General features: G+C 70.4%; 50 protein-coding genes (1 of these 50 running past the window's edge). 45 read left to right on the plus strand and 5 right to left on the minus strand.

The window, feature by feature from the left end:
- The first annotated feature begins 165 nt into the window (after window positions 1-165).
- The 4 genes from AB0447_RS27540 to casA all read left to right on the plus strand — a co-directional run bounded on the left by AB0447_RS27540 (window position 166) and on the right by casA (window position 4,297).
- A complete protein-coding gene (locus AB0447_RS27540; protein ID WP_366479505.1) occupies window positions 166-549 on the plus strand; it encodes a helicase associated domain-containing protein in 384 nt (127 codons plus the stop codon).
- A gap of 612 nt (window positions 550-1,161) precedes the next feature.
- Window positions 1,162-1,857 (plus strand): restriction endonuclease, encoded by a 696-nt coding sequence (locus AB0447_RS27545; RefSeq protein ID WP_366479506.1) that lies wholly within the window; start codon window positions 1,162-1,164, stop codon window positions 1,855-1,857.
- Between the two features lie 289 nt (window positions 1,858-2,146).
- Entirely contained in the window at window positions 2,147-2,476 is a 330-nt protein-coding gene (locus AB0447_RS27550; RefSeq protein WP_366479507.1) for a hypothetical protein, read from the plus strand.
- Window positions 2,477-2,575: 99 nt separating this feature from the next.
- Entirely contained in the window at window positions 2,576-4,297 is a 1,722-nt protein-coding gene (gene casA, locus AB0447_RS27555) for a type I-E CRISPR-associated protein Cse1/CasA (RefSeq protein ID WP_366479508.1), read from the plus strand.
- Window positions 4,298-4,427: 130 nt separating this feature from the next.
- Here the strand turns inward: casA and AB0447_RS27560 are convergent, their stop codons facing one another.
- Entirely contained in the window at window positions 4,428-5,660 is a 1,233-nt protein-coding gene (locus tag AB0447_RS27560; protein ID WP_366479509.1) for a ParB/RepB/Spo0J family partition protein, read from the minus strand.
- Entirely contained in the window at window positions 5,657-6,817 is a 1,161-nt protein-coding gene (locus tag AB0447_RS27565; protein ID WP_366479510.1) for a ParA family protein, read from the minus strand. The genes AB0447_RS27560 and AB0447_RS27565 overlap by 4 nt, the downstream gene beginning before the upstream one ends.
- A 201-nt stretch (window positions 6,818-7,018) precedes the next feature.
- Between AB0447_RS27565 and AB0447_RS27570 the strand changes: the two genes are divergently transcribed.
- From AB0447_RS27570 to AB0447_RS27610, 9 genes are all read left to right on the plus strand, one after another.
- On the plus strand, window positions 7,019-8,689 hold the full coding sequence (locus AB0447_RS27570; protein WP_366479511.1) for a DUF2637 domain-containing protein: 1,671 nt from the start codon (window positions 7,019-7,021) through the stop codon (window positions 8,687-8,689).
- A gap of 525 nt (window positions 8,690-9,214) precedes the next feature.
- Window positions 9,215-10,108: a hypothetical protein gene (locus AB0447_RS27575; RefSeq protein WP_366479512.1), complete on the plus strand. Its 894-nt coding sequence runs from the start codon at window positions 9,215-9,217 to the stop codon at window positions 10,106-10,108.
- 50 nt (window positions 10,109-10,158) lie between these two features.
- On the plus strand, window positions 10,159-10,428 hold the full coding sequence (locus tag AB0447_RS27580; RefSeq protein ID WP_366479513.1) for a hypothetical protein: 270 nt from the start codon (window positions 10,159-10,161) through the stop codon (window positions 10,426-10,428).
- Window positions 10,425-11,534, plus strand: a complete 1,110-nt coding sequence (locus AB0447_RS27585) for a conjugal transfer protein (RefSeq protein ID WP_366479514.1) — start codon at window positions 10,425-10,427, stop codon at window positions 11,532-11,534. Before AB0447_RS27580 ends, AB0447_RS27585 begins: the two co-directional genes overlap by 4 nt.
- Before the next feature lie 14 nt (window positions 11,535-11,548).
- Entirely contained in the window at window positions 11,549-11,833 is a 285-nt protein-coding gene (locus tag AB0447_RS27590; protein WP_366479515.1) for a hypothetical protein, read from the plus strand.
- Complete coding sequence (locus AB0447_RS27595) at window positions 11,830-12,456, plus strand: hypothetical protein (RefSeq protein WP_366479516.1); 627 nt, start codon at window positions 11,830-11,832, stop codon at window positions 12,454-12,456. Before AB0447_RS27590 ends, AB0447_RS27595 begins: the two co-directional genes overlap by 4 nt.
- Before the next feature lie 14 nt (window positions 12,457-12,470).
- Window positions 12,471-15,014 carry an ATP-binding protein gene (locus AB0447_RS27600; protein ID WP_366479517.1) on the plus strand — a complete coding sequence of 848 codons (2,544 nt, stop codon included), beginning with the start codon at window positions 12,471-12,473 and terminating at the stop codon, window positions 15,012-15,014.
- Complete coding sequence (locus AB0447_RS27605; RefSeq protein WP_366479518.1) at window positions 15,011-17,437, plus strand: hypothetical protein; 2,427 nt, start codon at window positions 15,011-15,013, stop codon at window positions 17,435-17,437. Before AB0447_RS27600 ends, AB0447_RS27605 begins: the two co-directional genes overlap by 4 nt.
- A complete protein-coding gene (locus AB0447_RS27610; RefSeq protein WP_366479519.1) occupies window positions 17,434-18,576 on the plus strand; it encodes an NlpC/P60 family protein in 1,143 nt (380 codons plus the stop codon). The genes AB0447_RS27605 and AB0447_RS27610 overlap by 4 nt, the downstream gene beginning before the upstream one ends.
- A gap of 40 nt (window positions 18,577-18,616) precedes the next feature.
- Here AB0447_RS27610 and AB0447_RS27615 read toward each other — a convergent pair whose 3' ends face one another.
- On the minus strand, window positions 18,617-18,985 hold the full coding sequence (locus tag AB0447_RS27615; RefSeq protein WP_366479520.1) for a hypothetical protein: 369 nt from the start codon (window positions 18,983-18,985) through the stop codon (window positions 18,617-18,619).
- Between the two features lie 228 nt (window positions 18,986-19,213).
- Between AB0447_RS27615 and AB0447_RS27620 the strand changes: the two genes are divergently transcribed.
- The 21 genes from AB0447_RS27620 to AB0447_RS27720 all read left to right on the plus strand — a co-directional run bounded on the left by AB0447_RS27620 (window position 19,214) and on the right by AB0447_RS27720 (window position 44,784).
- A complete protein-coding gene (locus tag AB0447_RS27620) occupies window positions 19,214-19,675 on the plus strand; it encodes a hypothetical protein (RefSeq protein WP_366479522.1) in 462 nt (153 codons plus the stop codon).
- On the plus strand, window positions 19,672-21,846 hold the full coding sequence (locus AB0447_RS27625; protein ID WP_366479523.1) for an ATP/GTP-binding protein: 2,175 nt from the start codon (window positions 19,672-19,674) through the stop codon (window positions 21,844-21,846). Before AB0447_RS27620 ends, AB0447_RS27625 begins: the two co-directional genes overlap by 4 nt.
- Window positions 21,847-21,859: 13 nt before the next feature.
- A complete protein-coding gene (locus tag AB0447_RS27630; protein WP_366479524.1) occupies window positions 21,860-22,801 on the plus strand; it encodes a replication-relaxation family protein in 942 nt (313 codons plus the stop codon).
- Between the two features lie 1,218 nt (window positions 22,802-24,019).
- Window positions 24,020-24,631: a hypothetical protein gene (locus AB0447_RS27635; protein ID WP_366479525.1), complete on the plus strand. Its 612-nt coding sequence runs from the start codon at window positions 24,020-24,022 to the stop codon at window positions 24,629-24,631.
- Window positions 24,632-24,677: 46 nt separating this feature from the next.
- The gene (locus AB0447_RS27640) at window positions 24,678-25,097 is read left to right on the plus strand and encodes a hypothetical protein (protein ID WP_366479526.1); all 420 of its coding nucleotides are present in this window, start codon (window positions 24,678-24,680) and stop codon (window positions 25,095-25,097) included.
- A gap of 590 nt (window positions 25,098-25,687) precedes the next feature.
- Entirely contained in the window at window positions 25,688-26,296 is a 609-nt protein-coding gene (locus AB0447_RS27645) for a hypothetical protein (RefSeq protein WP_366479527.1), read from the plus strand.
- Window positions 26,290-27,192 carry an ATP/GTP-binding protein gene (locus tag AB0447_RS27650; RefSeq protein WP_366479528.1) on the plus strand — a complete coding sequence of 301 codons (903 nt, stop codon included), beginning with the start codon at window positions 26,290-26,292 and terminating at the stop codon, window positions 27,190-27,192. The genes AB0447_RS27645 and AB0447_RS27650 overlap by 7 nt, the downstream gene beginning before the upstream one ends.
- Window positions 27,193-27,226: 34 nt before the next feature.
- Window positions 27,227-27,907: an SAF domain-containing protein gene (locus AB0447_RS27655; protein WP_366479529.1), complete on the plus strand. Its 681-nt coding sequence runs from the start codon at window positions 27,227-27,229 to the stop codon at window positions 27,905-27,907.
- A 3-nt stretch (window positions 27,908-27,910) separates the two neighbouring features.
- On the plus strand, window positions 27,911-28,780 hold the full coding sequence (locus AB0447_RS27660; RefSeq protein ID WP_366479530.1) for a hypothetical protein: 870 nt from the start codon (window positions 27,911-27,913) through the stop codon (window positions 28,778-28,780).
- Entirely contained in the window at window positions 28,773-30,350 is a 1,578-nt protein-coding gene (locus tag AB0447_RS27665; protein WP_366479531.1) for a CpaF/VirB11 family protein, read from the plus strand. Before AB0447_RS27660 ends, AB0447_RS27665 begins: the two co-directional genes overlap by 8 nt.
- A complete protein-coding gene (locus tag AB0447_RS27670; protein WP_366479532.1) occupies window positions 30,347-31,267 on the plus strand; it encodes a type II secretion system F family protein in 921 nt (306 codons plus the stop codon). The genes AB0447_RS27665 and AB0447_RS27670 overlap by 4 nt, the downstream gene beginning before the upstream one ends.
- A 5-nt stretch (window positions 31,268-31,272) precedes the next feature.
- The gene (locus AB0447_RS27675) at window positions 31,273-32,160 is read left to right on the plus strand and encodes a type II secretion system F family protein (protein ID WP_366479576.1); all 888 of its coding nucleotides are present in this window, start codon (window positions 31,273-31,275) and stop codon (window positions 32,158-32,160) included.
- 27 nt (window positions 32,161-32,187) lie between these two features.
- Complete coding sequence (locus AB0447_RS27680; RefSeq protein ID WP_307710847.1) at window positions 32,188-32,376, plus strand: LPXTG cell wall anchor domain-containing protein; 189 nt, start codon at window positions 32,188-32,190, stop codon at window positions 32,374-32,376.
- Between the two features lie 39 nt (window positions 32,377-32,415).
- A complete protein-coding gene (locus tag AB0447_RS27685) occupies window positions 32,416-32,838 on the plus strand; it encodes a TadE/TadG family type IV pilus assembly protein (RefSeq protein ID WP_366479533.1) in 423 nt (140 codons plus the stop codon).
- Window positions 32,835-33,281 carry a TadE/TadG family type IV pilus assembly protein gene (locus tag AB0447_RS27690; RefSeq protein ID WP_366479534.1) on the plus strand — a complete coding sequence of 149 codons (447 nt, stop codon included), beginning with the start codon at window positions 32,835-32,837 and terminating at the stop codon, window positions 33,279-33,281. The genes AB0447_RS27685 and AB0447_RS27690 overlap by 4 nt, the downstream gene beginning before the upstream one ends.
- 71 nt (window positions 33,282-33,352) lie before the next feature.
- Window positions 33,353-33,742 (plus strand): pilus assembly protein TadG-related protein, encoded by a 390-nt coding sequence (locus tag AB0447_RS27695; RefSeq protein WP_366479535.1) that lies wholly within the window; start codon window positions 33,353-33,355, stop codon window positions 33,740-33,742.
- Window positions 33,743-33,748: 6 nt separating this feature from the next.
- Window positions 33,749-37,351, plus strand: coding sequence for a LysM peptidoglycan-binding domain-containing protein (locus AB0447_RS27700; RefSeq protein ID WP_366479536.1), 3,603 nt, complete (start codon window positions 33,749-33,751; stop codon window positions 37,349-37,351).
- Window positions 37,352-37,963: 612 nt separating this feature from the next.
- Window positions 37,964-39,190 carry a type I-U CRISPR-associated RAMP protein Csb1/Cas7u gene (gene cas7u / locus AB0447_RS27705; RefSeq protein ID WP_366479537.1) on the plus strand — a complete coding sequence of 409 codons (1,227 nt, stop codon included), beginning with the start codon at window positions 37,964-37,966 and terminating at the stop codon, window positions 39,188-39,190.
- 4 nt (window positions 39,191-39,194) lie between these two features.
- A complete protein-coding gene (gene csb2 / locus AB0447_RS27710; protein WP_366479538.1) occupies window positions 39,195-40,679 on the plus strand; it encodes a type I-U CRISPR-associated protein Csb2 in 1,485 nt (494 codons plus the stop codon).
- Window positions 40,676-43,708, plus strand: a complete 3,033-nt coding sequence (gene cas3u, locus AB0447_RS27715) for a type I-U CRISPR-associated helicase/endonuclease Cas3 (protein ID WP_366479540.1) — start codon at window positions 40,676-40,678, stop codon at window positions 43,706-43,708. Before csb2 ends, cas3u begins: the two co-directional genes overlap by 4 nt.
- A gap of 2 nt (window positions 43,709-43,710) precedes the next feature.
- Window positions 43,711-44,784 carry a hypothetical protein gene (locus AB0447_RS27720; protein ID WP_366479541.1) on the plus strand — a complete coding sequence of 358 codons (1,074 nt, stop codon included), beginning with the start codon at window positions 43,711-43,713 and terminating at the stop codon, window positions 44,782-44,784.
- Between the two features lie 2,287 nt (window positions 44,785-47,071).
- Here AB0447_RS27720 and AB0447_RS27725 read toward each other — a convergent pair.
- Both AB0447_RS27725 and AB0447_RS27730 read right to left on the minus strand, forming a co-directional pair.
- Complete coding sequence (locus tag AB0447_RS27725; RefSeq protein WP_366479542.1) at window positions 47,072-47,305, minus strand: DUF397 domain-containing protein; 234 nt, start codon at window positions 47,303-47,305, stop codon at window positions 47,072-47,074.
- Window positions 47,302-48,150, minus strand: a complete 849-nt coding sequence (locus AB0447_RS27730; RefSeq protein ID WP_366479543.1) for a helix-turn-helix transcriptional regulator — start codon at window positions 48,148-48,150, stop codon at window positions 47,302-47,304. Before AB0447_RS27730 ends, AB0447_RS27725 begins: the two co-directional genes overlap by 4 nt.
- Window positions 48,151-48,629: 479 nt before the next feature.
- Here AB0447_RS27730 and AB0447_RS27735 point away from each other — a divergent pair, with 479 nt between their 5' ends.
- From AB0447_RS27735 to AB0447_RS27785, 11 genes are all read left to right on the plus strand, one after another.
- The gene (locus AB0447_RS27735; protein ID WP_366479544.1) at window positions 48,630-49,061 is read left to right on the plus strand and encodes an ATP-binding protein; all 432 of its coding nucleotides are present in this window, start codon (window positions 48,630-48,632) and stop codon (window positions 49,059-49,061) included.
- A gap of 101 nt (window positions 49,062-49,162) precedes the next feature.
- Window positions 49,163-49,396, plus strand: a complete 234-nt coding sequence (locus AB0447_RS27740; protein ID WP_366479545.1) for a hypothetical protein — start codon at window positions 49,163-49,165, stop codon at window positions 49,394-49,396.
- Between the two features lie 255 nt (window positions 49,397-49,651).
- Window positions 49,652-50,746 (plus strand): hypothetical protein, encoded by a 1,095-nt coding sequence (locus AB0447_RS27745; protein WP_366479546.1) that lies wholly within the window; start codon window positions 49,652-49,654, stop codon window positions 50,744-50,746.
- Window positions 50,743-52,794, plus strand: coding sequence for a hypothetical protein (locus tag AB0447_RS27750; protein WP_366479547.1), 2,052 nt, complete (start codon window positions 50,743-50,745; stop codon window positions 52,792-52,794). Before AB0447_RS27745 ends, AB0447_RS27750 begins: the two co-directional genes overlap by 4 nt.
- Window positions 52,779-53,795, plus strand: coding sequence for an enolase C-terminal domain-like protein (locus AB0447_RS27755; protein WP_366479548.1), 1,017 nt, complete (start codon window positions 52,779-52,781; stop codon window positions 53,793-53,795). The genes AB0447_RS27750 and AB0447_RS27755 overlap by 16 nt, the downstream gene beginning before the upstream one ends.
- Window positions 53,789-54,244: a hypothetical protein gene (locus AB0447_RS27760; RefSeq protein WP_366479549.1), complete on the plus strand. Its 456-nt coding sequence runs from the start codon at window positions 53,789-53,791 to the stop codon at window positions 54,242-54,244. The genes AB0447_RS27755 and AB0447_RS27760 overlap by 7 nt, the downstream gene beginning before the upstream one ends.
- Window positions 54,229-54,900 carry an HAD family hydrolase gene (locus AB0447_RS27765; RefSeq protein ID WP_366479550.1) on the plus strand — a complete coding sequence of 224 codons (672 nt, stop codon included), beginning with the start codon at window positions 54,229-54,231 and terminating at the stop codon, window positions 54,898-54,900. The genes AB0447_RS27760 and AB0447_RS27765 overlap by 16 nt, the downstream gene beginning before the upstream one ends.
- A complete protein-coding gene (locus tag AB0447_RS27770) occupies window positions 54,897-55,685 on the plus strand; it encodes a class I SAM-dependent methyltransferase (protein ID WP_366479551.1) in 789 nt (262 codons plus the stop codon). The genes AB0447_RS27765 and AB0447_RS27770 overlap by 4 nt, the downstream gene beginning before the upstream one ends.
- Window positions 55,682-56,470 (plus strand): creatininase family protein, encoded by a 789-nt coding sequence (locus AB0447_RS27775; protein ID WP_366479552.1) that lies wholly within the window; start codon window positions 55,682-55,684, stop codon window positions 56,468-56,470. The genes AB0447_RS27770 and AB0447_RS27775 overlap by 4 nt, the downstream gene beginning before the upstream one ends.
- The gene (locus tag AB0447_RS27780) at window positions 56,461-57,201 is read left to right on the plus strand and encodes a phytanoyl-CoA dioxygenase family protein (protein WP_366479553.1); all 741 of its coding nucleotides are present in this window, start codon (window positions 56,461-56,463) and stop codon (window positions 57,199-57,201) included. The genes AB0447_RS27775 and AB0447_RS27780 overlap by 10 nt, the downstream gene beginning before the upstream one ends.
- A gap of 17 nt (window positions 57,202-57,218) precedes the next feature.
- Window positions 57,219-57,671, plus strand: the 5' portion of a protein-coding gene (locus tag AB0447_RS27785) for a Sua5/YciO/YrdC/YwlC family protein (protein ID WP_366479554.1). Its footprint extends 195 nt past the window's final position; 453 of the gene's 648 nt are visible here — the first part of the coding sequence; it begins with the start codon at window positions 57,219-57,221; the stop codon falls past the right edge of the window.

Below are 57,671 nucleotides of genomic sequence, written 5' to 3' on the forward strand. Positions count from 1 at the left end.
GATCTGCGCCAGGGCGTCCGCCCCCGTGATGAAGAACAGGTCCGCACCCCCGCCCATGCTCTCCGCTCCCCATCGTCCTCACACCGTTCAAGCAGCAACGAACTGAGGCGAAGAGCGACACTGGTCGTTTTCAAGAATCCCCATCACCGTCTCGCCCACCGACACGTGGACGCCGGGGGCACGCTCCCGGACGGGCCCGGCGTCCTCGTCGAGGACGGCGAGGACCTCGGCCGCTGGGCCGCCGCGCAGCGCCAGGGATTCGGGGAGCTGACGGGGGAGCAGCAGGCGATGCTTGCCTCGCTCGGCGTCACGCCAGCTCCCGCGCCCGCCAAGCGGACCCGGGAGGAGATGTGGGCGCACAACCTGAGGGCGGCCGCCCAGTACCGCGCCCGGGTCGGGAACCTCGACGTACCGCGCAGCCACACCGAGGAGGTCGACGGCGAAGCCGTGCGGCTCGGAGCCTGGATCAGCCAGCAGCGGGCCAAGGCCGGGAAGCTGTCGGTCCAGCGGATCGAGGAGCTGTCAGCCCTGGACATGCGCTGGTCGTAGAGACGAGCAGCGCCCGGCCCGTCACGCGCGGGCGTAGAGAGTGGGCGATCTCCCCGATCGGGGAGATCGCCCAGTCTCGGTTCGGGCTCCCCAATTGGGGAGCCCGGCTATGCGCGCACCACCGAAGGGTTCAACCTGGCAATTCGCGCACAATCACTGAAAAGCGACGCCAAGAATGGGCCCTCCAGTCGACGAACTCGGCGCACCCGGTATGGATCGACCTGTGATCACCTGGCAGGCCCGCAGACGGCCACTGGTGGCCTTTTCGGCTGCCGAGTCGCCCTCCGGCTACTGGAAATGGGGGACCCGGGCGGGGACGCGGCCGCAGTGGCGCGGGCTGCGCGCGTCGAGGCGGGCACGTGCACCACGGACTCCTCCGGTGGGCAAGCCTCCTCTCTCGCCGCTTCGGGGACTGGGCAAGCCTTTGGGCAAGCCGCCCTGAGGAAGGTGGGTGGAGATTCCCACCATCCGGTGGGACGCGGCCGCCCACCCGCCAGCTGTCCGCGGGTCGGTGAGCGCCACGACCTGCTTCAGGAAGGCGCCTCCATGTCCGGACGTCGAAACCCGACCCGCACCCCTGCTCGACGACGGCCAGGACGAGGACGTCGACCCGTGCGCCGTCGCAGAGGAGGGCCCGGCGTCGATACCGCCGGCCTCCTGGTGGCCGCCGCGCTCGCGTCCGTCCTTGTTCCGCAGGCCCGGCAGTGGCTTCAGCTCCACGGCTCCGACATCGCCGCCGTTGCCGTCGTGGTCCTGGCCACCGGAGCGCTGATGCTGCTACTCGTGAAGGCCGCGCGGCGTGGCGTCTTCGCGTGGGCCGCCCGGCGCCGGCGACCGGACGGCTGGGACATCCGCTTCCTGGACGGCCTTCATCACAGTGAATTCGAGGAAGCCGTACGGGACTTGATGCGCCGCGACGGGGCCCACGACGCTGTCCGGGTGGGCGGCGCCGGCGATAACGGCGCCGACGTCAAGGGGACCGACCCGGCAGGCCGCCGCTGGGTCATCCAGTGCAAGCATCGCCGCGACGGCGCGGCCGGGGCCGCAGTCGGCACGCCGGACCTTCACGTCCTCAACGGAACGGGCCGCCCCGTCCACGGCGGCGACGTCGTCGTTCTCGTCACCAACGGCAGGATCACCGCGCCCGCAGTGAAGTTCGCGCGAAGCCAGCGGCTGCACCTGGTAGACCGGGCCACCCTCAACGCGTGGGCCAGCGGCACGTTGCCATTGTGGGAGATCCTGGCCGACCTGCCGGCGCCGCGGCGCACCTTCCCGTCATCGCGAAGTGGGCGTCGGCTTCAGCCCTGATCGACCGCTGTGTGCGTCCGGACCAAGCCAGCGGTGAAGTTGACCAGCAGTCAGCAGCTGCACCTGGCGGCTCGCGGCCTCCTGAACGAGGGGCCACCGGCTCGTCTGTTTTGCGGGAGCTCCTTCCCCGTCTGTCAGCAGCGCAGCGCCACCATCCGGCATCCCAGTGGACGAGGCGGCCCAGGGAAGGAGTTTTAAGAATTGCCTGATGCCTGTTGCCTGACTTCTTAAAACTCGCTACGGTGGAACACGAGGAAGCAACTCGTTGCCCTGCCACGGAGGTTGAGTCATGGACTTGCACACCCTGCCCAAGGTCACCGCGTCCGTCCTGCTGGAGCTCATCGACTCCCCCGCCACCGACGCGGTGGTCTACTTTGACCCCGAGGGCGGCACGCTGAAGATCGGCGCCACCGCCAACGTCGGCGGCGACTGGGTCGTCGAGTCCCGGTCGGATCTTCTGGAGGGGCTCCTCCTAAGCGACAACGACGCCCGAGTGACGGCCGCAGGCCTGGACGACGAGGACCGCCTCGCGCTGGCCCACCACCTCGAGACGTTCGCCGACTCTTGGGAGGAGACCATCGCGGGCATGGTGGACACCGACGAGGAGCTGGACGCGTAGACGACGGGACCGACACCACATGGCCCCCGCTTCCGCAGCACGCCGGAGGTAGGGGCCGTGACGTATCCCGATCCTGCCGCGACCGTTAAGGAACCCCAGATGACGCGCCCCTCCTTCTCTCTTCTCCACGAGCCGTGGATCTCCGTCTACGACGACGCCGGCCAGCACCGTGAGGTCGGCCTGTTCGAGGCCCTGACCCGAGCCGACCAGGTCTGGGTCGGCGGCGTCGCCCCTGGGGATGCGGCCGTGTTCCGGCTCCTGGCGGCCGCCTACACGGCAGCGGCCGGACCGCGGACCACCGCCGAGTGGGACGCGGCCTTCACCGCACCCGTACCCGTCGAGCAAATCTCCGTCTACCTCCAGCAGTACGAGCAGCGCTTCGACCTCTTCCACCCCGAGACGCCCTTCCTCCAGTGCGCCGGCCTCACCGTGCCCAACGGCCCGGTCGGCACCCTGAACCTGGCCCAACGCGCAGCGGGCGGAGCGGCCTTCTTCGACAGCCGCCTGAACCGCGGCACGGGCGAACACCCGCCGATGCACCCGAAAGAAGCCGCCCGCGCGCTCCTGGAGCTGATGGCCTTCGACACGGCCGGCGTCCGCGCCGCAGCCCCCGGAGATCCGGCCGCCCGGGGCAACCTTCTCTACGGCGGCAGGGTCGGCAGCATCGCGGCGCTCACCCACATGAGCATCACGGCCAGCGGGCTTCCCCTGCTCCAGCAGATCCTGCTGAACTGCCCGCCCGGCGCCCGTACGGACGGCGACACCCCGGTCTGGGAGCGGCCGCCCGGCTCGCCGTTCATGGAGATCCGCTCGGTGGCGGGTCCGATGGACTACTGGACCCTGCCCACCCGACGTGTGCGACTCTTCCCCGACGAAGACGGGCTGGTGTCCCAGGTCGCCATCTACGACGGGGACCGGTCGGAGAAGGTCGGGGGCGCCCTGGCGCCGGTGGATCCGATGACGGCCTGGACCACCAGCTCCAAGACCAGCAAATTGGTACCCCTGAACGTCCTTGACGCGCAGAACGCGGCCCGGCCCTGGGCGCCGGCGCTGCTCCTGGACGCTCGGCCCGAGACCTGCCCGGGACTCGCCCATACCATCGCAGCGGCCGAGCGAGGCCTGATCCCGAGTGACAGCCGCCTCCACGCCACGCTCGTGCAGACCGTCCACAAGGACCGCTACCGCAGCGTGATGGGGTTCATCGAGGTCCAGCAGGTCCAGTTGGGCAGCGCAGGCCAGCTCGCCGATCCCCAACAACGGGCGCTGCTTGCCGCGCGCGCCCACACGGCGGACCTGATGCTGCGAAAGTTGGTGTCGTACGCCAGCGGGATCATGGACCGGTCACCGGTGCAGATCGCCCCCCAGATCAGCCTGTCCCGCCTCACGGACGACTGGGAGGCCATGGTGACCGACACCGAGACCGACCCGGACGGCGCAGGTGAGGAGTGGGCCCGGGCCCTGACGGCCGAAGCCCTCAGCCAGGCAAATCGGCTACCGCACAAGCACGTACTGACCCAGGCCACGCTGGCAGACGTGATCAAGCGCGGCGGCCTCGTGGACCTCACCGACCCCGACCCGCAGGACACTGAGGCTCTGAACGAAAGCCCGCCGGCACCCGCCCGGCGTACAGGACGTAAGGCAGTCAAGTACGCGGCTTTCGGAGGGGAATTCACGCTCTCCCAGATCGCCAGCCTGCCCGAGTGCGTGGTCTCCTACCCGACCCTGTCCAATCGGGTCAAAGGCGGCTGGCCGGTGGAGGAGGCAGCCACTACGCCCGGCCGCGGCGGCGGCCGCCCCGCCAAGGCGGGCAGCGCGGAATGAAACGACTGAGCCGCCGAGAAGAAGTAGGCGGCCTTCACCGTTGCGGGCACGCTCTCGCGCCCCGCGCGGCCGATCCGAAAGCGGGAAGCCGGACCGCTTGGGCGGCCCGGCTTCCTGTCCTATCTGGGGTTCAGATCCTGGTACACAGCTCCTCCACCAGTGCCACAAGCTCCTCGGCGGAGAGTGCCTGGACGATGCTGTCGGCTTGCTCCCTCGGCGTGCCGCCAAGGTGCTGGCGCAGGCTCAGCGCGGATTCGTTGATCGGGTGAGGCAGTGACGTGCTTGCCTGACCGTCGGGGTTGTTAACCGCGGTCAACAACTCGCCGGGCTCTTGATGGGACTGGGACCCCTCTGCCTCGGCTGCGGAGTTGTTAACCGCGGTCAACACTTCTGCACTCCCGGAGAGGGGGGCGCTCCGGACATCGGCTTTGGGCGCCGGCACCTTAACCCGAGCCGGAGGGTTGTTAACCGCGGTCAACAACTCGCCGGGCTCTTGATGGGACTGGGACCCCTCTGCCTCGGCTGCGGAGTTGTTAACCGCGGTCAACAAGTCGGAGGCGGCAGCATCCAAGATCGCCTTCTTCTGGGCCTTGGCGCTGGCTTCCTCTGCCTTGTGTGCTGCGAGGAGCTGGAAGAGCTTCTCAGCGGAAGGGGGAGTGGGGAAGTCCTTGAGGCGCCGAGACATCCAGACCGCGTCCCTGCCCGAAGTCTCCCCGGCGCTGACCGAGGCACGGATCTCGGCCGGCAGCGCGAGCAGGCCAAGCTGGTTAGTGATCCATGCTCGCGACTTGCCGAGCTGTTCTGCGGCCCTGGCCTGGGCTCCGTACCCTGTGTCGTTCTCGGCGCACACTTCGACCAGCTGCTGGACGCCGGTCGCCCTCTCAACGGGGTCGAAGTCGGTTCGGTCGAGGTTCTCCTTGAGTAGCTTGTTGAGGAACTCCTCGCGGCTGTCGGCGAACTCGTCTCGGACGACGAAGTCGAGGGCGGGCAGCTCTACGTGCTTGGCGCTGCGGAATCGGCGTTCCCCGTTAACGAGGACGTATTCGGCGTCACCGATCTTTGCTTCGTGATCGGGCCAGAGCGTCAGGTATGCCGTGCGGGTCACGACGACGCAGGCTGCGAGCTGTGCCAGCCGAAGCTCCTCGCCGAAGCGGGTCAGCTCTTCCGGAGTGCCGAAGTTCCGGCGCGGGTTGAGGGGCGTGGAGGACACCTGTGCAAGAGGGATCTTGACGATGGTGTAGGACGGGATGCGTCCCTCCGCCACTGCCTTGGCTCGTCCGCGGTCGCTCAGGGCGGGTCCGACCTGGAGGGCGGACGCCCTCTGGAAGCTGGCTCCGCCTCCCAGCTTGTCTGCCTTGCTCATCCGACGAGCCTCCTGGTGAGCTCCCGCATGCTGCTGGCCTGTTCGGATTCGGGGGCGTACTGGAGCAGCGGCTGCTTGACGCGGACGGCTTCGCGCTGTTCCTTCAGGTCCGGGATGACTCCAAGCACTGGGGGAGTGCCGAGGTCTCGCCATCCCTGGAGCGAGGAAGTCGCGATGTAGCCGCGCCGACTGTCGTAGAGGTTGACGACGATGCCCAGGAGCGCGAGCGGAAGGTTCATGTCGCCGGCGAGAGCGGAGATCTGGGCCATGAGGAGCTCATAGGCATCCGCAGAGGAGTCTTCGGCCTGGACGACGATGACGATGCCTGAAGAGTCAGGATCCTCCCCCTCGCGGGTACGTCCGTAGTAGAGCGCGTTGTCCATCGTGTAGCCCAAGCTCGGCGGACAGTCCACGATGATGTAGTCGTAGTCCTCCTCCAGGGCCAGGAGTTCTCGCTCCAGCGCGGATTCACGGACGCGCAGGCCCGGTGCGGTGGCGAGTTTGGCATCCAGCAGGAACGCGTAGGTCGAGCCCGGCAGCAGGTGCAGCCGGTCACCGAAGAACTGCTCCGACTCCACCGGCACAACGAGGCTGCGAAGGTCGACCTTCTTCTCCTCCCCGAGCATGCGCTTGGCCAAGCTCGGATCGTCGATCCCGAGCGGCTTGTGGCCGAGCTGCTGGGTCAGGTGGCACTGCGGGTCGAAGTCGACGAGGAGAACCCGGGCGTCGCGCTCCGCGATGCCTTCGGCGAGTCCCGCTGAGATGGCCGTTTTCCCGACTCCGCCCTTCTGGTTGCAGACAACGAACCTGACCGGGCCGGTGGCCTCACGCTGCTTGTGGGAGGCGGGCCGGTCCCGCAGCCACTCGGTGAGCGCCTGCGCCAGCGCCTGGTTGAGAGCCGACTTACGGCTCTTGGCCACCTTCCTGAACTCCTCGTTCATGCCCTTCGGAAGGTGCGTCGTGAAGTTCGCGGCTCCACTCGTCTCGACCAGCGGGTGTTCGGCGCCGTCTGCCATCCATGCCTGGATGGCCTCCGTGACGGCGTCCTGCATGTCCAGGCCGAGTTGGGCAGCGCGGACCTTGATCTTCTGCCGCAGTGAAGGCGGCAGCTTGATGGCTACCTTCTCCCTGGAGGGCGGGTCATTCGTAGCGGTCATGCGGATACCTTACTGACCTAGACTGCTGGTTCAAGCTCGCCACTCGCTGACGAGTTTTTCCGATTCGCACTTGATGTCACTTCAGGTCCAGCCGCTTCAAAGGGCACCTACACGATGACGGGGCTCGAAAGAGGGCTGACAGCAGCCACGGCCTGGTGACAGGCTGATCAACTGGACCGGTCAGAGATGGGAAGAGAGCACGTGGCTCAACTGCAGCTGACGAGAACGCACCGGATTCTGATTGGTGTGGTGGTCGCCGGCGCCGTCGTCATCGCCGGCATCGGCTTCGCCGGTTCCTACGCCGCAGTCCGCGCGCTCGCCGTCAAGAAGGGCTTCGGCGACTTCTCCCTGGTGTTCCCGATCGGCATCGACGCCGGCATCTGCGTGCTCCTGGCGCTCGACCTCCTGCTGACCTGGATCCGGATCCCGTTCCCCCTCCTGCGTCAGACCGCGTGGCTGCTGACCGCGGCGACGATCGCGTTCAACGGTGCGGCTGCCTGGCCCGACCCGCTCGGCGTCGGCATGCACGCCGTCATCCCGGTCCTCTTCGTGGTCACAGTGGAGGCGGCCCGGCACGCGGTGGGCCGGATCGCGGACATCACGGCCGACCGGCACATGGAGGGCGTCCGCATCACCCGCTGGCTCCTGTCTCCGGTGCCCACGTTCAAGCTGTGGCGCCGGATGAAGCTCTGGGAGCTGCGGTCGTACGAGCAGGCCGTCGGGATGGAGCAGGACCGGCTGATCTACCAGGCCCGGCTCCAGGCCCGGTACGGGCGGGCGTGGCGCCGCAAGGCCCCTGTAGAGGCCCTGATGCCGCTGCGCCTGGCCCGCATCGGCGTGCCGCTCGCGCAGACCGCCTCCGCAGGACTGACCGCAGCCGGCCTGAGTCCGGTCCTGCTCTCCCGCCCCGAGCCCGCATCCGTACCTGAGCCCGCGGTTGAGCCGGCGGCAGAGCCGGAGCTGGCCGCCTCGCCCGATGTTCCCGCACTGCTCCCGGCCGCCGAGCCCCCGGCTGGGAACGCCGCTGCCCGAGAAACGGAATCATCGGCCGAGCCCGCGGCAGCACCTCCCGACGCCCGGGACGGGACGCCCCAGCCCGTCCTCGTCGACCTGGCCCAGGCTGCGCGTGACTTCATCGCGCAGTACGGCGCGGTCCCGTCCGCGGAGCAGTTCGCGGCGTACCTCGCGCGGGACTACGGCCTGACCGACCAGGACACTGGCGGCCTCCTGCCCGACGCCCTGCTGGAGCCGGTGCTCGCCGAGCTCCGGGCGTCGGAGCTCGGAGCGGCCGTGCACGCGGCCTCCGTCCCGGCGGTCGAGGAGCCGGTGACCGAGGCGCCGGCTGCCCCGGCGCCGGCGTACGAGGAGCAACCGGCCGGCGCGGGGGAGCCGCACCCCTTCTTCGGGGAAGAGGGCGCCCTCCGCAGCCTGTCGGAACTGTCTGTCGAGCCTGCACGACTGCCCGCCGGAGCGGTACCCACGCCGACAGCCTCCGTGACCGATGCCGGCCCGGCCGTACCCGCGGGCCGTTCCTTCGAGCAGCCCGTCCTCGCGGCGTCGGCAGGAGCGGAAGGACAGGACTGGGTGGCCGAGGTGACCGCGTCCGGTGAGGCGACCGCCCGGGTGCCGCGGCAGCAGACCGACGAGGAGCCGGCCGAGGCGGACCCGATTCAGCGCGAGATCGAGCTGGTGGCCTCCTGGCTGATGGAGGCCGAAGAGACCGGGAAGCGGCTGTCGGGAGCTGAGGTTGCCCGGCGCCTGGAGGTCTCACCCAAGACGGGTCAGCGTCGCGTGCTCGATGCCCAGAAGTACCTGGAGGAGCAGCGCCGGCAGCAGGGCCGGGCGCACCTCCGCTCCGTCGGCAGCAGCTGACCGACGTTCCGGTTAGGGCTCGGTGACCGGTCGCCAGCCACCGTCACCGACCGGCCCGGGCAGCCGTCCGGACGTGACCGATCGGCGCGTGACCGATCCCGTGACCGGGCCCGTGACCGATGACGGGACCCGCCCGTGACCGGGCCCGTGACCGATGACCGGACCCGCCCGTGACCGATGCCGGGCCCGGTGACCGGTGACCGATCCGGGCCCCATCGGTCACCGGTCATGACCGGTCCGCGGCGATCGGTCACCCATCCGCCACGCCCTCGCGCCCGCCTCCTGGGCAAGCCTCGCCTCACAATCCCGAGGCTTGCCCACCCCCCAGGGAGGCTTGCCCAGAGTTGCATGGACCGGTCACGAGGGGGCTTGTCCAACCCCCCACCAGGCTTGCCCAATCGGTCACGGGAGGCTTGCCCAGGTAGAGGGCAAGCCTCCGATCTGCGCTTTTAGGGCTGCGGGCAAGCCTTCGGGCAAGCCGGTCTGAGGAGTGTGTACGGCACGAGATCCGAAAGGAGACGTGCCGTGCACGACGCTTCGCACCCCGCCGCCGGCGGCGGGTACTTCGACCGGCTGGACGCCGACTGGGCCGCGCTGTGCGCGGACCCCGCCCTCCGCCAGGCGGTGACCGACTGGGTGACCGATGGCCACCTCGGCGACGACATCGCGGCCGTGACCGATTCCTGGGCCGGCTCCCTGACGCCCGACCAGCTCCTCGCCGCGCTCCGCCCGACGGCCGACGGTGTGACCGATGCGCTGACCGACGCCGTCCTGCGCACCCTCCTGAAGCGTGCCGCCGGGCGTGACCGATCGGCCGTCCTCGCCGGCCGCGTCATCGTCCAGGCGATGCTCCCCGCCGTCTTCCGCATCACCCGCGGACAGGTCCGTACGACCGGCGGCCGCACCCGTGACGCCGTCGGTCACGTGACCGTGACCGCCCTCTACGAAGTCGCCCGCTCCGGCCGCATCCACGGCCGCCCCGGCCGGCCCGCCGCCAACCTGGCGCTCGACACCCTGCGCCAGGTCCTGGCCGAGCTCGCCGCCGAGCAGAGCCCGGCGGGGGAGGACCTCGCGGCCGCGGAGCAGATCGCCGACCGGGCGCCGGGCCCGTACGAGATCGCCCGCGCCCGGACCGTTCGTGCGGCCGCCGCGGAAGCGGGCCTCCACGCGGGCCCGGCCGACGACGCCGCGACCGCCCCGGCCCGGCTGGAGCTCCTGGAGCTCCTCCTGGACGCGGTGCGCGACGGCGCGCTGTCGACCGCGGACGCGCAGGCGCTGGCCTGGCACCACGTCAGCGACGGCATCCCGGACGCCGAGGCCGCCGCCCGCGCCGGGACCACGGCCGGCGCCTGGCAGCGCCGGCGCTCGCGGGCCCTGGCCCGCCTCACAGCATCCCTCCAGCCCGAGGCCGCGGCATGAGCCGGACCACCGCCCCGGCCACCGTCCGCTCCCCCCTTTGGAGATGCGTCTTGACCAAACCCGCCGCCGCGACGTCGCTGGACGCGGACGAGGAGCGCGTCACCCGCGCCCAGCGTCTGCTCATCCACCTCGGCGCCGCCCTCGTCGCCCGCCCCTTCGACACCGGCACCCACGAGAAGCTCCGCGCTTTCCTCGACGAGGACGCCGAGCCCGTCCTCGCCTCGCTCGCCGCGCTGAGCCGCCGGCCCGAAGCGGAACTCCGCAACCGGATCGCGGAGCTGGCCGGCCACACCCTGCGCTCGGCGGGAGGCACGGCATGAGCCCCGTCCTCACCGGCCGCCGGAAGCCGGCCGCACCGGCCGACCCGCCGCCGACCGTCCAGAAGACCGGGGCCGAGCAGGACGCCGGATGGGTCGGCGGCTGGTCGACCGGAGCCCAGGCCAACTCCACGGCGTTGCTGCGCTGGCTCGTCTGGGGCCTGATCGCGCTCGGCCCGCTGCTGGGTGCGCTCGCCTACCTCTCGGTGCCCACAACGTCCGCGGCCCCGGCGCCGAAGACCGCCCCGTCCGCACCGGCCGCGAGCGGCGGCCAGGGCGCGGCGGGCTTCGCGAGCCTCTTCGTCGCCGCCTACCTGTCCGCCGGGCGCGGCGACGAGCCCAAGCTCGCCGCCTACTACCCGCCGGCCAGCAACCTTCAGCTCGACGGAGTCTCCGGCCAGCGCCGGGGCGAGCAGCTGACCGTCGTCCGGCTGCGCCAGACCGACACCTCTGTCTGGTCGGTCACGGTCGCGGCTCGCGTCACCGGCGCGACGCCGTCGGCCACGCCGTCCACGCAACCGGGCGCCTCCCCGGGCCGGGCTGCCGCGACCGACGCGGTGCGCTACTTCCAGGTGCCCGTTGCCACGGCGCCCGGCGCCGGGGGAGCGACCGCGTACACCGCGCTTGCGCTGCCGGCCGAGGTCGCCGCTCCCGCGCGGGCCAAGACCCCGGAGCTGGTCTACGGCGCGATGCGCCCGGCGCTGCCGACCGACCCGCGCACCCAGGCGGTCACCAGCTTCCTGAGCGCCTACCTCACGAAGGCCGGCGCAGAGCTCGACCGCTACCTCGCTCCGGGCACCCGCCTGGCCGCGCCCTCCCCGGCCCCGTACTCGGGCGTCGCGGTGGACCAGTTCGCCGTCGAGGGCGAGACCGGCGGCGAGCCGGTCGTCTCGGTCCCCGGCGACGGCACGACCCTGCGCCTGCTCGTCACCCTCCGGGCGACCGGCCAGGACGGGGTGCGGCTCCCACTCACCTACGCCCTCACCCTCAAGGCCCGCGCCGGCCGGTGGGAGATCGCCAGCCTCGACGGCGCCCCCGCCGTCTCCTCAACGCCCCTGGCGGCGGCTGTCTCCGGCTCGCCGATCCCGTCACCCACCCACACCTCGTAGAAGGAGCACCAGACATGCTCGAATCCGTCACGCTCGCCCAGGGCTGGATCCAGACCGGCACCGGCCTCGGCAACGACATCAAAGGCCTCATCTTCGACGTGGCCATCCCCGTCCTGTGCGGTGTCTTCGTCGTCGTTGTCGGCTGGAAGACGAAGGCACCCGGCCCGACGATCATGGCGGTCATCTTCGCGGCGATCGTCTGGGGCCTGTCCGCCAACATGTCCACGCTCAAGAACAAGACCACCGAAGACATCGTCCAGTACCAGGGCGGCCCCACGGCGCCCCGGGGCGACGAATGACCGCGTCTGCCGATGCCGGCGAGCTGGACTTCGAGCTGATCGGCCGCTGCTACACCAAGGCCCGCCGCGCGCCGCTGGTCCACGGGGTGATCCGGGACGTCAACGGCGGCCGGGGGATCCGGCTTCCCGGCGGCCCCTACACCCTCACCCAGCTGGCCGGGATTGTTGCCACCGTCGCCGCCCTGATCCTGACCCGCCCGGTGTGGGGCGGCCACGGCTGGCTCGACGTCGCCGTCCTTCTGGTCCTGCCCGCCGTGGTCGCGTTCGTGCTGCGCCACCTCCACATCGACGGCCGCAACCCCGCGGCCGCCCTCCTGAGCATCGCCCTGATGCTGGCCGCGCCCCGGCGCGGCCAGCTCCGCGGCCGCACCTACCGGCCAGCCCGCCCCACCCGCGGCGACACCCGCATCCACCTTCCCACCGACGAACAGGCCGCCGAAGCCACCGCCCCGGCGATCACTGACGCCCCCGCACCGGAGCCCCGGCCGAAGCAAACCCGGCCCCGGCCCGCGGCACCCGCCGCCGAGCCGCCGGCACCCGAAGGACCTTCGGCGCCCGCCGCACCAGTGGCCTCGGGGGTGCAGGCCCTGCTCGCCCGGCGAGCCCCCACCACTCGTACCTGACTGGAGAACTGACGATGCGCCTGCCGATCCGGCACGTCCAGCAGAACCTGATCTTCACCACCCACGGCACCGTCTGGGCGGTGTGGCGCGTTGCCGCTACCAACTACTCCCACGCCCCGGCCGTCGTGAAGAAGCGCCGTCTCAAGGCTCTGGAGGGCCTGTTCAAGGCAATGACCGGCGAGCCGATGCTGCTGTCGCTGTGCCCGCAGATCGACCCGACCGCCGTGGTGCGCGCCATGGTCGACGACATCGACCTGGCGCGCGCGCCCCGTTACGAGAGCCTGGGGCACGCGGTCCTGGACCAGCTGGAGACGATGGAGCTGACGGGCCGCACCGACTGGCTCGCGCTCCCGCTGCCTCCGCTGTCGCAGAAGGACGCGGTGATGTCCGCGTTTCGGGCGGCGCGGGCGGAGGTCTCCCTGCAGCTCGGCCTGATGCCCGCGCTCGTTACCGACGCGGAGGTGCAGCGGCGCCTGGAGCAGGCTCAGCGGATCCAGGCCCAGTGGCCGACCGGGGTCTCGATGCGGCCGGCCTCCGAGGCGGAGATCCTGTGGATCTACGGCCACAGCGCGCGCCGCGGGCTCGCCGAACCGTTCCTCCCCGACGGCACCGAGACCCCGGTCCGCGGCCGCGGCCGCAACGTCGCGGCGCTGGGGGAGATCCTCGTCGGCGAGGGCGGCGCCGACTTCAACACGGGCCCCGCGCTGCCCGCCAACCCGTTCACGCGGCGCTTCCTCCAGGTCTCCAGCGAGTGGGGCGACTCCTACCAGGCGCTCTTGGCGTTGAGCGAGATGCCCGAAGCGTTCGCCCTCCCGGGCGCGGCCTACCTCCAGCAGCTCGACGACCTGGCCTACCCCGTCGACTGGACCGCGCGTCTGGTCATCGTCCCCGGCTCGAAGGCCGAGCCGAAGGTCCGCAAGCGCGCCCGTCACCTCAAGGCGCAGGCCGCCGAGTACGAGGGCGACCCGGCCGGCCCGCCGGCCGCGGTCGCCCGCAACCAGGCCGACAACGAGGAGTACCACGAGAGGCTCACCGCGAACCGGCGCGAGGTGGAGATCCGCGCCATGGTCACCCTCGCCGTCTGGGGCAACAGCCCCGACGACGCCATGGACCGGGCCGCAGCTCTCGCTTCCGACTTCGGGTCCACCGACTACACCTTCTCCCGGCCCGCCGGCGAACAGGCCAGCCTGTGGCAGGCGATGCTGCCCGGCTGCCGCACCCCCCGCGTCATGGCCGGCTACGCGCAGATCCTCCTCGCACGGGACTTCGCGATGGCCATGCCCTGGTGCGGCTCCCAGCTCGGCGACGAACGCGGCGGCCTCTACGGCCTCCAGGTAGCTTCCGGCGGCGCCCGCCCCGTCCTGATCGACCCCGCCCGCGGCCCCCGCGAGAACGCGAGCGCGTCTATGGCGTGGCTCGGCGAGCTCGGCGCCGGCAAGTCCGTCGGCATGAAGAGCGCCGTCTACAACGTCCTGGCCCGCGGCCACCAGCTCGGCCGGCCCGGCAGCCGCGGCCGCGCCGTGATCGTCGACCGCACCACCGACCAGGAATGGGCGCGGTTCGCGCAGGCCTGCCCTGGCACCACGCAGCTGATCCGCATCGACCACACCGCCGAGGTCTCCCTCGACCCGCTGCGCCTCTACAGGGAGAGCAGCCCCGAGGTCGCGGCCCGCTTCACCGAGTCCTTCCTCACCCTGCTGCTCGGGGTCCGGCCGATGGACCTCGAAGGCGTCGCCCTGTCCGAGGCCGTGCAGGCCGTCCTGGCCCGGCCTGAGCCGTCGATGCGCGCCCTGATGGACGAGCTCACCGCACGCGGCGCCGGGGACGCGGCCGCGCATGGCCTGGCCCGCAAGCTGGGCTCGGTCGCCCGCAAGGACCTGGCGAGGGTCGTGTTCGACGAGACGCTGCCGGTCGTCGACACCCACCGCGCGGACTCCGTCGTCTTCCTGGTGTCCTCGCTCGCCCTGCCGAAGAAGTCCGAGCTCGCGAGCGAGCACCGGATCCAGCGCCTGGAGTTCGAGAAGGTCCTGGGCCGGGCGCTGATGTATCTGATCGCCGCCGTCTCCCGCGAGACCGCCATGCGCAGCCGGGACGAGTTCGCGGTCACCGTCTTCGACGAGTGCTGGTGGCTCACCTCCAGCGACGAGGGCCTGGAGCTGCTCCTGGAGCTGCTGCGCGACGGCCGCAAGCGCAACGCCGCCGCGTACGTCGGCTCACACGACGCCGACGACATCGGCCCGGCCGACAGCGAGAAGGGCGCCATCGTCCGCGGCCTCATCCCGCACCGCTTCGTCTTCCGGCAGACCAGCCGCCCCCTGGCCGCGCGCAGCCTCGAATTCCTCGGCGTGGACTCCACCGACACCGAGCTGCTGGACCTGGTGACCGGCGGCCTCTCGCCGCTCGGCCTGCCCGACGACCAGCGCCGGGCCCGCGCGGGGGAGTGCCTCTACCGCGACCTGGCCGGCCGCATCGGCCTCATGCGGGTCCTCATCCCCCGGGACCGGGCAATCGAGCGCGTCATCCACACCACCCCGACCAGCCAGCAGGCGGCGGCATGAGGACCCCTCGCGCCCCGTGGAAGCGGCTGCGCCTGCTCGGCACAGCCCGGCTGCGCCTCGCCCTGCTCGTGGCGGCGCTCGCTGCCACCGCCTTCACCATGCTTACCTCGCTGCCGGCATTCGCCGAGCCGAGCCCGGCCCCGACCCCGACTCCCACCAGTCCGCCGGCGGCCAACCCTCTCGGGCCGCCGACACCCGGTACGCGTACGCCCACCCCGGAAGAGCTCGCCGAGATCGAGAAGATCCTCGAAGACCTCAACAAGCGGCTCACCGACTCCATGAAGGAGGCCTACCTCAAGACCGAAGAGGAGCGCCTGCGCAAGCTCCTGCCCGACGAGGGCGGTGTTCTCGCGGTTTTCAGCGTCACCGACCGCAATCGCATGCCGATCTCGGCCTACACGGTCAAGTCAGACACCGGCGGGCTGATGGACTGGGACCTCGGTATCCAGAACCTGATCACCGAACTCTGCTTCATGATCACCAAATGGGTTGTCGCGTTCTGCTGCTGGCTCATCGCCTGGGCCCTCAGCTTCGGCCTCGCCAAGCTACTTCTGACGCCCGTTCTGTCCGTCGCCAACTCCCTACACACCCAGGTCATCCTCCAGATGGGGCTGCCCAGCCTCTTCCTGTCGGTGTGCGCACTCGTCTGCGTGGCTCGCATCTTCTTCGGGGACCGGGCCAAGGGATGGGGAGACGCCGCTCTCTCCCTTCTCATCGCCGGCCTGACAGCCACGCTGCTGTCCTCGCCCCCGCAGCTCCTGCTCGGGGAGCAGGACAGCGCCGTCGCCGCTGCCCATGGCCTGTCCCTCGAAGTCGCCGACGTCATCCTCGACGCGAATCCCGGCGAGCGTGAGAAGGAACCCGACGACGAAGACTCCGCCAGCGACCGCGCGCTCTACCGCCCGCTGACCGACGCCCTTACCGATGCCTTCATCGTCAAGCCAGCCATGCTGCTCCAGTACGGCCGGGTCTTCAAAGGTGACTGCGCGAAGAAGTACTCCGACACCAAACTCACGCAGCTCGCCTACGACCGGGCGGTCACCGAGCAGATGAAACGCCTGGAGAAGTACAACCAGTACCGCTCCTGGATCGACCCCACTGGTGGGCAGGTCATCGACTGGACGATGCCGATCGCCAAGCGGTGGTCGATCGACCACTTCGGCAACCCCCCAATGGAGGCATTTGAGAAGCAGTGCGTCGAAGGCGATGCTCATGCAGCCAAGCGGGCTTCCATGGACAAGGTCGGCGGGGCAGTCTTTCTGTTCATCGCCGCACTGATCGTCACCGTACTGATCATGGGTCTCGCTGGTTCCTTCCTCGTCGCTCAGTGCCGCATTGCCTGGGACGCCGTACGCGCTGAACCTGCCCTCGTCGCCGGTCTCGTACCCGGAGCCGGCCGCGGCTACCTGTGGGACTGGGGGGCATCCGTCCTGCACGCCCTCGGGCAGCTACTCGCCTCCATCATTGGCCTCGCCGTCCTCATCCTGATCATCCAGGCGGTCCTCGACCCCGTACAGACAGAGAAGAGCACCGACCTCACCCTGCGCTTCCTCGCCGTGGACGTCGTGTGCATCGGCGCGATCAAAAAGCGCAAGGCACTCACCGTCAGGTCCAAGCAGGTCGCGGCAAACTTCCGCGCGAAGATGAGCGCGGCCCGCGTGGGCGGGACCCACGGCTCCGTCTTCACCCCGTCCTCCACGCCGGTGGCGAAGAACCAGAGCATCGCCCGCAAGGTCACCCGCGGAGCGGTCCGCAACGCGATGGTCGGCGTGGCCCTCGCCTCGGGCAATCCGATCGCCGCCCTCGGCTACGCCACGTCCTCCAGCGTCAGCACCGTCGCGCTGATGAACCGCATCCAGTCCGGGGGCAACGGCGGCGGCCGCCGCCCGGCCAGGCCTGCGGGCCAGCCCCAGCCCCAGCCCCAGCCCCAGCCCCAGCCCCAGCCCCAGCCCCAGCCCCAGCCCCAGCCCCAGCCCCAGCCGGGCAACGCCGGCAACCCGGGCCAGACACCGCCCGTACCGCCGCAGAACCCGCCCGGAACCCCGGCGAACCAGCTCCCCGGAGGCCCGGCGCACAACCTCGCCACCAGCAGCAGCCAGGCGGTCACCGTCCCCAACCAGCTCCCGGGAGGCCCGGCAACCCACCTGGCCACCAGCAACCGCCAGGCGACCACCACACCGAACCAGCCCAACGCCCCGGCGACACAAGCGACAAGGCGCCACCAGCCCCGCCACCAGGTACCGACCCAGCCGGCGGCCTCGCCGCGCCAGCAGCAGCTCCGGCAGCGCCTGGACCGCGGCACCCCACGGCAGCCCGGCACACGCGTGCCGACCGCGACCCCGCGGCGGCCCAGCGACGCGTCCCTGAGCCGTAACGAGGAGCGGGAGTTGAACATCCGTCGCCGTCGGCAGCGCCGCTCATGAAGAAGAAGCTCAAGGGGTGGCTGGCCGGCGTCGCAGGCCTGCTCGGCCTGGCGCTCGTCCTGCTCGCCGCAGTCGGAGCCCACGTAGCCGGCCTCGGCCAGAGCGAGGCTGAGGCCGCCTCAGCGGCAGCCAGCTGCCCCGCTGGCGGCCAGCCCGGCCTCGACCCGGACACCGCCGAGATAGCACGCAAGGTCAAGGAGATGCTCGCCGGGAGCGGCGACGTGAACGTCCCCGGCCTCTCCGAGCCCAAGAAGCAGATCCCCAACGCCAAGGTCATCGTCGCGACCGGCATCCAGAAGCGGGTGCCGGCCCGCGGCCAAGTCGTCGCCCTGGCCACCGCCCTCCAGGAGTCCACCCTGATCAACCTCGACCACGGCGACCGTGACTCTCTGGGCCTGTTCCAGCAACGTCCGTCCCAGGGCTGGGGCACCCGCGAGCAGATCATGGACCCCGTCTACGCATCCGGAAAGTTCTACGACGGGCTGGTGAAGATAGAGGACTGGCAGCAGATGCCGCTCACGGTGGCCGCGCAGAAGGTACAGCGCAGCGGCTTCCCCGACGCGTACGCCAAGCACGAACCGCTTGCCACGGCTCTGCAGCAGGCCATCGCGCCCACGCTCGGCGCCGCGCCAGCCGGGCCACTGCCGGGTTTGCCCGGCCCCGGCGGGTGCGGCAGGCAGGGCGACGTCGACTTCGGGGAGATTCCGCCCGGCACGCTGCCGGAGGGGTACCAGATCCCGCCCACAGCGCCGATGGAGGTGCAGACCGCGATCCGGTGGGCGCTCGGGCAGCTCGGCACGCCATACCAGTGGGGCGGCAGCTGTACGAACCCGCACGGCCCCAACGCGTCCGAGCGGTGCGACTGCTCGTCCCTGATGCAACGTGCCTACGGTGTGGCCGGCAAGGAGATCACCCGGACCACGTACATGCAGATAGACGACGGCCAGGGCATCCCCACCGGTCAGGTTCAGCCAGGAGACCTCCTGTTCTCACGAGGTACCGCAGCCGCACCGGAGCACGTGTCCATGGCGATCGGATACGGCTATGTGGTCCACGCGCCCAAGCCAGGCCGGGTCGTCGAGGTGACCAAGCAGGCGAACATGGGCGAGATCCTCGTCGTCCGACGCATCGTCGGCTGAACGCCACCGTGCCCGCCCCGTGGGCGGGCACGGACAGTGATCAGCGCTGGATCGTGACGCAGGGGCGTTCGCTGCGGTGGTCGAACCTAGAGCAGATGCGGTCTCCGTGCCGGAACGACTTGTTCACCGGCCATTTGGCGATCTCGAACTTGTGCCCGCCGTACTCCACCGACTCGGTCGCCTTCCACGACCCCACCGTCTGGACCCGCTTACCGCTCCGCAGCACGAAGACCTCGGCCCGGCCGCCCGGGTACCAGCCCTTCAAGAGGGCCCGTACCTCCTTCACCTTCAGGCTGTCGCCGATCACGCCGACGCTCACCGGGCCCCTGTCGGCTCCGCCGCTCGCGTACGCCGGAGCCGTACCGGCCAGCACAAGAGCCGCCGCAGTCATGTAGATCGCTTTCCTCATGACGAGATCAACGGCGCCGGCGCGGTCCAGGGCACTGCCGGGACCGGCTGAACGAGCCGGAGCGGCCGCACCCACCCCAATCGCAAAGGGACGGTAAAGCATTCGGGTGTGGTGTCTGACCTGGCCGCCGATTCTTACTTGGTCCAGGTGAAGGGCTTCTTCTCACCCCCGACCTGGAGGCACCGTGCAGCACATCGTCCTGTCCCAGCCGACCTCGGGCCGGCCGACATGAGTCTTCCGGACCTGCCGGTCGACGAGCTCCTCGCCCAGCTCCAGGCCTTCTTGAGCGCGAGCGTTCCGTGCCTGATCGCCCTCGGCGTTCTCGGGGCGGCGTTCTGGGTGTGGTGGACGATCCGGCGCGCGGCGCTTGTCCGGGAAGCGCTCGCCGACCGGGTCCAGGTCGAGGCCATCCCGACGGCGACCTTCGACCCCGCCGAGGGAGAGGTCGGCCGCTGGGCCCGCCAGCTCGGCCGCGTGCACTACGCGGCCGACAGCGTCCCGGCCCGCGGGTCCGCGGTGCGCCTTCGGTACACCGCCCTGGACGGCAAGATGCGCTGCTTCATCGAAGGACCCGCCGCCGCGGCCGCGATCCTGGCGATGCCCGGCTTCGCTGAGGTCGAGGTCCGAACCCACCACGGCCAGAGCGAAATCTGCCCAGTCCGTTTCACCGGCCCGGGAGGTACGCCGTGACTACCGTCATCTCCCTGGCCAAGCCGGCGCAGGCGACCACCGCCCAGGCGAGCGGGCGCCGGTACGTGCAGCGCGCCGAGCTCGCCCTGGGCCTGCCCGACTACAAGGCCCTCGCCTCGCTCGGCCTGAGCCCGGACCCCCTCCAGCAGCTGGCCGCGGCCATGGCCTCGGTCCGCACCGAGGACGGAGAAAAGGCGGAGGCCGTCTTCGACCTGGTCCCAGTCTCCGAGCGCCGTCTGGCCCGCCGCCGGCGCCGCCTGATGGCCCGGGCCGCTCGCCGCGGCCCGTCCGCGTACGGAGAGCGCCTGACCGGCGGCCTCGGCGGAGGCGGGGTCTGGGGATCGATGAACTCCGCCTGGACCGGCGGCGCCGGGGCCGCAAACCGTAACGAGCGGATTCCACGGCAGACCGACCTGCGCGACGGCGTCGGAAAGCTCGAACCCACCGTCGGCGCCGTCTTCGCCGTGCAGATCCTGCTGCGCACCGAAGCCGCCCACCCTCAGCTGGCCCTGGCCCGGATGCACCAGCTGATCGCTGCGCTGTCGATCACCTCGGGGGAGAACTACCTCAAGGCACACCGGCCCCGCCGCTGGTCCATCGCCCGGTTCGAGCGCCGGTTCGCGAGCGGGGAGTTCGCTCCGATCCGCCGTCAGTGGCTGACGGTGCCCGAGATCGCCGGCTGGCTAAAGCCGCCCACGGTGAAGTGCACCGCGTCCAGCGTGGTCCGCTCCGGCGGCCTGGTCCCGCCGGCCCCGGCCGACCTCCCCGTCTACACCGGACAGCGCGACCTGATCCCGCTCGGCGCAGTCGTCTACCCCGACGGTCGCGAACGGATCGCCGCCGCCCGCGTACAGGACCTCTTGTTCGGCCTGCAGCTCGGCAAGGCCGGCCACGGCAAGACCGAGGAGGCCTTGGTCCAGTGCATCGCGATGGCCCACTCCGGCTACGGCACGTGGTTCCTCGACCCGCACGGCGAGGGCTGGATGAGGGCGAAGCCGTACCTGGCCCACCCGGAGATCACTGACAGGCTCTGGGAGATCAACCTGGCCAAGGCCGACCCGGACCAACCGGTCGTCTCCTGGAATCCCCTGTCGATGGAGGGCCGTACCCTGCCCGACGTCCAGGACATCGTTCGTTCCGTCACCGAAGGCATCGCCGCAGCGCAGGACTGGGGCGACAACGCCCCCCGCGCACGGACGATCCTCGCCCGCGCCTCCCAGGCCCTTGCCCTGCTCAACCTGCAGGCCGTCCAAGCCAACAAGCCCGAGGCGCAGTGCACCCTGTTCCAGATCCGCACCTGGCTCACTGACGAAGAGTGGCGAAAGCAGCTCCTGTCCAAGCTCCCGGATCGTGTACGCGCCTACTGGGGGACGACCTTCACCAAGCTCGGCCCGGACGCTGTGCCGACCGTCACCTACGCCATCGACCGCCTCGACACCTCGCAGTCCCTCCAGGGGTTCTTCGGCAGCCCCCGCTCCGCGTACGACGTCCGGCACGCCATGGATACCAACAAGGTCGTCTTCGTCTGCCCGTCCGGCAGCGAGAGCGACGCCCTGGTCAGCTGCCTGCTCATCCACGACCTGCACCGCGCCGGCCTGTCCCGCCAGGACACCCCGCGCGAGAAGCGCAACACCTTCTGGGCCTGGGGCGACGAGCTCACCGCCTTCGACAGCAGCAGCAAGGGCTTCCTCGCTGCCATCGCCGAGCAGCTCAGGAAGTACGAGGTCAGGTTCATCGGCATGACCCAGATGGCGCTCCGGCTCTCCGCCATCACCCGCCAGGCCCTCTTGCAAAACCAGAGCTGGCTGAGCACCTGTGCCGCGGACTACGACGAGGCGGCCTTCGTCGCCAAGCGCTGGAACGGCCACGTCAGCCCGGAGACGATCACCGAACTCCCGAAATACCACTACGTGATGTCCGTGAACCTCAACGGCGCCCGGACCACGCCTTTCCGGGTCCGCGGCCTGCCCGTTGACGAGGTCTTCGAGCGCTACAACAACCCTGCTGGCGTCCCCGCCCTCGACCATGCGATCGACACCAACCTCAACCGCCGCCCGCTGAGCGACATCCTCGCCGACCTGGAGGTGCTCGACAGCACCGTCCTCACCCACCACACCGGCCGACGCCCCGACGGCCCGAGCGCTGGCGATCCCACCAGCATCATCGACTAGAAGGGAAGTCCCCATGCCTTACCCGTCGTCCGCCCCCACTGGGCTGGGCCAGGTCGCCCAGCAGGCCGCCCAAGTCCTCTACCAGCACCGCTTGGTCTCCACCCGCCAGCTCCACCGGCTCGTCACCCCGCACCACACCCGCACCGAGTACCTGCGCCGACAGCTCCACACCCTCCGTGAGGCTGGCTTCGCCGGCGTCGTCGGCCGCCGTACCACCGGCCAGACCGAGCTGCTGTGGTGGCTGACCGAAAAGGGAGCCCAGGCCGTCGAGGCCGTGGGGCTGCTCCAGCAGCGCCCTTACCGGATGAGCCCGGAAGCCGCCCTTGGCCCGCTCCAGGAGCACACCCTCGCCGTCGTCGATACCGGCGCTGCGATCGTCGAGCACGCCCGCCGCCTCGGCCACGAGTGCGGCCCCCTTGACTGGTCGCCCGAGATCGCCCACTACTACCGCGACGAGTCCCGCCCGGGGGAGGAGCTGTGCCTCGTCCCCGACGCCGTCCTCAACTACGTCCACACCGAAGCACGGCAGCGAACCCTCCTCACCTTCTTCATCGAGGTAGACCGCACCCAGATGACGATCGCCCGCCTGGCCCAGAAGATCCACGCCTACGCCGCCTACCACGCGTACGCACCCCAGCCCCCGGTTGCCAGGGGCGCCCGTGGGCCCCGACGCCAGGCCACGATGCCGGCCTGGCGCAGCCGCTACCCCGCCTTCCCCCGACTCCTGCTCGTCCTGACCGGCGCATCCGAGGAACGCCTCGCCCGCCGGATCGCTGATCTTCGCAGCCTCGCCGCAAGCGACCCGGCACTCGCCACCACCCCACTACGCGTCGGCGTGACCACCCTGGACCAGCTCCGGGCCCGAGGCCCCTTCGAGCCGATTCTGACGCCAGTCCTCGGAACGACTGAACCGGTCGACGCCTGGCTGCGCAGAGCATCCCCAGCAGCCGCGTAAGGAGATGAAGGAAAAGAAGGTCTTGTCCGTCCTCGAGTTCTGGTTACTGAACGCGTGCGCTGCGCGCCCGCATTCGAGGCACACAGCGTCGAGTTACACCTGAAACCAATCCCGGGTACCTGTCCGCCGGGTCCCGGCCCGGCAGCCGGCCAGCGCCTGCGCCGCGCTGGACCGGCGGCCCCGCTGCCGCTCCTCGGCCCGCTTCGCGGGCCTGCGGTGCCCGCGGGGGTGAGGGCACGACACCGGATGCATAGCACTGCATCCATGGGCTGAGGAACTGCAGTAAGACAATTACTGGGTTGATCACGGTGGGCGCTGCCCGAGGCGCCCGTACACCGGGACCGCGTACCGGACTCCGTGGGCGCACCTTCTATGGCTGATGCTGAAGTCGGTGTGGAAGCTTGTCAGGGGTTGGGAGGTGCAGCTTAGAGAAGGCGGGCTCCCTTGCTGATCCATACCGTCGAGTCATACTGCCGGGGTCCTCAGGCCTCCGAAGAGGACCCTGAGTGAGCTGGAACCACTGCGGTGCCAACGTTGCGTCAGAGACCGCAGACGTCCGCCCGGTTGATGCACATGGTTGCTCTTTGTTAAGAGACCGCCGAGTCTGTAAGCGTCTGACCTGCGACGATGCGGTACCGCTATGTGTCTGGCGAACACACTTGGGGGGTCAAAGTGTTAACGCAGCGCCGACACATTGACCCAAAAATTAAGCCCACCTTAATCATTTGGCAGGCTGGGCGCCTCACGTGAATCCGCAGGTCGCAGCGTTGGGCCGTTGCTGGGCGAGCCCCTCGACAGGGCCAGGCGAATCGGCAATGTGTGTCGGCCAGGCATGCCAAAATGAAGCTGGCCTTCATTTTTGGCTCGGACGGACACCAAGGATGAAGCCTGGCTTCATTTTTCCCTTCCCCGGGTCGGCCGAGCGGGAGTCGGGTCGCCGAGGGTGGTGCAGTACTTAAGCCCAGCTTTAGTTTTGGCTCCACCTCACGCCAGAAAGGAAGCTGAGCTTCACTTCTGGCGCATCTCGGCGGCGACTCTGCGACACGCCGTCAGAACTTAAGCTCAGCTTCAGTTTTGCGATAGGGTCGCCCGTGCCTGAACACCAGAGGAGGCACAGTGACACCTGAACCGCCGGCGCGATCCCCGCGCCGGCCCCAGAGTCCCCCACACCTTGGGGAGTCCCAGGGCGATGCCGTCTTTGAGGACATCCTCGGGCTGTTGGCCAGCCATCTTGGCCCGACGCCCGAGGTCATCCCACGTACTGCCGCGGGGAGAGGCCGACGCGGCGCGGCGAAGGTCAACATCCAGATCGAGATCCCACCAGAGAAGCCGCCCACCACGCACACCATGGCTGGCGACGCTGGGTACAGCCTGACCAGCAACTGGTTCGCGCAGCGGCTGGCCCAGCTGATCGTGGCGCGGCGTGTCTCGAGTTCGCAGCTGGCCGTGTTCCTGTACGTAGCCGCAGCCCAGAAGAAGGGCACCGGCATTACCTCCTACACGCAGCAGCAAGTCACGGACGGCCTCAACGAGCTCGCCAAGCAGGATCCCAACGCCAAGAGAATCACCCGTCCAACTGTCAACAAGGCGGTCAAGACGCTGTGTGAGTGGGGATGGCTGGAGAATGCTGGGTACGGACGAATCCGGCTCAACGTGACGCTGTGGTTCTCCGGCAACAGCCTGGAGCAGAAGGAAGTGCTTCAGGAGATCGCCACCGACCACGGCACCGCCCCGGACGCATTTCCGCACAGGATCGGTCCTCCTTCCATCCCGGGTCAGCAGGTGCTCGACTTCGAGCAGGCGCCCCAGCCCAGGGAGGCGGCAGGGTGATACGCGAGCGGACCCAGCCACGACGTGACCAAGGAGAGACCACCTGATGCCCAAGCCCGTGATGTCCCCGCTTGTGACCGAACGCATCTGGGCCCTCCCTATCGGGGCCGCAGCGGTCAAGTTCCTCTCCTACCTCGTGTACAGGAGCCAGCCCGGCACTGGGGCCCTTCCTTCACAGAAGGGGATGGCCGCCGAATACAACGTCTCGCCCGCAGCCGTGAACCAGTTGCTCAACCCGCTCTTCGAGCTGAACATCGTCCTGCGCACGCCCAGCGAACGCAGCAAGAAGACCAACCGGTACAACCTTCACCCCCTGGCGGCGCGCTACGAGAGCCCAGAAGCCATGGACGAGGCCTTTGCACAGGCCCTGGCCGACATGAAGGCGGGCCGGCTCGCCCCGCTGAACCTGCCGGAGTACCGGGCCGTACCTCCGAGCGAGGGCCGCCCCGACCTCCGGGTTGCTTAGCTCGAAATACAGAGAGGGCCCCCGCCTCGCGGCGGGGGCCCTCTCATGCCTGAACAACAGATTGGCGTCATCATACGACGTCGGTCCGGATCGAGTACAGCGCACCCTCATGGCATCTGCCAGCGCCGGGACGTCGGAAACTCCAGCTCGCCTGAAGAGCAGCGCGAGGCGAAGGCCCCGAGGTTGTGTGTGGGGGCAACGGACCCACGGGGTGATCCCTGGTCATGGTTGTGCGGATTTCCAGCCGATTCGTTGCCGAAAACAGATGCCTCGATGGCGGAAAGCGTTTGTGCAGATCAGTCGACAAAACGCCTTACTCGGTCAGGAGCTGAAGTTGGTTCCTGCTCCCGATTCTCAGCACTGCTGGGCGGAATTACCGTCCTCCCTCCCGGGCGGGCTTAAATGTCCCGTTTTGTCCCTCTCTTGAGTCTGTGAACTGCGCTAACTTCTTTCGATGTTGGCCAAACACTGCGTAACGTAGGGGGACAGTCCGGCCAGTTGTGACGGTTGAGCTTTGCCCCACGACAAACGAGGAGCGATCCGCGCCGGTCGACGAGGACTTTCTGTACTACGGGGAGGTAGCGGTACCCATGACACGACCTCAGCGGCGCCGTCGACACGGCTGGAAACGCATGCGATCAGTCCCCGTTATCCTCGCAGCCTGCGCATTTGCCGCCTCGGCCTGCACATCCTCCGGCGAGACCGAGAACAACAAGACGCCTTCCGTCGTCCCCACCGTCAGCACCACGCCCAGCCAGGAGCAGGCTGACCCCACTGAGGCGGCCAAGGCCGACGTGGTGAAGGTCTACGCGATGTACTGGAAGGAGATGGTGCGCCTCTTCGCTGACCCGAGCGCCAACACCAGCGATAGCCTCAAGCGGTACGCGGCCAGCGAGGCGCTGAGCAAGGCAGAAACCAGCGCAGCCAACCTCAAAGCCCGCGGGCGCCAGCTGGCAGGACAACCCATCATCGGCAATTCCGCGGTCACAGCCGTTGCTCTCGACCGACAGGTTCCCAGCGTCAAGCTCTCCAGCTGCATGGACGTGTCGAACTGGCACCTCATTGAGAAGGCCAACGGACAGCCAGCCCCCGTTCCCTCCGAGCGGCTCGTCAAATACGTCGTCGTCACCACCGCCGAGAAGTGGCCCGACGGCTGGAAGGTCATCCGGGACGAACCGCAGGAAGGTCAGCCGTGCTGACCCAGTGCCGCACCATGGCGTTGGCCGCCGGCCTCTTTATGCCCCTGATGGTGTGCTCCCCCGCCGAGGCGGACCCTAAGGAAGGCTGCGACCCTCAGTGGCTTTGCATTGGCGTCGAGAAGCCGGGCACGCCCCCTGACTCTGGGAAGGGCGGCAAAGGAGGCGGCGGCGGAGGAGGCGGTGACGAAGGAGGCGGTGACGAAGGGGGAGGCGGCGGCTCCGACAATGACAGCCGCTGGACCTGCACGTACACGCTCGCTGTCCAGCCCCCGCCCGGTTCTGAAGACTGGGAAGGGGCCAGCCCGGATGACGGCGCGTTCTACCTCGTGGATTGTCTGGACCGCGAAACCGGTACTCGCGAGATCAGGAGGGTCTTCCTGGCTGACCCGCCGACGGGAAACGGCCCACCGCCAGTCAACCCTGCGGTCCTTGCGCAACGGGCCGTGGACAAGATGCTGCTGAGAGGACCGCAGATCGGCATCACACCCAAGCCGGGGGGTACCGGAGTGGTAGGCATGCCGGTCTACATGTGGACCACAACAGGCCCGGAGACCTACGGCCCGAACACGGCCTCGGCGGCTGCCGGCGGCATCTCGGTTACCGCCACCGCGAAGGTCTCGAAGATCGTCTGGAGCATGGGTGACGGCAAGACGGTTACCTGCACCACTGCTGGCACGCCCTACAGGCCTGAGTACGGCAAGTCGCCTTCCCCGGATTGCGGGCACCGCTACGACAGGCCGTCCTCTACCACCAGTTCCGGCAAGTACCACGTCACCGCAACATCGACCTGGTCGATCGATTGGCAGGTCACCGGCGGCGCCCAGACCGGCCAGCTCGCCGAAGTCCGCACCAGCTCCGTGGACATCACCGTTGCCGAAGTCCAGGTCCTCAACTAGCTCCCTCCTCAGTACTTCGAGAGGCACTTCCCGCATGGAAACCCCCGCGCCGCCGGTGCCGCGCCAGGCCGCTCCGGCACGCATTGAGGTCCCCATCACCACCACAGCCCCGGTCAAGCGGGAGCGTCGCTGGTCGGTCGCCGCCCTGTGCATTGTCCTGGCCGTCGTCGCCGGGCTTGGCGCGGCCGCGGCCGTCACCTCGGCCGGCGACCGCACCAAGGTGCTGGCCATTGCCCGGGACGTTCCCGCGGGCCAGGTGCTGACCGCAGCCGATCTGATCGTCGCGGAGGTGAGCGCGGACGCCGCTCTCACCCCTGTGCCCGCGGCGCAGAAGGCGTCCATGCTCGGTAGGAGGCCAGCCGTCGACCTGCGCAAGGGCAGCCTCCTCACCGCATCGCAGCTTGCTGCCGGTACCGGCCTGGGCGATGACAAGCAGCAAGTCGGTGTCCAGGTGAAGCACGGTCAGGCTCCGGTCGGCACACTGGCTCCCGGGGACAAGGTCCTCGCCGTCACCACGCCCGCCCAGGGCGAGCAGCAGACCGGCAAGGCCGAGGCGCCGCCGTCGACGATCAAGGCTGTCGTGGTCACCGTCTCACGCCCGGACGCCTCCGGCGCCGTCGTGGTGAACCTCGCTGTCGGAAGCACCGACGGGCCTCTGCTGGCCACCCGCGCGGCCCAGGGCCGCATCGCTCTCGTGCGCGAACCGCGGAGTTGAGCCATGCCCGTCACTGCGCTCATCTCTGCGAAATCCTGCGGCGTCACCACCGCCGCCCTTGCCCTCACCCTCGCTTCGAAGCGGCCCAGCCTGCTCGCCGAGTGCGATCCGGCCGGCGGCACGATCAGGGCCGGGTTCCTCCAAGGCGAAGTCGGCGCCGGATTCGGCCTCTACCACCTGGCGGCCGCCGAGCGGACCGGCCCGGACGCCCTCGCCCAGGCCTTCGCCGGCCACCTGTGGCCGATGGATGAGGCCGGGCACCGCAAGCTCCTGCCCGGGCTGACCGATCCGGGTCAGGCCGCGGCACTGGGCCGGACCTGGCCGACTCTGTCGGAGGTCATGCACGTTTTGGCGGAAGAGGCCGGCTACGACGTCTTCATCGACGCCGGCCGCCTGGCTCTCGAGTCCGGCCGCCTGCACACCACGATGACCCCGGCGCCGCTGCTGCACCATGCCGACCTGGTCCTCCTCGTGGTCCGCGGCACCGAACAGTCCCTGACCCTGGCCCGTCACGTCATCGAACCGCTACGCACCGAGCTGGCCGAACGCGGGTCAGGGGCCGATGCGTGTGGGCTGCTGCTCATCGAGGACGGCCCATATCGGGCCCACCAGGTCGCCGAGGCCCTGAAGACTCCCGTTCTGGCAGCCCTGCCCTTCGACCCGAGTACCGCCGCGTACTTCACCACTGGCGGCCGGCCGCCCCGCGGCTACGGGCGCAGCCCTCTCCTGCGCCATGCCCGCACCGCCACCGAGCAGTTCGAAGCAGCCGCATCCCGTCGGCAGGTCCAGCAGCTGTACCCGTCCAGGGCCGCCAACCCTCAGCTGGCCGGCGTTCTGCAGCGCCTGGGCGAGAAGGGAGGAGCGCGTGGCTGACACTCAGCAGCGCCCTGGTCTGGGCGGCCCGCCAACGGGGATGGGCCGCGAGGACATCGCCGGCCTGCTCACCGGACGCATCGGCCAGCGCCGCCCGGCCATTCCTGCTCCGGCCCCCGCGCAGTCGGCGGCACCCGCCGCTCCTGCGGCCGTCGCCGAGGCAGGCGTGGGTGGTGCTGCAGACATCCCTCGGCTGGCCGGCCTGCCCGGGGAGATCCCGGTTCCCTGGGACGTCGTCGAGGACCTGCAGGCCTTGGTGTCCACGCAGCTCAGCGCCGAGGACCCCGACAAGCTCTTGGAAGAGGCCGACCGGCGGGCGCTGGCCCGGCGGTTGGTGCGCAACGCTGTCGCGGACTGGGCCACCAAGTACGCCCAGGGCAACACCCCGCTCACAGCCGAGCAGGAAGCCGCGATCGGCACCGCCGTCTTCGACTCCATGTACCGGGGCGGTCGCCTGCAGTCGCTCCTGGACCAGGACGGCGTCGAGGACGTCATGGTGGACGGGCTGCGGGCCCACGTGGAGTTCCACGACCGGCCCCGGCAGACGATCGAGAAGGTTGCGGACTCCCATGAGGAGCTCATCACGTGGGTCAACCGCATGGCGCGCCTGTCGGGGCACGGTGAGCGTTCCCTGACCCAGGCCACCCCCATGGTCGGCTTCCGCATGCCCGACGGCTCCCGTGTTACCGCCTCGCTGCTGACCACCCGCCCGTCGGTGGTGATTCGGCGGCACCGGATCCGGCAGCACGGCATCGCCGAGCTGGTGCAGTGGGGCTCCATCAACCCGATGCTGGAGCGGTTCCTGACCGCCTGCGTGCACGCCAGGATGAACATCCTGGTCGTCGGTGACATGGGTGCCGGGAAGACCTCGCTGCTGCGCGCGCTCGGCCGGGAGATCCCGCCCTCGGAGCGGCTGGTCACCCTCGAGTCGGACCGAGAGCTCTACCTGGACGAGCCCGGGCCCAAGCCCGGCCCGGTCACCTACGCCTTCGAGGCCCGCCAGTCCAACGGAGAAGTCCGCGGAGGCAGCGCGGCCGGCGAGGTCACGATCAGCGACATGTTCGCCACCGCGTTGCGTTTCAACGCGAACAGGGTGATCGTCGGCGAGGTCCGCTCCACCGAGATCGTGCCGATGTTGCAGGCCATGTCCGCCGGCGGCTCCGGATCCATGTGCACTTTGCACGTCCGGCGCCCGCACGCCATCATCAGCCGCCTGGTCCAGCTGTGCACCGAGGCCGGCATGCAGACCGAGGCCGCCCACCACCTCATCGCCTCCTCCATCGACGTCGTCATCTACCTCACCTACCTGGACGAGACCGCGATCGGCGGCCAGAAGCACCGATTCGTCTCCCACATCTACGAGATCCACGACGTCGTCGGCGAAGGCGGCCGCCCAGTCACCACGGAGCTTTTCGCACCGCAGGCCGGCGAGCCCCGCGCTGTCTACAAGAACATGCCCACCTTCATCGACGACCTGGAACTCACCGGCCTGATGCGACGGCAGTGGCTCACCGACAACCCCTTCGGCGCCTGGATGGGGCCGCTGCAGACGGTGAGGCCCCCAGCATGACCACCAACCAGCTCGCCCTGGTCGCAGCGTGCTGCGCCATCCTGGCCCTCGTTGCGATCGTCGCCGCGGTACGGGAGATCCGCGGCCGTTTCCCCGACCCGGCCAAGCCGAAGTCCCGGACGGCCGGCCGGGTCCAGCGGGCGAAGGCGGAGCTGCCGGAGAAGTGGCAGCGCCGCTGGCGCCACCTGGTCACCACCGCCGCCGTCGTGGCCTTGGTCGTATGGGCGTGGACCGGCTGGCCCGTGCACGGCATCCTCGCAGGCGTCGCTGTCCTCGGCCTGCCCTACGTCCTCAACCCCGGCACCGCTGCCATCCAGCGCATCGAACGTCTGGAGGCACTCGGCCAGTGGCTCAACTACCTGGCCGGAGTCCACCAAGCCGGCATCTCCCTGCCGCAGACCATCCGCGCCTCCGCCAAGGCAGCTCCCGCACCGATCGCGGCGAACGTGCGGGCTCTGGCCGACCGGCTGCGCGCGGGTACAGAGGCCGAGGACGCGTTCGCGTTGTTCGCCGACGAGCTCGCCGACGGCGTCTCCGACCACGTCGTCCTGCTGTTCCAGTCCCACGCCGTCTACAAGGGCCCCGGCCTCTCCGATGCACTGGAGGCCCTGGCAGTCACGATCCACCAGCAGGCCGCCGACGCCCGCGACATCGAGGCCGACCGCGCGAAAGTCCGCAAGAGCTCCCGCATGGTCTCCGTGGTCATCTGCGTGATCGTCGTCGGCTGCATGCTCAACGACGCCTGGTCCGGCTGGTACCAGAGCCCGCTCGGGCAGATCGTGCTGGCCGTCCTCGGCGGCCTCTTCGCGTACACACTCCGCTGGCTCCGGAAGATCGCACGGACGCAGCCCGACCCCCGCCTCATCGACCCGCTGCCCCCGACCACCCAGCCCACCATGACGGGAGGCAGCCGGTGATCCCCATGGAGGCCGTCCTGCCGGCAGCCGCCGCCGGCGCCCTGATCGGCCTGGCCGTCCGCGCCCTCCTGCCCGCCCGCCGCGACCTGGCCTCCGCCCTGGACCGCCTGGACGTCAGCAAGACCAGCGGGCCCCTCCTGCCGTCCGCCGCCCCCAAGACCTCCGGCACGCTGCCCGAACGGGTGGGAAGCCGGCTACTCGGCGAGTTCGGCGGCCGCATCACGCTGCCCACCCGGGACCTGAACCTGCTGAGCATCAGCCCGGCCGAGCACCTCGGCAAGAGGTTCCTGTTCGCCCTCTACGGGCTGCTGCTTCCGCAACTCCTCCAGGCCCTGCTCGCCGTGGCCGGCAGCCCGCTGCCGTTCGCGATGCCCGCACTCGTCTCCCTCGCCCTGGCCGGCCTGTTCTGGCTCTGGCCCGGCAAGGAAGTCGCCCGCGACGCGGCCGCAGCCCGCCTGGTCGTACGCCACGCAGCCGCCTCCTACCTCGAGCGCGTCGCGCTGGCCCGCATCGCCAACAGTGGTGCCGCGCAGGCCCTGACCCAGACCGCAGAGGTCGGCGACGGCTTCATCTTCGTCCGCATGCGGCAGGTCTTCCACCAGGCCGACCTCGCCGGCGTCACCGTCTGGGACGCCCTCAAGCAGCTTGGCGAGGAACTCGACATCCCCGAGCTGACCCGCCCAGCCGACACCCTCGCCCTCGCCGGCGACGGCGCGGCCGTCTACACCACCCTCCAGGCCCAGGCCCGGCAGCTGCGCATCGCGCTGCTCTCGGACTCGAAGGCCCAGGCCAATGCGGCGAGCGCCGCGATGGTCCTGCCGGTCACCGCCGGCGTCATCTTGATGCTCGTCTTCGTGATGATCCCCATCACGATCACCATCCTCGGAAGCTGAACCAAAAGAAGGGGGAGACACCCACCCATGGACATCCAGACCCTGACCGTGTGGATCCGCGGCCGCTACGAAGCGCTCAAGGCCGGCAAGGACGCAGGACAGACCTCCACCGAGCTGGCCCTGATTGCCGGGGCACTGCTGCTCGGCGCCGGCCTGCTGGTCCTGGCCATCCGCACCAAGCTGATGGAGAAGATCGGCATCATCAACGGCGGCTGACCGGCACCAGACACACGAGGCGAAGGGAGGACACAGGCGTTGAAGGCACGGATGCTCCGCCGCTGGAGCGCGGGTCGCAGCCGCCGCATGCGCAATGACCGCGGCTTCGGCAGCGTGGAGTTCGCGGTCTTGGCCGTGGTCGTGCTCGCGCTGATCCTCACCTGCATCCAGGTCGGCCTGTACTACCACGCACGCAAGGTCGCCCAGTCCGCCGCCCGTCAGGGCGTCGAAGCCGGCCGGCAGCTCAGCGCCGGCGAAGGCGACGGCGTCGCCCAAGCGCAGACCTTCCTCGCCCGCTTCGGCGGCAGCGTTCAGGGGCCGAGCGTGTCGTCGGCCGGCAGCACCGCGCAGGAGATCCGGATTACCGTGCGCGGCAGGGTCGCCACCCTGGTCCCTGGCTTGACGCTGGAGGTCATTCAGCACGCCGACGCACCCGTCGAGCGCTGGACGGCGGCACCATGAAGGCCCGCACCGAGGCGCGGGGTTTGCGCCGCGACCGGGGCTCGTACGCGGTGGAGACGGCGATCCTCGCACCGGCGATGATCGCCCTGCTCCTGCTGATGATCGCCTTCGGGCGGGTCACGGACGCCGACGGCGCAGTGGACTCCGCAGCCCGAGCGGCGGCCCGCGCGGCCTCCCTCGAACGCGACGCGGGCAGCGCGCAGTCCCAGGCACAGGCCGCGGCCGACCGCAGTCTGCAGGGCGAAGGCATCACCTGCCGGACCTCCAGCGTCGTTGTTGACACCTCCGGCTACGCGCTCGACATCGGCGTGGAGGCGAACGTGACCGCGACGATCGCGTGCACGGCAAACCTGTCCGACATCGGGCTGCCCGGCCTGCCCGGCGCCAAGACGCTTACCGCTTCCTGGACCAGCCCGATCGACACCTACCGGGGGCGAAACTGACCACCCGAGCCCACCGCACCGTGGCGCGGCGGCGTGCGGCGCTGGCCCGACGCCGCCGCGACCGCGGCTCCATGTCCCTGTTCTTCGCGCTGTCCACGCTGGCGATCTTGATGGTGATGGGGTTGCTCGTCGACGGCGGCGGCGCGCTGAACGCAGCCAACCGGGCCACCTCCGTTGCACAGGAGGCAGCCCGCGCCGCCGGTCAGCAGCTCGACCCGGCCCAGGCGATCGAGGGCACCGCCATCACCATCGACCCGGACGCGGCCATGGGGGCAGCCCAGGACTACCTCGCCGCCGCCAACGTCCAGGGCACCGCCCAGATCACCAACGGCGGACAGAGCCTCACCGTCACCGTGAACGACACCTACGACACGCTCTTCGCGCAGTTTGTGGGCAAGGGCACCATCAACGTGACCGGCACCGCGACAGCACGACTGCAGACCCAAGCCGCTGGAGGCTGATCCGACATGGCCCACCGCACCCCCGCCCCACTGCGCGCCCTCGGTGCCCTCCTGCGGGCCCTGTTCGGACTCGCCGTCCTGGCCGCCCTGATCGTTGGCGTCCCCTACATGCTGCTGACGGTGGGCCATCAGCCCACCGAACTCTCCGGCTTCGACCAGCTGCTGGAACAGGACGACGGCACCCTCTTCCTCGTCGCCCTCACATGCATCGGCTGGGCCGGCTGGGCATCCTTCACCTTCTCCGCCCTGGTGGAGATCATCGCCCTGCTGCGCCGCCGCTCCGCACCCAAGATCAAGGGGCTCGGCAGCCTGCAGTCGCTCGCCGGATTCCTCATCGGCTCGATCGTGCTGCTCGCCCCCACCGCAGCATCGGCCGCCACCCCGGGGCCGGCGGTCGCGGCCGCTGCCGTACACACGATGGGGGAGGCCAGCGCCAGCGCAGCACCAAGCGCGACAGCCGCATGGGCCAGCGAAGTCGACTGGCCCCGGCACACTGTCACCTCCACCACCGAACTGCCCTGGGACCTGGCAGAGGAATACCTCGGCGACGGCAAACGCTGGAAGGACATCGCAGCCCTCAACCCGGAGATCCCGCAGCTCGCGGCAGGCGACCAATACCTGCCCAAGGGCGCCGTCATCAAGCTGCCGGCCGATGCCCGGCCCGTCGCCCCGGCTGCGAGCAAGACCCAGGTGCCCGCGCAGCAGACCGGCGGACAGCACCACGTCAACGACCAGCCCCAAGGCGAGAGCGATGCCAGCTCCGACACGGGCAGCTCGGCCAAGCGGCCGGACAGCGTCACGGTCCGCGAGGGCGACAGCCTCTGGACGATCGCCGACGCACACGGAGACCCGGAAGAGTGGCGGGCCATCTACGAGGCCAACAAGGGAGAAGCGCTGCCCGGCGGCGGCCGCTTCAACAACCCCAACCTCATCTTCCCGGGCCAGGAACTGGACCTGCCCCACCCGGACGCCGCCGACATCGAGACGCCGGACAAGCCCCGGGACACGCAAGGCGAGAAGACACCGACGCCCGAAACGACGCCCGGCAACGAAACTGGCAAGGACCTCGAGGCCAGCAAACCGGCGCCGACCGCGACCCCCGCGCCCTCCCGTACGGAACAGCCAGCACCGAGCAGTACCGCCCCCGCCCCCAGCAGGACCCGGGCCGCAGCGCCCACCCCGCCGTCCAGCAGCGACACCTCCCTCGCTCCGGTCGCCGTGTGGGCCGGCGCCGGCGCCCTCGCGGCCGCACTGGTCGGCACCCTCGCGACCCGCCGGATCCTGCAGCAGCGCCGCCGCCAGCCCGGCCGACGCATCCCCATGCCCACCGGCAGCGCCGCCGCCACGGAGCAGGGTCTGCGCTCGGTCCAGCACCCCAGCGGTTTCGACCTCCTCGACGCGACCCTGCGCACCCTGGCCCTCAACCTCGCCGCCGCCGACCGCGACTTGCCAGTGGTCACCGCAGTGGTGCTCCACGAGAACAAGGTCGAACTCCACCTTGACCAGGACACCGCGCCGATGAAGCCCTTCTCGGGCACCGCCGGCCGCACCGACCTGTGGACCTGCCCGGCCTCGAGCCCCGACCTCGCCGACCACGACGCCCTCCAGGGAGCGGACGCCCCCTACCCGGCCCTGGTCTCCCTGGGCTGGGACGGCGCCGGCCGCCTGGTTCTCGTCGACCTGGAGCACGTCGGCGTTCTCCACCTGGACGGCGACGCCGACCACGCCCGCCACGTCCTGCAAGCCATCGCGGTCGAGCTCGCCAGCACACCCCTGCCCGGCCACCTGGAGATCACCGCGCTGGCCGACACCGCCGCCGGCCTCGACGACGCAGCCCCCGAACGCGTCGCCCGCACCGACACCCTCGTCGACGCGGTCGCCGCACTGACCAGCCACACCGCCGACCAACGGCGCGCCCTGGCCGCGCTCGGCGCACCCACTCTCCGCACGGCCCGCCTCCAGGAAGACGCCGGCGGCTCCTGGACGCCCCACATCCTCCTCGCCGCCGAGCTCCCCGAAGGGGACCAGACCGCGGCGCTGCTCGACCTGATCACGGCCCAGCCGCGGGTCGCCGGCGCGGTGGTCACGGCCAGCGAGAACGCCCACTTGGAGCCGGAGGAGGGCTGGACCCTGCACTGCGCGGGCCCGGACGAGACCATCGTGCTGCCCGGCTCCGGTCTGCCCATCAAGCTCCAGGGCCTGTCGGACCAGCACTTCGCCGACGCGATCGAGCTGCTCACCCTCTCCGCCGCCGACGCCGACGTACCCGCTTGCGACGAGTGGCTGGACGGCCTCCTTGACACCGGCGAGCAAGGGGAAGAGAACCCGGCTGAGCAAGACCAGGTGGACGCGGACGAGGAGGACCCGTGGGACGACGCTGAGGAGAGTAGCGACGGCGAAGCTCCGCAGTCGGCGGCCGGTGCCGACGAGGACGGCATGCCGGACGAGTACGCCGACGTCGAGAGGGAGGAGCTGGAGACCGAGCACCAGGCCGAGACCGACGCCCCCACCAACGAGACGGGCGAGGGGCCCGTCCAGCCCGCGGCCCACATGGCTGAGGCATCCGGCGGCCAGGCCGAGCCCGGCAGCAGCGGCCAGACCCTCGCTGACCTCTTCGACCTGCCGGCCGTTGCCGTTCCCGCCCCGGCAACCGCAGAGCGTGAACTGGCGGTTGAAGCCGCCCCCGTGCTGACCAAGCAAGAGGCCGACCCGGCCGAGACGATCCCTGAGGCCGAGAATCCGGTGCCGGCCCCGGTCCTGGCCCCTCTTCCGGTTCCGGCCCCGGTCCCGGACTCCGTCCCGGTGCCCGCCCCGACCCGCGCCGCTGACGACGCCGACGGCACCGAGGCCACTTCACCGACGGTGCTCCTGCTCGGGCGAGTCGTCATTGAGGGCGCCGCTGGCCGGATCGACTCCAACCGGCAGAGCGCCGCCGTCGAACTCGTCTCGTACCTCGCGCTCAACCCCGGCGCCGACCACCACGCGATCGACGACGCCCTTTGGCCGGGACGCCTGGTCAACAAGCAGATGCGCAACGCCGTCATCAGCCGCACTCGCTCCTGGCTCGGCAAGGACGCCGACGGCGAGGCGTACTTCCCGCGAGTCCAGGACACCGGTGACAGCCGCTACCGCCTCGCCCAGGCCGTCACCTGCGACTGGCGGACCTTCCAGAACTTCGCCCGCGTCGGCCTGGCCCGCCACGACGAGGACGGCGAGCTCGCCCTGCGCCGGGCCCTCGCGCTCGTCCGGGGCCGGCCCTTCGCCGCGATCGACCCCCAGCGCTACGCCTGGGCCGAGCCGGCCGTGCAGGAGATGGTCTCGGCCATCGCCGACGTCGCCTACGAGCTGTCCACCCGCCGCCGGGAGGCCGCCGACTACGCCGGCGCGCTCTGGGCCGCGCACCAGGGCCTCCTCGCCGCCGAGGAGAACGAGCTCCTGCACAGGCAGGTCTTCCTGGCCCACCACGCCGCCGGAGACGTGGACGCCCTTCGTGAAGCCGCCGCGCGGTTGGCCCGGATCAACGAAAGCCTCGGCGGGGGAGTGGACATGGAAGCGGAGACGGCCCAGCTGCTGAGCACGCTGCTGCCGAAGCCGGTCATCCGGCGCTGACGCCAGGCCGACAGCTATCGCCATACAGGCAAAGGCCCGGATTCCCCCGCTGCGAGCTGGGGGGAATCCGGGCCTCGTTACTCCGCTGCGCGTTCTGCTTTGCACACGTCGAAGCGGCCGCCGGATGCGAAAGCGTCGCAAGCACAACCTCCTGCGTGGAGCGTCGGCGCCCGAGTGGGGTGGTTCATGTCACAGCAGAATTTGACCGAGCCGTTTGAATCGGTCGGGCACGCCGAGGCCGGGCCGGAGGTTAAGTTCATCAGGAGCCCATGAGCACCTGCCGAACCAGGGCTGAGGTTGGTTCGGGGGGCACTGGCCAACTCGCCGCACGTAAAGCCGAACTGGGGTCCAGGGCGCTCCCAGTAGGCCTCAGCCCGCCATGTTGCATACGGGGCGACCTGCTTCAATCGGGACTTCGCTGTTCTGTTCGATCGTGGTGCCCGCAGACCTGGCTGACAGCCGCTCACAAGGACGCGGGGCGCACCGTATATGCACGGTCTGACATAGGCGCTAACCGGCCAATGGTGAGTGTTTGCGCCAACCGGGCAGTGCTGCTTCCATGTCGCCATCTCACCGCCCTGACCTGCTGGTTCTGCCAGTGGAGGACGCGGTGTGCGCGGGTACTGGGTGACGACAAAGGGACTTGAAGTGCGGGACATCTACGAGCGGCTGCTTGCCGCGGCGAGTCTGCGTTCGACCGACGGGGCAATCCGCGTCAGCGCGGAGTACGAGCCGATCGGCGGCGACGGGGACACGCTGTTCCCGCCAACCGTGAAAATCAAGGAAACCGATGGCGCCGGCTACCTCGTCGAACCCCGCTACGTGGACGGCGAGAAGGTCGACGTGGTCTGGCTAGACCAGCCGCAGTCGCAGGCCAACCGCTGCGAGCAGGCACTCATGGACGCCATCCGCGACGGATCCACGTACCTTCCACATCTGCTGCTGGTCACCGAGTCCGCGGGTGTCCCCGTGCGAACGACGAACCTGCAAGCGCCCCACCGGTCCAGGGACGCCTACTTCCGGGACGCCGAGGATGCGACTGGTGCAGCCTTCGACAAGACCGAGGCGGGCCGCGCCCTGCGCCAGGCGAGCTCTGAGGACTGGAGCGCCTACCTGCGCCTGGTGCCGAGCGACCTCGCGTACGGAGTGTGGGACTCGCACCGCAAGCGACGGATCCAGGTGAAGATTCCGCGCGCGTACAAGTCGGCGATGATCGGCATCGCCCCGCTGATCGGGGTCCGCGGGGCCGGCCGCGTTGACCCGCTGAACCTGGCCGGCGACACAGTACAGGTGTCCGAATCCGGCTGGACGCCCGTCGAGGGAATCAAGGCGCCCAAGGGCGCCAAGACGGCACGGATGTCCGAGCTCGGACACGGCATGATCCCGCCCTCGGAGGGACTGGGTGGCGTCTCGGTGCGCTCGGTCCAGCGCGAGGCGAGTCTTGCGATGGCCCAGCTGGCCTCGCTGCGCTTCGGTGAAGCCGGTGAGGAGTTCACAGCGGCGGCGCGCGCCCTGGTGGCAGCAATCGCTCTGCTGGGCGACCGGCTGGCCTTCGCCTCCCCCGCGCTGCGCCTGCGCTCAGGCTGTGACCTGGTGCTCGTTTCGGAGCGGGTGCAGTGGGTTCAGCGCGGCCGGGACGGGCGCCCCCAGGAGGAGCCGCTGGCGGTGAACACCGTGCAGGAGGCACTGGCCCTCTTCGAGATCGCGTCCGAGCGGGCGCGCGCGGCGGGCCTGGAGTGGTCCGCCGAGCCGGTGGCGCTGAAGCCGAACGCGAGCCTGCAACAGGCCATCGACAAATCGTTCCTGTCCGACGGCGTCGGCGAGGCAGAGGGCGAGTGACGGCATGCCATTCCGTATAACCGTTCATCTGCTGGACCCCGTCTACCAGGCCTCGACGCTGGACCGTGGCGCGGCCGAATGGCCGCCCCACCCCTACCGGGTGTTCTGCGGCCTGGTGTCGGTGGCCGACCCGAAGGACCCGGTTCAGGACGCCGCCCTCCAGTGGCTGGAACAACAGCCCGCCCCGACCGTGCGGGTGCCCGAACGCACTGCCGAGGCAGCGTCCCCGCGCGGCGCGTGGGTGCCGACCAACGGGGTCGAGAAGACAAAGCCCAGCCACGGGGTGCTGCCCGGCCGGACGGCCGGCGGAAAGCCGAAGGTCTGGCCCGAGCGCACTCTTGCCGAGCCGACGGTGGAGTTCGAGTGGTCCACCGAACCACCGGCAGGCGTCCACACGGTCCTGGAGATGCTGGCGAGGTCTGTGCCTTACATCGGCCGGGCCACCGGCCACGCCTTCGTTCACGCCGCGATCCGGCCCGCCGACGAGGAGAGTGCCCCCGACGAGGGCCAGTGGCAGATCTGGGAGCCGGCCGACGACAGCGACGCAGACCGAGCGGACGCACAGTCCCTGCGCACCCCGTACCCGGGGCTGCTGGCACAGCTGCGGTGGGCTCACGAAGAGGGCCAGAGCGCCTACCAGCAGTCCCGCCCCCACCCCTACGTCCTGCGCGGCACGGTGGCCGAGGACGAAGAACCCGCCGTGGTGGAGGGACCGTACTCGGATCTCCTGTCCTTCGCCTTCCCGCCCGGCTTCTCGCTGGACCCGGCCCTCACCTTGAAGGTCACCGGCGCCCTGCGAAGCACGATCAGCACCCTGCTGGACGAGGCCGGTCACGACGTGGACGCCATGGTCGCGGTCCACGGCCACAAGGCACCCGGCGACGAGCGACGGCTGTGCGCGTTCGTGGCCTACCCGTTCGTCGGACACCACCACGCCGACGGCAGGCTGCGCGGCGTGGGCGTTGCCCTGCCCTCCGACCTGGAACCGGCACACCGCCGCGCCCTTCTGGTCATCCTGCTGCGCGCCGGTGGCGGCCTGGCCGAACTGAACGTCCCGGCCGTATCCCAGCCGATCCCCCTGACCTACATCAGCGCGGGCGCCACACCGACCGACGCCATCCGCACCGTACGGCCGCAGCGCTGGACACGACCCGCCCGCGAGTGGACCACGGCGCTGCCGATGGTGCTGGACTTCTTCCCCAAGCGCCACGGCCGAGAGATCGAGGCCTCGGTGGCCGCCAGCTGCCGCCTCGCCGGCCTTCCCGAGCCCGTTGCCGTAGAAGTCCTGCACTCGGGCGCGTACGCGTCCGGCGCCCCCACGCTCCCGGCGCGCGCCCTGCGCCGCAAGGCCGACGAGCGCCCGCTGCCCGCCCGACACGTCCGCCTGCGATTCGCCCAACCCGTGACCGGCCCGGTGCTGCTCGGCAGCAAGAAGAACTACGGCCTGGGCCTGTGCCTGCCCACCCGCCCGGAGGACAAGCCCGCATGAGCCTCACCCCGGAACACGCACTTCGGCTTGGGGAGTTCCCCGACTTCGTCCAGGAAGTCCGAGGCCACCGTCCCTTTCCCTGGCAGACCGCCTACCTCCACGAGGTCGCCGACCGCGGCAACTGGCCGGACCTGGACATCCCCACCGGCCTCGGCAAGACCAGCATCATCGACATCTGGGCCTTCCTCCTCGCCTGGCAGCACGCTTCCGGCACCCGCCGGACGGTGCCACTGCGGCTGTTCTTCGTCGTCGACCGGCGCCTGGTCGTCGACCAGGCCCACGACAGTGCCCGCACCCTGCAAGACGCCCTCGACACGAGCCGTCCCGATACCGTGACCGGTCGCGTCGCCCGCGCACTGCGCGAGATCGCGGGTTCCGGTTCGGCGCTGGAGAGCGTGCGGATGCGCGGCGGCGTCGACTGGGCCTCGCGCTGGCTGCGCTCTCCCGCCCAGCCGGCCGTCATCACCTCCACCGTCGACCAGTACGGCAGCCGCCTACTCTTCCGCGGCTACCACACCAGCCCCCGCATGCGACCCATCGACGCCGCCCTGTGCGGAATAGACGCGCTCCTCGTCGTGGACGAGGCCCACATCGCCCTGCCGCTGCTCGTCACGGCCACCGACTGCGCCGCCTACCAGGCCACCGCCACCCAGCCCCAGTTCGCCGACCGGGCCGTCAAGGTCGTCAGCCTCTCCGCGACCGCCTCAACCGGCCCCGACCGGCCACGCCACTCCATCACCGACGGCGACCAAACCCACCCCGTCGCCGGCAGGCGCCTGACCGCCCAGCGCCGCCTGACCCTGCTGGACGCCTCTACCGGCGCGAAGGACACCGCCGAAGCCTTCGCACGCGCCGCCGAATCTGCCGTCGACACACTGCTGCCGATCGTGGAACGCCCGGTGATCGGCGTGGTCGCCAACACCATCCGAGCCGCCCGCGCCACCTTCAGTCTGCTGTCTCAGCGCGACGACGTGGACGTGGTGCTGCTGACCGGACGCTCCCGCACCCTGGACCGCGAACGACTGCTCGCCAGCACGCTCGTTACAGAACTCCTCACCGGCGTGAACGCGGAGCGCGTCAGGCCGCTCGTCGTGGTCGCCACCCAGACCGTCGAGGTCGGCATAGACATCTCCTTCGCCGGTCTCATCACGGAGAACGCGGCCCTCGCCGCGCTCATCCAGCGCCTGGGCCGCCTCGACCGCACCGGGGACCTCCACCTCGCGCCCGCCCTCGTGATCCGCGCCAGCACCCAGAGCGACCAGTCCTCCATCCCCGTCTACGGAGAGGCCGCCGAACACGTCTGGAACTGGCTCACCGACCAGACTCCCGCCTTGCCCGCGACCGACCTCGATAGGACCGCCCTCGCCCAGGCACTGCCGGACGGCCTGCTGGTCAATCCGCTTACCCTGCCCGGTCTGCTCGCCGACGTCGACACCACCCTCTTGAACGTGGCACCGCCGCGTATACCCGTGGTGCATCGCACGCTCCTCGACTCCTGGACCCGCACCAGCCCCACCCCTGTCCCCGACCAGGACCCAGCCCCGTTCCTGCATGGCCTGGACACCACCCCCGAAGACGTTCAGGTCCTGTGGCGAGCCGACCTTCATGAGGTCGACGGACGGCCGGACTTTGACCAGTGGATGGTCCGCATGCGGCAGATCCCTCCTCACCCGGGCGAAACCGTCGCCATTCCCGCAGTGCAGCTCCGCCGCTTCCTCACCCGTACCGCGGGCGCGGACGACGCCAGCGACCTCGAATCCACCCCGCCGCCCCATGAACCCGCCCCCGGACCGAAGAAGCAGAAGCAGCCGCGCATGGCGCCGGTGCTGTCCTTCGACGAGGCCCAAGGCGAATGGGTGCCGGTGACCGAAGCGAACGACATCCGGCCGGGCAGCACCGTGGTCCTGCCCAGCCACTACGGCGGCCACGACGCCTACGGCTGGTCCGGCACCCGCGACCTGCCCACCTGTGACCTCGGCGACTTCCCGCCCGCCGCCACCGCCCCCACCCGCATCCACGCGCCCCTGCTCATCCTCCTCGCCGGCGGCGACGACCACCTCACCGAGACCCTCACCAAGACCATCACCCGAGCTGTCGGGCTCCTGCAGGCGGCAGAACAGGAGGAGGCCGTCATCGTCCATAACCTCCTCGACACGCTCCTGGGGTACCTGAACCGGCACACCGACAGCGCGTACGCCGACCTGGCCCGTGACCGCCTGAGCCACCTTCGGACGGTTGGGCAGTGGACCGTGGAGCCCACCGGCCGTACCGAACGCCGAGGACGCATCGTCCTGGACCCCGACGAACCCGCCCGCCTCCTCCTCATCCCCCCACACCTGCCCGTAGGACAGCGAGAACAAGGCGCGGGAGTCGGCGACGAGAGCGCCGACGCCAGCTCCCTGACCAGGCCCGTCCCCCTCAGCCAGCACAGCCTGGCCGTCGCAGACCGCACCGCAGCCTTCGCCGCCGACCTCGACCTGCCTACCAACCTCATCGACACGCTCCGCACCGCCGGCCACGCCCACGACTGCGGAAAGGCCCACAGCAGATTCCAGTGCATGCTGTGCGCCGGCGACCGGCTCCTCGCCGAATCCCTCGACGAACCCCGAGCGAAATCCGGCATGGACCCCGCCGACCACGCCGCACGCCGACGCGCCGCCAGACTCGCCCAGTGGGATCCCGAGATGCGCCACGAAGCACTCAGCGCCCTCGCCGTTACCGCCTGGCTCGAAACCCAGCCAGACCATGCACGCGGAACCGATGATGAACTCCTCATCCACCTCGTCGCCGCCCACCACGGCCACGCCCGTCCGCTCCTGCCCCCGGTCACCGACCCCTCACCACAGGCCGTGACCTGCACCATGCCCGACAACCAGCAGATCACCGTCAACAGCGCCAACATGGGCACCGACTGGAACGGACCCGACCGCTTCCACGCCCTCAACCGCCACTACGGACCCTGGGGCCTAGCCCTCCTCGAAGCCGTCCTCCGCCTCGCCGACATGGCCTGCTCCGAAGAAGGCACCTGACCATGCCGATGCCCACCCACCAGCTCGAACTCCCCGCCCTCTACGGAAGCTCACCCCTTGGCTTCCTCGCCGCACTCGGCACCCTCCACCTCACCACCCACATCCTCGACCAAGCCCCCCGCCTCTCCTGGAGCGGACCCGACGCACCCGCCGTTCTCCACACCCACCACCCCCTCACCCACCAGACACTCGCCGACCTCCTCACCGCTCAGCTGCCCGCCCAGCCCGACAAAGACCCGCTGGCCGTCGCCCCCGGCATCCTCGACCAACCCCGCCACCCCGAACCCGGCTCACCCAACGACCCACTCCAGATGCCCATCGACGAAGCCCTCACCCGGCTCCGCGGCCATGCCAAGGCCGAACGCGACCACGACGACAACCGCGCCCACTGGTTCACCTCACTGATCAACACGCTCAGCCTCACCCCGGGCAAGACCAACATGAAGGAGACCGCAAAGAGCAACGCCACGGATCGCGGTGCCCTCTACACCCGCACCACCCCCCACTTCGGCCGGACCGGCCAGATGACGCTGCCCAACAACTGGACCATCGCCGCCCAGCATTGCCTGAAAGCCCCCACCCACATCCACGCAGCGCTCACCCGCTGGCAGCGAGTCGACGACTACGCCGGCGCCAACCTCGACTACCTCTCCACCGGTGACGCCCACATGGTCAGCCACGGCAAAGCCAGCCAACAGGGCGTTCCGGGCGCCACCTGGCTCGCTCTCCACGGCTTCGCCGCCTTCCGCCTCACCGGCAACACCAACCGACCTGCGGCCACCAATTGGGACACCGCCACCAATGCCCTGATCTGGCCCATCTGGCAATCACCCCACACGGCGACCACCCTCGCCACCCTCCTCGAACACCCCGACATTCGAACCCACACCCCAAGCCGGACCCGACTCCACAACCTCGGCGTCACCGCCCTCTACACCGCACCCCGCACACGCCTCAGAAACGGCGACGGCCCCCTAGAACCAGGGCGCCTCATTCCGACGCAGCTCGACGGACTTCGGAACCCCAAGCCCACCAAGACACGCCGAACCACACGAAGCCAGAAGCCGGATAAGTAGCATGTCCACCATGGCGAAGCCCGCCAGCACTACCCCTGCGGCTCCTGCGGCGCTGGTCGCTCTCCTGGGCCAGACAACCGGCTCCGCAGGCACGCGCCGCGGCACCACTACGGCATCTACAACGATGGCCGCCCGGGCGGCCTTGTCGGGCCATCTCTGCGGGTTCGACCCGCAGCACCACGACGGCACCTTGGTGAGGATCACGCCGGCCGCGATGGCCGCGACCATCTCCGTGGGCATGCCCCGCGGCACCACTGTGGCAGTACGGCGGCGTGGATGTGGAGCTGCGGGTCTTCCCGTCTCGCCTGGCACGGCCTGGACATCAACTGGGCCTCATAGGCCGCGCCGGTGTCCAGGCTGGTCGTGGGCTGAGCTGTTCCTGCGGGCTTCTTCCGTAGCACCACTACGGCGCGATGGGCGTGCCGGTGGCCTGCGTGCCAACTCGGTTCGTCTCTGCGGGTTCATCCCGCAGCACTACTACGGCGTGAATAACGGGGACCTATGGGCCGTCGAGCGCCTCTTCGGTTCACCCCGCAGCACCACTACGGCACCTCCCGCTCGACCACCGGTTGCACCTCGTGGTTCGGCTGTCCCTGCGGGTCCATCCCGCAGCACCACTGCGGCTGGGCAATGGGCCACATGCCGAGCAGAGCCGCGAAGGCTGTCTCTGCGTATTCATCTCGCAGCACCACCGTGGCTTGCTGAAGCAGGAGAAGGGTATGAGCCGCGTCTAGACCTGTCTCTGCGGGCTCCCCCGCAGCACCACTGTGGCCCGTCGGGAGCGATCCGCTGCTTCACCCGGACTCCACCGTCTCTGCGGGTACGACCTGCAGCACCACCGCGGCGTTAGGTATTCGATCAGAGCCGTGTCGTCAGCGGAGCCGTCTCTGCGGGCTTCGTCCCGCAGCACCACTACGGAACCTGGGGCCTGGTCGCCTCCTCGGGCCGGAAAGGCCTGTCTCTGCGGGTTTCCCCCCGCAGCACCACTGCGGCTCGCGGGCGAAGCTGCGGGCCGCGGCGTTGCCAGCTGTCCCTGCGGGTCCACCCCGCAGCGCCACTGCGGCTACATCGTCGCCGGATCCATCTGGACCGTCGGCAAGGCTCCCACCTCTCTCTGCGGGTACACCTCGCAGCACCACTGCGGCTATCAGCAGGTGAACCTCGCTGCCCTGCCTGGCAAGGTCTTTCCCTGCGGGTTCATCTCGCAGCACCACTGCGGCATCGAGGACGTCCTCGTGGAGTCGATCTGGTCGAAGCTGTCCCTGCGGGTTCGTGCCGCAGCACCACTGCGGCATGCCCGCGATTGGGCGGCATCCCGCGGGGCCCCCTGCCCCTGCGGATTCGTCCCGCAGCACCACTACGGCATCTCCCGCTCGACCACCGCTTGCGCCTCGTGGTTCGGCTGTCCCTGCGGGTTCCTTCCGCAGCACCACTACGGGCGCACCGTGTCCGCCGAGACCGCTCGACCCATCGGCTGTTCTTGTGGGTTCTTCCCGCAGCATCACTACGGCTTCCACCCAAACAGGAAGATCACGGCGGTGAGTGGAGTGGTTCCTGGCGTGCTCGCCTCGCAGCACCACGCCGGCTCCGGTCAGCGGGTCTAGACGACGACGATGCAGCCCTGTCCCTGCGGGTTCACCCCGCAGCACCACTGCGGCGACCAGCGGGCCACATCCAGTCGGCTCAGCCCTTCGGCGCTTCTGCGGGTATAGCCCCCAGCACCACTACGGCAGCGACGGCAAGCACACCTGGACTCTGTCTAACCCGCGGCATCTGCAGGTATTGCCCGCAGCACCACTGAGGGATCCAGACGTCCGCCTCGGCGATATAGTTGAGGACCCAATCTCTGCGGGACGTACCCGCAGCACCACTACGGCACCCTCCGCGGACGCGCCCACCAGTACCTGAAGAAGTCCATCTCTGCTAGTACGACCCGCAGCACCACCCTGGTGACGAGTCGATTGCCCACACGCTCAACCCCACTTAGCCTGTCCCTGCGGGTCGGTCCCGCAGCACCACTGCGGCTCGTACACGTGGGAGCTGGACGCCGACTGCGCCCCTGTACCTGCGGATTCCGTCGCAGCACCACTGCGGCTTGTGGGCTTCGAGCAGGTGCGCGGCCTCGGCGGCTGCTATCCCTGCGGGTTCGCTCAGTCAGCCCATGGTCATCCGGTCATTGCGGACGGGTGAGCTGGCCCGGGCTGACGGGGTATGGCCATACAGGCAAGGCCCGGATTCCCCCCGCTGCGGGCTGGGGGAATCCGGGCCTTGGTTGCTTCGTGGCTGGTCAGGCAGTCGGGAAGTGGTCGTGTGCTGCGTGCGGCAGGAAGGCGGTGAACGCGGCCTCGGTGAACGCAAGCGCCGGCCCGTTCGGGTCCTTCGAGTCGCGGACGGCGACGAAGCCGCGGGTCGGCCGGGTGTCGGCGATCTCGACGCACTGCTCGCCGCCGTCGCTGTATGACGACTTGCGCCACTTCGCCTCGGGCAGGTCGGTGGCGGACAGCCTGTTCATGTCGGTCATGACTTCTCCATGATGGTTTTGATCTTCTCCCGCGAGTCGTCGACGGGGAGTGCTGCGGCCACGATCCGCTCGAAGGCGGCCTCGTAGACCTTCACGTCGTCGGTCCCCTCGGCGAAGGTCCCGCCGCGGATCGTCTCCACGCTGATCACGGTGGGCCAGGGGTGGGGGAACCGGACGATGTGGAACGGGCCCACCATGCCGGGGTGGGGGTTGGCGAGTATCGGCATCATCTGGATGGTGATGTTGGGCTGCTCGGCCATGTCGAGCAGGTGGCGCAGTTGCTCGCGCATCAGCGAAGGGTGGGCGGCCGAGCGGTAGTGCAGGGTTGCCTCGTGGATGACGGCCCATAGGTGGAGGGGGCCGCCGGGGCGGCTGGTGTCGGTGAGGATGGCCTGCCGCTTCTTGCGCATCTCGACCAGGGCGGAGACCTCTTCGGTGGTCCGGGTGATGGCGGAGCCGGTGATGATCTCGCGGGCGTACTGAGGGATTTGGAGCAGGCCGGGGATCAGGCCGGGCAGGTAGATCCGGGTCGACTCGGCGTCTTCCTCCAGGCCGATGTAGTCCTTGTAGTTGGTCTCGGGCAGGTCGCCGTAGTTGCTCCACCAGCCGACCTTGTTGGCGTCGCGGGCCAGCTCCTCCATGGCGGTGACCACCGTCTCGTCGGTGACCCCGTACGCCTCCAGGAGCGGCTTGACGTCCTTGATCGGCAGGTGTGCCTTGGCGTTCTCGATCCGGTTGATCTTGCTTCCGTCCCATCCGATCGCCTGGGCGGCGCTGTCGGAGGTGTTGAAGCCGGCGTTCTTCCTGAAGGTGCGCAGCGCGCTGCCGAGACGGCGTCTGCGCACGGTCTGCACAAGCGGCGGTGTGGGCACGGGAAGTTGAACCTCTCTGCGGGCTGGCGGGGCGATTCGAGGGTGGATCTTCCCCTTCCGGGGTGCGGCGTCCTTATTCCGGGTCAGTCTGCCCGGCCCGGGGATAGGAAGTCGATCGAACATCCCTCCAATCGTTGGGAGTTTGGTTGCAATGGTTGCAGGCATCGTGTCAGTGGGTGCATTCTTCCAACGTGAAGCCGTGACCAAGTGTCAGCAGATGATCACGCTGAGGTGGTAGGTCGCGGCCCCAGAACGGCCGGGTTCGAGCATGGCCCGGCCCGCCGGCCTCGTGTCCCCGCCCCCCGTCGGGGACACGAGGCCACGCACCCGACACCCGCTCCCAACTCGCCGAGGCCACCCATGAGCCAGAGCACCACTCGCACAGCCCGCACCCACAGCCTGGCCCTCACCGCCCGCGCCATACAGGGCCCCGACAGCGGCAGGGCCGCCCGGTGACCGGCGTACTGGCGGAAGACGTGAAAGCAGCACCCACCGGACCCCAGCGCTATAGCGACGGCTACTCGCCCCGCGACACCGCTCCTTCCCGCGCCCGACGCGACGTCACCCTCTGCCTCCGTACCTGGGGCCTTGATGCCCTGGTCGACGACGCGCAGCTGATCGTCTCCGAGCTCGTCTCGAACGCCGTCCAGCACACCGACACCTGCCGAATCGGTGTCTCTGTCACCCGCCACCCCGACCACGTACGGATCGTGGTCACCGACACCAGCCGCACCCTGCCCGCCCCCGCGGCCGCCACCCCCGACGCCGAGGCCGGCCGCGGGCTCCAGCTCGTCGACCAGCTCACCACCCGATGGGGCAGCAAGCGGGTCCGGACCGGTAAGCAGGTCTGGGCCGAACTCACCACCATCAAGGCGACGTCGTGAGCGCCGGTGGCTGGGGTGAGTTACACGGCCCCACCCGTCTCACCCCGCCCCGGAAGCGCCGTCACGCCCGGCCGGACGGGAACGTGATCGCCGGACTGCTGATGACGACAGGCAACGTGCTCGGCCTGGCCGTCCTCGCGCTCTCCTGCGCCGACCAGGCCGACGGCGCCCCCGCCGTCCCCTCGATCACCGTCCCGGACCAGGCACCTGCCGAAGCACAGCCGGCCCGCAGGCCGGCCAACGACACGGCGCACACCGTCAGCTCCGGACCGGCAGCCCGCACCACCCCATCGCGGGCCTGCCGCTGCGGACCCCACACCCGCCTCACCCTTTGAATTCCGGTGGCAGCGCGGTGCCCCCGGGCCCGCGTTGTCACCGGCCAGAGTCCCGGGCCCGGCACCCCGAAGGACAGCACCGGCCGGACCGGGCACCGTCCCCGGCTGAACAACCCTGGACAGGTCGAGCAGCCGGGGACGGGCACCACCAGGCACTGGTCGGCCATCCTCGGCACGGCCCCTTGCCCACAGGCAAACCAGCTTGCACCGTACGGAAGTTCACCGCGTCCGTCCCCTGACCGGATGGAGGGCCCCGTGCCTGCCACCACACCGCGTGAATCCCTCACCACCACCGACTTAGACACCCTGGCAGCGCTCGCCGCCCGCTACGGAGTGCCCATTGAGGACGCGCTCCTCATGGCGGTCAACCTGCACGGCATCAGCTCGCCCCTGAACCGGCACCGCGCCCGGGTCCTGATCCGCCTCGTCTCGGCGCCCGCGGTGCCGTGGCAGGTGATCGTGCCGCTCAACGCCTCCGCCTCCCCGTTCCTCCTCGACGAGGACACCCTCCTCCTCGCCGGGACCCCCGTCGCGACCGTGACGCGGGTCGACGCGGATGAGGCCGTGGGCGGCTACTTCCGCAACGAGGGCCGGGCCGTCACCCTCAACCCCAACGCGCGCAGCCGCTGCGTCGGCTGCGCGTTCTGCCCCAACACCCTGGAAGCCGCAGCCGACCCCCGCCTTTCCGAGCAGCGCGCCGTCCGCGAACTTCTCGACGCCATGGCCCACCAGCACCCGGCAGGCACCCTGAGCGGCCTGGAGGAGGTCACAGTCTCCACCGGCTGCTTCGAACGCGAACAGGCCGCTGTCGACCACCTCGGCGACCTCCGCGCGGTGCTGACCGAGGCCAGCATCAACGCGCGGATCGGGTTCCTCACCTCGGTGCTGCGCACACAGCCGGCCTTCGACAACCTGGCCCGCACGGCCGGCCCGTTCGTTCTGCGGATGACCGCCGAGTGCTTCACCCGCCGCGACCTGCTGCTGAAGGCCTCCAAAGCGGAGCTCACCAGGAAGGAGATGCCGCGCGTGCTGCGCCGGGCCGTACGCGCCGGACACGACGCGTCGTTCACGTACATCGTCGGGCTCGACGACCTGGCCGCCATGGAGGACGGCGTCCGCGACCTCGCCCCGCACGTGACGGAGTTCCCGAACCTTCAGGTCTACCAGGCCCACAACCGGATCATGGCCGGGCTCCGCGCCCCCGGCGCCACCGACCTCGCCTTCTACCTACAGGCCCGCGCCGTCCTGGAGGACGTCCTCGGCCCGACCGGGCTGCGCCCCAAGGCCTGGGAGTGCTACCGGCCCCTGTGGCACTTCACCTTCGGCCCCGAACGCCTGGTCGCGGCATGACCAGCCACGCCCAGAACGCGGATCTGCTGTGGCGGGCCCAGACCTACGTAGCCGTCGCGCAGATCCACCTCCAGGACAACGTGCTGCTGCGCCGCCCGCTCGGCCCGGGGGACGTGAAGGCGCGCCCGGCTGGCCACTGGGGCACTGTGCCGGGGACGGCGTGGGCCCTGGCTCACATCGCCCTGCTGTCCGGCACCGGCGACATTGACGGCACCGAGCTGGTCCCACTGCTGGGAGCCGGCCACGCCGGGGTGGCGCAGATCGCCGCGGGCTGGCTCACCGGCCACCTGGCCGCCGCTCGCCCGCAGTTCACCCCCGACGAGCAGGGACTGGTGAACCTGTGCCGGTCCTTCCCGGAGGTGGCCGGCCTCGGATCCGAGGTCACCCCGGCCCTGCCCGGCGGGGACTTCCTCGGCGGCCGGCTCGGCGGCTGCCTCCCCTTCGCCCAGGGCGCCGCGCTCGCGGCCGGCTCCGGTCGGGTGATCGTGCCGGTCCTCGGAGACGGCGAGTGCGAGACCCCGACCACCGCCGCGGCCTGGCTCGCCGCCCAGGCCCTGCCCGGCACCCCGGTGCTGCCGGTCGTCCACCTCAACGGCTTCCGCATGGGCGCACCCAGCCTCCTCGCGGGCCTCGACGCGCGGGCCCTGACCGCGTACGCGGCCGGGTTTGGCTGGAGCGCCCGCGCCGTCACCGTTCCGGACGACGGCCACGAGGTCTTCCACGCCGAGCTCGCCCAGGCTGTTGCCGACACCCTGGCCGGGCGCCGCACGGTGCTGTTCATGCGGTGCGTCAAGGGCTGGAGCGGCCCCGCCGCCGTGAACGGACAGCAGGTCCTCGGTACCGCCCGCGCCCACAAGACCCCACTCGCCCGGGCCGCCTGCGACTCCGCGCAGACGCACGCGCTCGAAGCATGGCTGTCCTCGTACCGGCCCGAGGAACTGTTCACCGACGGCGGCCACCCGGGCCCCGGCCTTGCCGCTGCCCTCGCCGGCACCGCATGGCCCCGCCTGAAGGCGAGCCGCCCTGCGCCGGCGCCGCGTGCCGCCGTTCGGCAGCAGCCCGTCTCGTTCGCCGATGCCGTTGCCACCGTGATCCGCTCCCACGCCCGCGCCGGGGACTTCCGGGTGTTCAGCCCGGACGAGCTCGCCTCCAACCGCCTCTCCGAACTCGCCGGACAGGCATGGACCACCGAGGTCCTCGCCGAGGAGCTCCTAGGCGAGCAGCTCGCCGGCTTCAACGCGGCCGGCGGCCGCGGGGTCCTCATCTCCTACGAGGCCTTCGCCCCGCTCCTGGCGACCGGGATCGTCTCCCTGCTCAAGCAACAGCGGATGCCCGGCGCCGCCCCGCGGCCGAGCTTCAACCTGCTCCTGACCTCCTACGGCTGGCACAACACCTACACCCACGGCGACCCGTCCCTGACCACCACGCTCCTCGCGCTGGAGGATCCGGCCATACGGGTGTTGGCGCCCGCCGACCCTGCCCGGCTGGCGGCCGTACTGGACGACGCCTTCACCAGCACGGGCCAGCTCAACGTCATCGTCGCGGGCAAGCACCCCCAGCCGCCCATCCCTGCCGACACGCTCCGCGAGGAGCTGGACCGGGGGGCCGCCGTCTGGCCGCACCTGTCCGACGTCCAGCCGCCGGCCTTGACCGTGGTGGTGTGCGGAGACTTGCCCGCCGCGGTCACGGCCGAGGCGCTGCCCCGGATCCGGGCGGAGCTCGGCGTGGCAGTGCGGGTGGTGTCCGTCCTCGACCTGACCGCGCTCGGAGACCCCGCCGTGTGGCCCGCCGGGCTGCCCGCCGGCGAAGTGAACGTCCTGCTCGGCGAGGACGCGGCGCTGCTGGTCGTCACCCTCGGGCACCCGGCCGCGATCTGGTCTCTCCTGAAGGCGCGGCACGCCCGGCCGGTTGAGGTGATCGGCTGGCGGGAGACCGAAGGGCCCCGCTCCCAGCCGGACACCGCGGCCGCGGCCGGCATGACCGCCGAAGGCCTGCTCGCTGCCGCCGCGCGCCTGCTGAAGACGAGGCCCCGATGCGACACCTGGTGATCGACTCCTTCGGCTTCACCGACCTCGCCGACCACGCCGGGCCGGGCGACGACACCGTCTTCGTCGCGGTCCGCTCCAGCCGAGCGGTCGGATGGTACGGGCCCCTCGCCGAACCCGTCGCCCGCGCCGTCCGTGATCTGGCTCCTGTCCTCGCCGGCGCCGACGCGACCGACCACGAAGGCCTCCAGGACCGCCTGGCCCAGTCGGCGCCGCACTCCCGGGCCGGTTCATGGGCGGTGGGCGCGCTGGACTGCGCGATCTGGGACCTGCACGCCCGGGCCGAAGGCCGCCCGGCCGCCGGCCTGCTGACCGCCGAGCCGCTACAGCACCGGATCACCGCGTACTCGTCCTGGCTGACCCGCGACCTCGCCCACCCCGCCACCGCGGACCTGGTTCCCGAAATCAGCGCGCAGGGCTGGGCCTTCACGAAGTGGGGGCTGCGCAACCACCCGGGCGCCAGCGGGGGAGCGCTCGCCGAGACCCTGCATGCCGGCGCGACAGCCGAGCCGGTCGCGGTTGACGCCGTCGGCACCTGGCCGCTGGCCCTCGCGGCCGAATTCGCCGCGGCCGCCGATCCTACGGCGCTGGTCTGGCTGGAGGACCCGGCCCCCACCCACGACCCCCGCGCCTACCAGAACCTGCGCACCCTGCCGCTCGCAGTGGGGGAGCGCCTCACCCTGACCGACGACGCGCCCACCGTCCTTGCCGGGATCCGGCCGGCCGCGCTCACCCTCGACGTTGTCGGCTGCGGCGGGCTCACCGCAGCCCGGCGGATCCTGGCCCGCACGACCACCCCCGTCTTCCCGCACGGCCGCTCCCTCCAGCCTGCCCTCCACCTGGCAGCCGCCTGCCCCGACCGGGTCCTGGCCGTCGAGTACCGGCAGCAGTGGGAACCCGGCCGACAGACCCTCTACGCCCACGGCGTCGAGCCCGACCGCGGTCACCTCACCCTGCCCACCGTGCCCGGCCTGGGCGCCGCCCCGAGGAGCGCATCATGCTGAACCCGCCCCGCTCCCTGCCCGTACGCGGCCGCACCGTCCCCGCCGACACCGGCCCGCTGCTCGTCCTGGACGCACGCCTCGAAGGGCACGACACCTTCCTGACCGGCACTCTCACCCTGGACGGCCACGACATCCCGGTGCGGATCACCACCCTGGACGACAGCACCACCCTCCAGCCCACCCAGCCGCTCCCTGACCGCCTCCCCGAGCAGTGGTCGGCCACACTCCACCTGCGCCACGGCCAGCGCCCGCGCGACATCCCCGACGACCTGCGCGCCGCAGCCAGCACGGCGGGCCACGACCTCGACGCCCTGGACGACGCCGAACTGCGCTACGCCCTGACCTTCCTAGGCGAGGCCACCACCGAAGCCATCCGCACCGACCGCCTGGCCGCGATCGTCACCGGCCTGCCCACCCTCGAAGGAGACCCCGAGTGGCCCACCCCGTGAAGCTCATCAGCGTGGACGTCGGCGGCACCATCGGCGAAGCCGACGGCCCCGGCCTGACCATGCAGCTCACCGCCGCGTCCCCCCTGCCCGCCGACCAGGCCCGCGCCGTCATGCGCGGCCGCCTGCACACCCAGCCCGCCATCAGCGACGCCCTCGCCGCCGAACTCGCCGACGCCCTTGGCATCAAGCCGGCCGACTTTCCCCGCAACCTGCCGGCCGCCCCGCTCACCCTGTACCCGTACGCCCTCGACGCGCTTCAGCAGCTGGCGGGCATCGCACCTGTCGTTACGCTGTCCAACGTCACCTGCGTGGACGCCGACACCGAAGCCCTGCGTCAACGCCTCGCGCCCTGGGTCACCGACCTGTTCCCGTCCTGCACCCTCGGCTACGCCAAGCCCGACCCCCGCGCGTTCCTCACCGTCGCCGAACACCACGGCGTGACACCGGCCAGCATGATTCACATCGGCGACGACTGGACCTGTGACGTCCTGGGCGCCCTCGACGCCGGCGCCGTCCCGGTGTGGATCTCCAAAGACCGGCCCATTCCCGACACACCGCCCACCTTCGGGCGGCAGCATGTCCACGTGGCCGCCACCCTCGCCGACGCGGCCGCCCTCATCCGCACCCTCAACACCCCCGAAGGGACCACGTCATGAGCCTGTTCACCGGCACCTCCAGCTACTACCGCCAGTACCGCCCCGGCATCCCCGACGACCTCGCCGCCCGCCTCGCCGCCTACGCGCCCGACCGCCGACCGCGCCGCCTGCTGGACGTCGGCACCGGCACCGGCCTGGTCGCCGAAGCACTGATGCCGTACTTCACCGACATCATCGCCTGCGACAACGACCCCGACATGATCGCCACCGCCGAGGAAGCGCTGCGCCCCAAGGTCCCGCAGGGCACCACCCTGTCCCTGGTCACCTCCACCGCCGAGGACTTCCGCCCGCCCGCCGACTGGAAGGCCGACCTGGTCACCATCTGCCGCGCCTTCCACTGGCTCGACCAGGCCGGCGTCCTCGCCCTGCTGGACTCCCAGGTCGCCGACGGCGGTGCGGTGGCGGTGTTCGCCGACCGCAGCTTCTGGGCCGCCGAGAGCGACTGGAAGGCCGCGGTAAAGCAGGTCATCAAGGACTTCCTCGGCGAGGAACGCCGCGCGGGCGGCGGTACCTTCCAGCACCACAACCGCCCCTACAGCGAGATCATGGAAGAGTCGCCGTTCAACCAGGTCGAGGAGTTCACCGTCCCGGTCACCCGGACCTGGAACACCGCCAGCATCCTCGGCTACCTGTACTCCACCAGCTTCGCCGCCCCCGCCCTGTTCGGTGACCGGCTGGAGGAGTTCGAGACCGCCGTGCAGAAGACCCTGCGCGGCTTCTCCGAGGACGACACCTTCCACGAGAGCAACGAGTTCCTCGTACGCGTCGGACGGCGCACCGCATGACCGGCCCCGGCGGCGGTCACCGCCAGCTCGACCGGCTGACCGCCGCCGACCTCCCCACCCGCGTACAGGCCGCCTCCGTGCTGTGCCTGCCCGTGGGCTCCACCGAACAGCACGGCCCCCACTTACCCCTCGCCACCGACACCGTCATCGCCGAGACGTTCACCCGGCACCTGATCGCCGCGCACGGCGCCGAGTTCGACCTGTGGCAGCTCCCGGCCGTCCCGTACGGCCTCGCCCCGGAACACGCATGGGCCCCCGGCACCCTGTCGCTGACCATCACCGAGTTCACCACCCTCCTGCACACCCTCACCGCCCAGTACGCACGCGCCACCAACGCGCGGAACCTGGTCCTGATCAACGGGCACGGCGGCAACCGCGGCGTCCTGACCGCCCTCGTCTACGAACTCGGCCACGCCCACGACATCAGCGTGTGCGTCCTGCACCCCCTGGCCCTGGCACACCTCCCCGCCGGCGAGCGGCCCGAGATCCACGCCGGCCTCCACGAGACCGCGCTCATGCTCCACCTCGCGCCCGACACGGTCCGCCTCGACCAGCTCACCGACCACCTGCCGCAGGACGCCGACGAGATCCGCCGACAGGTCACCGACAGGGGCGTGAGCTGGCCCTGGTCCTCAGGCGACCCGCGCATCGCCGCCGCCGGGGTTATCGGCAACGACCCGCGCACCGCCACCCCCGCCCTCGGCGCCTACCTCCTGGACGAGGCAGTCGCCTCCGCCGTGCCCGCTCTGGAAGCCCTCACCGGAAGGAAGAGACCATGCTCGTGACCGACGACGAGCGCGCCCGATTCCGCCGCGACGGCATGTTCGTCCGCCGCGGCCTCGCCGCCGACGCCCACACCGGGCCCGCCCGCGACCTCATCACCACTTGGTACGCCAAGGACTACGAACCCGACCGCCTGACCGAGTACACCCAGCGCACCTTCGCCCCCGAACACGGCCAGCACCCGGCCCTCCTCGACCTCTACACCGCCACCGGCGCCGCCGACATCGCCCGGGAGCTCCTGACCGACCCGGCCCCGGTCACCACCACCCAGGTTCAGATCCGCATCCCCTCCGACCAGCCGGACGCCGCCCAGCCGGAGAAGACGATGCACGTGGACGGAGTCGGCTGCCCCCACCTCGACCCCGCCGAACTGCGCACCTTCTCCCTTCTCGTCGGCGTCGTCCTCTCCCCGGTCACCCGCCCCGACGCCGGCGCCCTCCACTACGTCCCCGGCGGACACCTGACGATGTCCCGCTGGTTCGCCACCGAATGGGCCCGCGGCATCACCGACCAAGTTCCCCCGGACATCGACACCAACGACGGCGTCCCGCTCCTCGCCGACGTCGGCGACGTCCTCTTCCTGCACCACCTGGTCCCGCACGCCGTCGGCACCAACCACACCACCACGCCCCGCCTCATGGCGTACTTCCGCGTCTCCCACACCCGGCACGCCACCCGGCGCCTCGACGCACTGCGCGACCCCTGGCTCGACTACCCCGCCCTTAACCCCTGACCGGGAAGGACACCACCGTGCAGACCATCCCGACCACCGACATCGACACCGCCGTAGCCGCCATCGAATCCGGACGCCTCGTCGTCGTCCCCACCGCCCGCTGGTACATGATCTGCGCCGACGCCGCCAACCCCGACGCCTACAAGGCCATACTCGAAGGCAAGCAGCGCCCCAAGAACAAGCCCCTCGCCCTCGTCGTCCCCGACCAGGACCGGGCCCGCGACCTGCTGCACTTCACCTCCGACGCCGAGCGCCTGGCCACCGCGTTCTGGCCCGGCGACCTCGCCCTCTTCCTGTCCTGGCGCGAACCGGCCGACGCCGCCCGATACACCGTCGTCGGCTCACCCGCCCTGACCACCCACGCCCCCGGCCCCCTGGGCGCCCTCGCCCGAGCGGTACCCGGACTCCTCGCGGCCACCACCGTCAACGTCTCCGGCGACGCCGGCCCCGACGACCGCGGCCCCGCCATC

Origin of the sequence: Streptomyces sp. NPDC051211 (genome assembly GCF_040689505.1) — a bacterium.
Lineage (GTDB): Bacteria > Actinomycetota > Actinomycetes > Streptomycetales > Streptomycetaceae > Streptomyces.

What these genes read in the sequence shown, in the direction of transcription:
- AB0447_RS27550 (WP_366479507.1), top strand. Translation starts at nt 2,147, where the DNA reads ATGGACTTGCACACCCTGCCCAAGGTCACCGCGTCCGTCCTGCTGGAG.
- casA (WP_366479508.1), top strand. Translation starts at nt 2,576, where the DNA reads ATGACGCGCCCCTCCTTCTCTCTTCTCCACGAGCCGTGGATCTCCGTC.
- AB0447_RS27560 (WP_366479509.1), bottom strand. Translation starts at nt 5,660, where the DNA reads ATGAGCAAGGCAGACAAGCTGGGAGGCGGAGCCAGCTTCCAGAGGGCG.
- AB0447_RS27565 (WP_366479510.1), bottom strand. Translation starts at nt 6,817, where the DNA reads ATGACCGCTACGAATGACCCGCCCTCCAGGGAGAAGGTAGCCATCAAG.
- AB0447_RS27585 (WP_366479514.1), top strand. Translation starts at nt 10,425, where the DNA reads ATGAGCCCCGTCCTCACCGGCCGCCGGAAGCCGGCCGCACCGGCCGAC.
- AB0447_RS27590 (WP_366479515.1), top strand. Translation starts at nt 11,549, where the DNA reads ATGCTCGAATCCGTCACGCTCGCCCAGGGCTGGATCCAGACCGGCACC.
- AB0447_RS27595 (WP_366479516.1), top strand. Translation starts at nt 11,830, where the DNA reads ATGACCGCGTCTGCCGATGCCGGCGAGCTGGACTTCGAGCTGATCGGC.
- AB0447_RS27600 (WP_366479517.1), top strand. Translation starts at nt 12,471, where the DNA reads ATGCGCCTGCCGATCCGGCACGTCCAGCAGAACCTGATCTTCACCACC.
- AB0447_RS27605 (WP_366479518.1), top strand. Translation starts at nt 15,011, where the DNA reads ATGAGGACCCCTCGCGCCCCGTGGAAGCGGCTGCGCCTGCTCGGCACA.
- AB0447_RS27610 (WP_366479519.1), top strand. Translation starts at nt 17,434, where the DNA reads ATGAAGAAGAAGCTCAAGGGGTGGCTGGCCGGCGTCGCAGGCCTGCTC.
- AB0447_RS27615 (WP_366479520.1), bottom strand. Translation starts at nt 18,985, where the DNA reads ATGAGGAAAGCGATCTACATGACTGCGGCGGCTCTTGTGCTGGCCGGT.
- AB0447_RS27620 (WP_366479522.1), top strand. Translation starts at nt 19,214, where the DNA reads ATGAGTCTTCCGGACCTGCCGGTCGACGAGCTCCTCGCCCAGCTCCAG.
- AB0447_RS27630 (WP_366479524.1), top strand. Translation starts at nt 21,860, where the DNA reads ATGCCTTACCCGTCGTCCGCCCCCACTGGGCTGGGCCAGGTCGCCCAG.
- AB0447_RS27640 (WP_366479526.1), top strand. Translation starts at nt 24,678, where the DNA reads ATGCCCAAGCCCGTGATGTCCCCGCTTGTGACCGAACGCATCTGGGCC.
- AB0447_RS27645 (WP_366479527.1), top strand. Translation starts at nt 25,688, where the DNA reads ATGACACGACCTCAGCGGCGCCGTCGACACGGCTGGAAACGCATGCGA.
- AB0447_RS27655 (WP_366479529.1), top strand. Translation starts at nt 27,227, where the DNA reads ATGGAAACCCCCGCGCCGCCGGTGCCGCGCCAGGCCGCTCCGGCACGC.
- AB0447_RS27660 (WP_366479530.1), top strand. Translation starts at nt 27,911, where the DNA reads ATGCCCGTCACTGCGCTCATCTCTGCGAAATCCTGCGGCGTCACCACC.
- AB0447_RS27670 (WP_366479532.1), top strand. Translation starts at nt 30,347, where the DNA reads ATGACCACCAACCAGCTCGCCCTGGTCGCAGCGTGCTGCGCCATCCTG.
- AB0447_RS27675 (WP_366479576.1), top strand. Translation starts at nt 31,273, where the DNA reads ATGGAGGCCGTCCTGCCGGCAGCCGCCGCCGGCGCCCTGATCGGCCTG.
- AB0447_RS27680 (WP_307710847.1), top strand. Translation starts at nt 32,188, where the DNA reads ATGGACATCCAGACCCTGACCGTGTGGATCCGCGGCCGCTACGAAGCG.
- AB0447_RS27690 (WP_366479534.1), top strand. Translation starts at nt 32,835, where the DNA reads ATGAAGGCCCGCACCGAGGCGCGGGGTTTGCGCCGCGACCGGGGCTCG.
- AB0447_RS27695 (WP_366479535.1), top strand. Translation starts at nt 33,353, where the DNA reads ATGTCCCTGTTCTTCGCGCTGTCCACGCTGGCGATCTTGATGGTGATG.
- AB0447_RS27700 (WP_366479536.1), top strand. Translation starts at nt 33,749, where the DNA reads ATGGCCCACCGCACCCCCGCCCCACTGCGCGCCCTCGGTGCCCTCCTG.
- csb2 (WP_366479538.1), top strand. Translation starts at nt 39,195, where the DNA reads ATGCCATTCCGTATAACCGTTCATCTGCTGGACCCCGTCTACCAGGCC.
- cas3u (WP_366479540.1), top strand. Translation starts at nt 40,676, where the DNA reads ATGAGCCTCACCCCGGAACACGCACTTCGGCTTGGGGAGTTCCCCGAC.
- AB0447_RS27720 (WP_366479541.1), top strand. Translation starts at nt 43,711, where the DNA reads ATGCCGATGCCCACCCACCAGCTCGAACTCCCCGCCCTCTACGGAAGC.
- AB0447_RS27725 (WP_366479542.1), bottom strand. Translation starts at nt 47,305, where the DNA reads ATGACCGACATGAACAGGCTGTCCGCCACCGACCTGCCCGAGGCGAAG.
- AB0447_RS27740 (WP_366479545.1), top strand. Translation starts at nt 49,163, where the DNA reads ATGACGACAGGCAACGTGCTCGGCCTGGCCGTCCTCGCGCTCTCCTGC.
- AB0447_RS27750 (WP_366479547.1), top strand. Translation starts at nt 50,743, where the DNA reads ATGACCAGCCACGCCCAGAACGCGGATCTGCTGTGGCGGGCCCAGACC.
- AB0447_RS27755 (WP_366479548.1), top strand. Translation starts at nt 52,779, where the DNA reads ATGCGACACCTGGTGATCGACTCCTTCGGCTTCACCGACCTCGCCGAC.
- AB0447_RS27760 (WP_366479549.1), top strand. Translation starts at nt 53,789, where the DNA reads ATGCTGAACCCGCCCCGCTCCCTGCCCGTACGCGGCCGCACCGTCCCC.
- AB0447_RS27770 (WP_366479551.1), top strand. Translation starts at nt 54,897, where the DNA reads ATGAGCCTGTTCACCGGCACCTCCAGCTACTACCGCCAGTACCGCCCC.
- AB0447_RS27775 (WP_366479552.1), top strand. Translation starts at nt 55,682, where the DNA reads ATGACCGGCCCCGGCGGCGGTCACCGCCAGCTCGACCGGCTGACCGCC.
- AB0447_RS27780 (WP_366479553.1), top strand. Translation starts at nt 56,461, where the DNA reads ATGCTCGTGACCGACGACGAGCGCGCCCGATTCCGCCGCGACGGCATG.